Origin of the sequence: Thiomonas sp. FB-6 (assembly GCF_000377645.1) — a bacterium.
Lineage (GTDB): Bacteria > Pseudomonadota > Gammaproteobacteria > Burkholderiales > Burkholderiaceae_C > Thiomonas_A.
Map to the genome: position 1 here is coordinate 166,071 of NZ_KB898471.1, position 54,932 is coordinate 221,002.

The following is a 54,932-nucleotide window of genomic DNA, read 5'->3' on the forward strand; positions in this document are numbered from 1 at the left end:
CGCTCGCCGGGCTTCAGGCCCGTCACCACCTGGGTCAGGCCGTTCCACACGACGCCAGCCTGGATCTGCCGCACGGCCACCGCGCCGCCGCTGCCGATCACGTACACATAGGTGCCGTTCGCACCCACCGCCACCGCCGTGCTGGGCACCACCGGCGCGTCGACGATGCTGTGCTCGAGCACGCGCACGTTGACGAACTGGTTGGGCAGCAGGCTCAGGGAGGAGTTGGCGAAGCGCGCGCGCAGCGCCAGGGTGCCGGTGGAAGTGGAGATCTGGTTGTCGGCGGCCAGCAGCTCGCCCTGCGCCAGCATGCGGGTGTCCGAGGCGTCCCAGGCCTGCACCTGCGCGCGGCGCCCGGCGGCCAGTTGGCGCAACAGCTCGCCCACCTCGGCCTGCGGCAGCGCGAAGCTGACCTCGATGGGCTGCACCTGCGCGATGGTCACGATCGGCGCCGCACCGCCGCCGCTTGTACCGCCGCCGCTACCGGACGAGGATGAGGACGAGGAGGTGTTCGACGAGGACACGCCGATGGCCCCCGAGGTGTTGACCATGTTGCCCGGATCCACCTGGCGCAGCCCGGCGATGCCGGACACCGGCGCCGTGATGCGGGTCCACGACAACTGCAGGCGCGCGCTGTCCAGCGCCGCGGTGTTGGCGTCGAGCTGCGCCTTGAGCTGGGCCACGGTGGCGCGCTGGTCGGCCACCTGCTGGGCCGAGATGGCGTCCTGCGCGAGCAGCGTCTCGTAGCGCTGAAGGTCGCTGCGCGCGCCGGCCAGCTGGGCGGCCGTCTGCTCGCGCGTGGCCTGCGCCTGCTCAACGGCGATGCGGAAGGGGCGCGGATCGATGGTGGCCAGCAGTTGGCCCGCGCGTACCTGCTGGCCCTGGTGGAAGTCCACGCTTTGCAGCAGTCCGGACACGCGGGGCATCACGCTGGCCAGCGTATGCGGCGTGACGGTTCCCAGCGCCGTCAGCCATACCGGCACGGTCTGCACGCGCACGCTGGCGGCCGTCACCGCCGTCGGCCCCTGCTCGCCGAAGGCCCCGCGGCGCATGCCGCCGGCGCCGGCGGGCCCTGCCTGGCGCCCGGTGTGCCACCAGATCCCGGCACCCAGCGCGAGCAGCAGCACCAGTGCGAGCAGCCAGGGCCAGCGCCGGGGCGGCCTGCGGGAAGGGGGAGCGGATTCAGGCAAGGGAGCGGACATCGCGGACCGGCGAATCGGAGGAAGGCGGGAGGGAGGGACTCAGTGCGCGGGGCACACCCGCGCCGCGCCGAGCGGCATGATGCGCGCGGCGTGTGTCGCCAGCATGCAGCGAACGTGACGAAATGCTACCGGTCCGACGGGGGCCGATCGGGATCCTGCCGGGCTTTGCGCTGGGGATCCCGCTGGTGGTCCCAGTACACCTCGGCGCCGGGCTCGTTGAGCACCCGCGCGAGCACGAACAGCAGGTCCGACAGGCGATTGAGCAGGCGCAGCGCCAGGCTCGGCGCCTCGGCGCCGCCGGGCTCCTGTTCGCGCAGGCGCACCAGCGTGCGCTCGGCCCGCCGTGCCACGGTACGGCATACGTGGGCCTGCGCCGCCGCCCGCGTGCCGCCGGGAAGGATGAACTCGCGCAGCGCCGGCAACTCGGCGTTGTGGGCGGCGATGGCCTGGTCCAGGCGCTCGAGAGCGGCCTCTTCCAGCAGGTTCATGCCGGGCACGGCCAGTTCGCCGCCCAGGTTGAACAAGTCCTGCTGGACCTGCAGCAGCAGCGTGCGCACGGCCGGGGGCACCGGCTCGCACAGCAGCAGCCCGAGGTGGGCGTTGAGTTCGTCGACCTCGCCCAGCGCGTCGATGCGCGGCGCGGCCTTGGAACAGCGCGAGCCGTCGCCCAGGCCGGTGGTGCCGGAGTCGCCGGTGCGGGTGGTGATGGCGCTGAGTCGATTTCCCATGATCGCGGCCCAAATGCCCATTGTGGCGCAAGTGGGCCTGGCGCGTCAGGAAACCCCTTGTTCGCGCTTGGCTACCAGCGTCAGGATGTCGTAGCTGGCCACCAGTTCGTCCTCCTGGTTGCGCACCTCCACGTCCCAGGCCACCACGCCCTGGCCGCGTCCCTGGGCGTCGGTCTTGCGGCGGTCGGTCTTGCGCTTGCAGGTCAGGCGGGCCTGGATGGTGTCGCCGATGCGAACCGGCTTGATGAAACGCAGGGTGTCCAGGCCGTAGTTGGCCAGCACCGGCCCCGGCGCCGGCGACACGAACAGCCCGGCCGCCGCCGACAGCACGAAATATCCATGCGCGATGCGTTGGCCGAAGGGGGACTGGCGTGCCGCGATGTCGTCGAAATGCATGTAGAAATGGTCGCCGGACAGGCAGCCGAAATTCACGATGTCGGCCTCGGTGACCGTGCGCCGGTGGGTGAGCAGCGACTCGCCCACGCGCAGCTCCTCGAAGTGGCGCCGGAAGGGGTGCACCTCGGTCTCGATGCGACGGGCGCCGCGCACGTACTCGCCGAGCACCGCGGCCAGCATGGTGGGCGAGCCCTGCACCGCGCTGCGCTGCAGGTAATGGGCGACCGCGCGCATGCCGCCGAGCTCCTCGCCGCCGCCGGCGCGTCCCGGCCCGCCGTGCTTGAGGGAGGGCAGCGGCGAACCGTGGCCGGTGGATTCCTTCGCCGCCTCCTCGTCCAGCACCAGGATGCGCCCGTGGTGCACCGCGGCTCGGCGCACCGCGGTCGCCGCGGTCTGCGGGTCGCGCGTGGCCAGCGTGGCCACCAGGCTGCCCTGGCCGCGCGCGGCCAGCGCCAGCGCCTCGTCCAGCTCGTCATAGGGCATCAGCGTGCTGACCGGGCCGAAGACCTCGACCTCGTGCACCGCGGCCATCTCGGCCGGGCGCTCGCAGGCCAGCAGCGTGGGCGCGAAAAAGGCCCCCTGCTCGGCCCCCACCCCGGCCCACGAAGCCTGGGCGCTGCCGTCGAACACGGTGTCGCAGCAGGCGCGCAGCCGGGCCAGGGCCTCGCCCACGTCGCGCTGCTGCTCCTTGCTGGCCAGCGGCCCCATCTGCACCTCCGGCAGGCGGGGATCGCCGATGCGCAGCGCGCCGAGCTTGGCGCCCAGGCTGGCAGCCAGCGCCTGCAGATGGCGCCGCGGCACCAGGATGCGCCGGATGGCCGTGCACTTCTGCCCCGCCTTGACCCGCATCTCGCGCACCACCTCGCGCGCGAAGAGCTCGAATTCGGCGTCACCCTGCTCCACGTCGGGCCCCAGGATGGCGCTGTTGAGCGAATCGGCCTCGGCGTTGAAGGGAACGCCGCGCTCGAGCAGCCGCGGGTTGCCGCGCAGCCTGGCCGCGGTGGCCGCCGAGCCGGTGAAGGTCACCGCGTCCTGGCCCTGCAGCCGGTCCAGCAGGTCGCCGGTGGAGCCGACGACCAGTTGCAGGCAGCCCTCGGGCAGCAGCCCGGAGTCGAGCATCAGGCGCACCAGGGCCCAGGTCAGGTAGCTGGTCGCGGTGGCCGGCTTGGCGATGCAGGGCATGCCGGCGAGGAAGCTGGGGGCGAATTTCTCCAGCAGGCCCCAGACGGGAAAGTTGAAGGCGTCGATGTGCACCGCCACGCCTTCGCGCGGCACCAGGATGTGGCTGCCCGCGAAATGCCCCTGCTTGCCCAGCTGCACCACCGGGCCCTCGTGCACCACGTTGCCGGCGGGCAGCTCCTGCGAGCCCATGCCGGCATAGGCGAACAGCGTGCCGATGCCGCCTTCGATGTCGATCCAGCCGTCGTTGCGGGTGGCCCCGGTGTACAGCGACCACTCGTAAAGCCGTTCCTTGTGCTCCGACAGGTAGCGCGCCAGGGACTTGAGCAGCGCCGCGCGCTGCTGGAAGTCGAGTTCCAGCAGGCCGCGCACGCCGCTGGAGCGCGCATGGTGCAGCGCGGCCTCGAAGTCGCCCTGGCCGGCGTGGGTGTGGGCGATCACCGCGCCGCTGGCCGCGTCGAGCAGAGGCTGCGCGGGCTCGGTGCCGAACCAGTGGCCGGCGAGATAGCTTTGCAGAATGGGAGCGTTCATGGTTGATTCACCTGCCTGGATCGAATTCGCACATCCGCGGCGCGCTGGCGCCGCGGCCTTCAGACTCGCTCGAGCGCCAGTGCGGCGCCCTGGCCCACGCCCACGCACATGGTGGCCAGCGCACGCCGCCCGCCGATGCGCTCGAGCTGGCGCAGCGCGGTCAGCACCAGGCGCGCGCCGGAGGCGCCCAGCGGATGGCCGAGTGCGATGGCGCCGCCGTTGGGGTTGACCCGCGCGTCGTCGTCGGCCAGGCCCAGCTCGCGCAGCACCGCCAGGGATTGCGCGGCGAAGGCCTCGTTGAGTTCGATGGTGTCGACGCCGCCGAGTTCCCAGCCGCTGCGCTCGAGCAGCTTGCGCACCGCCGGCACCGGGCCGATGCCCATGACCCGCGGCTCCACGCCGGCCGCGGCGGCGCCGACCACGCGCGCGCGCGGCACCAGGCCCCAGCGGCGCACCGCGGCATCGGAGGCCAGCAGCAGCGCGCAGGCGCCGTCGTTGACCCCCGAGGCGTTGCCTGCGGTGACCGTGCCGCCCTCGCGCACCACCGGCTTGAGCCGCGCCAGCTGCTCGGCGCTGGAGTCTGCGCGCGGGTGCTCGTCCTGCGCCACCTCCACGCTCTCGCCGCGCCCGCGCGGCACGCTCACCGGAATGATCTCGCCGGCGAAGAAGCCCGCCTCCTGCGCGGCCTTGCAGCGTTGCTGCGAGCGCAGCGCGAAAGCGTCCTGGTCGGCGCGCGAGATGCGGTAGTCGGCGGCGACGTTCTCGGCCGTCTCCGGCATGGAATCGATGCCGTAGCGGGCCTTCATCTGCGGGTTCACGAAGCGCCATCCGATGGTCGTGTCCTCGATGCGCGCGCTGCGCGAGAAGGCGCTTTCGGCCTTGGCCATCACGAAGGGCGCGCGCGACATGCTCTCCACGCCGCCGGCCAGCACCAGGTCGGCCTCGCCGCAGCGGATGGAGCGCGCCGCCTGCGACACCGCCTCCATGCCGGAGGAGCACAGCCGGTTCACCGTGTGGGCGGCCACCTGCACCGGCAGGCCGGCCAGCAGCGCCACCATGCGCGCCACGTTGCGGTTGTCCTCCCCCGCCTGGTTGGCGCAACCGTAGATCACCTCGTCGAGCGCGCCCCAGTCGAGCTGGGCGTGGCGCTGCATCAGCGCGCGGATGGGCGCGGCGCCGAGGTCGTCGGCACGCACCGCCGACAGCGCGCCGGCGTAGCGTCCGATGGGCGTGCGGCAGGCGTCGATGATCCAGGCCTGGGGAGTGGTGCTCATGTCGGGGTCCTCGTCGTATCGGTGGATCGGGGTGCGCGGCGGCGCGCCGGGGCGAGCGCCGCGGGCTGCGGCAGGCCCATGTCGAGCATGCCGTGCAGGAACAGGTCGGAAACCATGGGCGCGAGCTGCTCGTAATCGAGCCCGCGCCCGGGCTTGAACCAGGTGAACAGCCAGTTGATCATGCCGAACAGCAGCATGGCCAGCGGCTTGTCGAGCTCGCGCCCGCCGAGCTCGGGGCGCAGCGCGCGCATGGCCTGCGCGAAGCGGCTCACCACCTCGCGCTCCACGCCGAGAATGCGCAGCCGGTCCTCCTCGGCCAGGAAGCGCACGTCCTCGGTGAGCACGCGGTGCGCGTCCTGCGCGCTGGCGTACTCGCGCACGAAACGCTGGATCAGCAGCCCCAGCAGCGCGGGCGGCTCGGTGCATTCGGCCTGCGCCTGCATCACCACCTCGAGCAACTGGCGCACGTGGGTCTCGGCGATGTGCGCGACCAGCGCGTATTTGTCTCGGAAATAGTGGTACAGCGCGGCCTTGGACAGGCCGCAGGCCTCGGCCACCTGGTTCATGGAGGTCGCCATGAAACCCTGCTGCGCGAACAGGCGCGCGGCCTGGCTGAGGATCAGCGCGCGCTGCTCGTCGTATTGGGGAGCTCGTCCTCGTGCCATCGGTGGTTCCTGCCCGGGCCTTCAGGCGCTGCGCGGGCGGTGGTCGAACACCCGCCTCGCCTTGCCGGTGAGGGTGCGCTCGATCGAGTCCGGAGGCAGCACGACCACGCGCGTGCTGATGCCCACCAGGGTCTTGATGCGGTGGGCCACCCAATGCGCGATCTGCTCGCGCTGCGCCTCGCCGATCTGCGCGTGCTCGGGCTGCACCTCGCAGTGCACCTCCACCTTGTCCAGGTGGCCGTCGCGGCTGAGGTGGATCTGGTACTGGCCCGACAGCATCTCGTGCTGCAGCACGATCTCCTCCACCTGGGTGGGGAACATGTTCACGCCGCGCACGATCAGCATGTCGTCGCTACGCCCGACGATCTTGCCCATGCGCCGGAAGGAACGCGCGCTGGGAGGCAGCAGGCGCGTGAGGTCGCGGGTGCGGTAGCGCACGATGGGCATGGCCTGCTTGCTCAGCGAGGTGAACACCAGCTCGCCCTCGCTGCCCTCGGGCAGCACCTCGCCGGTGACCGGGTCGATGATCTCCGGATAGAAGTGGTCTTCCCAGATCACCGGGCCGTCCTGCGTTTCCACGCATTCGCTGGCCACGCCCGGGCCCATGACCTCGCTGAGGCCGTAGATGTCCACGGCGCGGATGCCGGCCTTGTGCTCGATCTCCGAGCGCATCGCCTCGGTCCACGGCTCGGCGCCGAAGATGCCCACGCGCAGCGAGCACTCCCGCGCGTCCAGGCCCTGGCGCGCGAACTCCTCGACGATCACCTGCATGTAGCTGGGCGTGACCATGATGATGTCCGGGCGGAAATCGCGGATCAGCTGCACCTGCTTCTCGGTCTGCCCGCCCGACATGGGGATCACCGTGCAGCCCAGGCGCTCGGCGCCGTAGTGCGCGCCCAGGCCGCCGGTGAACAGCCCGTAGCCGTAGGCCACGTGCACCATGTCCCCGGGCTTGCCGCCGGCGGCGCGGATGGAACGCGCCACCAGATCGGCCCAGGTGTCGATGTCGGCGCGTGTATAGCCGACCACGGTGGGCTTGCCCGTGGTCCCGGAGGAGGCATGCACGCGCACCACCTGCTCGCGCGGCACGGCGAACATGCCGAAGGGATAGTTGTCGCGCAGGTCCGACTTGCCGGTGAAGGGAAAACGGGCCAGGTCCTCCAGGCTTTTCAGCTCCTGCGGATGCACGCCCTGGGCATCGAAGGAGCGCCGGTAGTGGGGCACGTTGTCGTAGGCGTGCTGCAGGGTCCAGCGCAGGCGCTGCAGCTGCAGCGCGGAGATCTCGTCGCGGCTGGCGGTCTCGATGGCTTCGAGCGCGGCGCCACCGGCGCCTCGGGCCTGGGTCATGGGGGTCTCCTCGTGGTCGGTGTTCAGGACTGCGGGCCCGGCTCGCCGGTGGCGAAGACCTGGCGACCCTTCAGGCGGTGCGAGCGGCCGCGCATCAGCGCCACCGTGTGGCCGTGCTGGTTGCGCACCACCACGTCGTAGACCCCGGTGCGGGCCTGTTGGGTGCGCTGCTCGCAGGAAGCGCTGAGCTCGTCGCCCTCGTGCGCCGGGGCCACGAAATCCACGCTGATCCCGGCGGCCACGGTGACGTGGTTGCCCGAGTTGCAGGCGTAGGCGAAGGCCGTGTCGGCCAGCGTGGTGATCAGCCCGCCATGGCAGATGCCGAATCCGTTGAGCATGTCGCGGCGCACGCGCATGCGCGCCAGCGCCCTGCCCGGCGCCACCTCGGCGATGTCGATGCCCAGCGCGCGCGAGGCGTGGTCGTCGGCCAGCATGGTCTCGCGCACGCGAAGGGCCACGCGCAGCGCGGCGGCCTCATCGGAAGTCTCGGGGGAATGCAATTCTCGGCTCCTGGTGGCTACGGAAGAAAAGGGCCCGCGCGTGGCGCCGGGGGCCGGGATCCGCTCCCCGGCGCCGCCGGCGCTGCGGCGGGCGGGCTCAGCGGTCGGTGAAGCGTGGTGCGCGCTTTTGCGCGAACGCCGCCACCCCCTCGGCGTAGTCGCCGGCGAAACCCAGGTCGCGCTGCGCCTGCGCCTCGGCGTCCAGCGCCTGCTCCAGGGCGCAGGCCGCACCGGCATCGATCAGCGCGCGCGTGCGGGCCAGCGCGCGCGCCGGCTGCGCGGCCAGGCGCGCCGCCAGGGCCGCGGCCTCGGCCTCGAAGCCCTCGTCGTCCACGCATTTCCAGATCAGGCCGAAGGCCTCGGCCTGCGCCGCCGGCAACTTGTCGCCGAGCATGGCCAGGCCGAGCGCGCGGGCACGGCCGGCCAGGCGCGGCAGCAGCCAGGTGCTGCCGCTGTCGGGAATCAGCGCGATGGCCGCGAAGGCCTGCACGAAGGAGGCGCTGCGGCGCGCCACCACGATGTCGCACATCAGCGCCAGCGCGGCACCGGCGCCGGCGGCCACGCCGCCCACGGCGGCCAGCGTGGGCACCGGCATCGAGCGCAGGCGCAGGACCAGCGGGCGGTAGCGCGAGGCCACCACCTCTCCGAGGTCCTTGGGCGCGCCGCCGGGGGCCACCGCGGGGTCGCGCAGGTCCTGTCCGGCGCAGAAGGCCCGTCCGGCGCCGGCCAGCACCACGCAGCGCACCTGCGCATCGGCCGCGGCCGCGTCCAGCTCGCGCAGCAGGGCCTGGCACAGCGCGCCGTCCAGCGCGTTCATCGCCTGCGGGCGGTTCAGGCGCAAGGTCAGCACGCCGCCTGCGCGTTCGCAAAGCAGCACGGGAAGCTCGGAAGCGGTCATCGGGCACAATCGTTGAACTCGGGCGCGCGGCGCGGGCCGGGCCCCCTTCGGAAGCCGGGCGCGGACCCGACGCGGGGAGCGGAAGGCCGAGCCTGGCGGCAGGCGCCGCCCGGCAAACAATATTGACCAACCGGTCGGTCAATATTAGGCTCGAAGCTTTGCCCGCGGCAAGTGCCGGCCCACCCCGCCGGCACCCCGGAAAACCCTGATTCGAGGCCCCGCCCATGCCCTGCTATTCGATCGACGGTGTCGTCCCGGTGGTGGACCCCTCCGCCTACGTGCATCCCAGCGCGGTGCTGATCGGCGACGTGATCGTCGGCCCGCGCTGCTACGTCGGCCCCTGCGCGAGCCTGCGCGGCGACTTCGGACGCATCGTGCTGCACGAAGGCGCCAACGTGCAGGATTCCTGCGTCATGCACGGATTCCCGGGGCACGACACCGTGGTGCACGCGGACGGCCACATCGGCCACGGCGCGGTGCTGCACAGCTGCATCGTGCACCGCGGCGCGCTGGTGGGCATGAACGCCGTGGTGATGGACGACGCCGAGGTGGGCGAATTCTCGATCATCGCCGCCTGCGCCTTCGTGCCGGCGGCCATGGTGATTCCCCCGCGCACGCTGGTGGCGGGCATGCCGGCGCGGGTCAAGCGCCCCTTGAGCGACGAGGAGATCGCGTGGAAGGCCGAGGGCACGCGCACCTACCAGGAACTCGCGGTGCGCTGCCTGCAAAGCCTGCGCGAGGTCGAGCCTCTGCGCGCCGAGCCCGCGCAGCGGGCCCGGCTGAACGCCCCCAGCGTCGAGCCGCTGGTGGCGCTGCGCGCACGCGAGGCGGGTACGCGCTCCTGAAGCCCGGCGTCCGCGGGCTCGCGGCCCGCGGCGGCGCGCAGGCTCAGGAGACCGCGGGGGCGGGCGCGGCCAGCGCCATCTCGATGTCCGCGCGCAGCGCGTCGGGCTGGGTCTGCGGCGCGTAGCGCCGGATCACCTGGCCGTCGCGCCCGACCAGGAACTTGGTGAAATTCCACTTGATCGCCTCGGTGCCCAGTACCCCGCTGGCCTGGTCCTTCAGCCAGCGCCACAGCGGGTGGGTGTGGGCGCCGTTGACGTCGACCTTGTCGAACAGCGGGAACTCCACGCCGTAGTTGGTCTGGCAGAACTCGACGATCTGCGCCGCGCTGCCCGGCTCCTGCGCGCCGAACTGGTTGCAGGGAAAGGCCAGCACCGTGAAGCCGCGCGGGCGATACGCGTGGTGCAGGGCCTGCAGGCCCGCGTACTGGGGCGTGAAGCCGCAGGCGCTGGCGGTGTTGACGATCAGCAGCACCTGCCCGCGCCACGCGGCAAGCGACTGCTCGCGCCCCTCGATGTCGCGGGCGCTGAACTCGTAGGCGCTCGCGGCATGCCCAGGGGCGGCAGCGGCGCTTTCGCCGGAACTCGGAATCGGGGTGGTCATCGGGGGCTCCCACGGGCCGCTGGCACACGCGCCGGCACGGCCTCATTGTGCTCCGTGCCCGCAGCTTCGTCATGCGCGGCGGCGCGGCGTTGGCCGGCGGCCTCGGCCCAGGCACCCAGCAGCACGCCGGCGGCGATCAGGCCGCCGCCGGCCCAGGCACGCAAGTCCATGCGGCCGGCGCCGAGCCAGGCCGAACTAAGGCTGGCGAACACGATCTCCAGCATCATGATCACCGCGGTCAGCGCCGCGGGCAGGCGCGCCGCGCCGTATTGAAGGCCGTAGCTGCCGGCCACCATGGCCAGGCCCAGCACCAGCACCGGCAGCCCCCAGTCGGCGCGCGGCGGCGGCAGCGCCGGCGCCGCGCCCAGGGACTGCAGCAGCAGCGCCAGCAGCGCGCCGCACAGCAGGCCTCCGGCGAACATGGCCAGCATGCGCGCCGAAGCCGTGGCCTGCGCGCAGCGCCGCAGCATCACGTTGTCCAGCGCGAAGAACAGGCCGCCGGCCAGGCCCAGCCAATCGGCGCCGCTGCGCGGCAGCGGCAGGCCGCTGCCGCCGGGCCACAGCACGATCAGCGCGCCGGCCAGGGCCAGGGCCAGGCGCATCCAGCCGGCCGCGCCGATGCGCTCGCCGAGCAACCAGCGCGCCAGCAGCGTGGCCCACACCGGCATCATGTAGAACAGCAGCACCACGCGCACCACGTCGCCGCGAGCCACGCCCAGGTTGAAGCACACGTTGGCGCCGCCGGCCGCCAGCGCCACCAGCAGCAGTCCGGGACTGCGCAGCCACTGGCCGAGCGCCCCCGGGCGCAGCAGCAGCACCAGCAGCGCCCCCGGCGCATAGACCAGCGCGGTGGTCCACAGCGGCTGCACGCCCAGCGCCTGCGCGTGCCGCACCGGCCACCACGACAGACCCCACACCAGTGCGCTCAAGCCCAGTCCGCCGACCGACAGCCAGGCCGTTCGCGCCCCCGCGGTCTGTGTCACGGAGCCGCCCCGCCCAGTGCGCGGATGCCCTGGCGCAGCGTGGCCGCGGACATCTCGCCCACGTACATGCGCTGCAGGCTGCCGTCGGCGCGGATGAACAGCGTGGTCGGGTAGCCCGGCGCCTCGTAGTAGGCGGCCAGCGAACGCCCGGCGTCGAGCAGCACCTCGGGGGCCCCGGCATGGCCCAGCGAGCGCAGCAGTGCGTCCACCGCCGCCGGCGCGTCGCCCTGGTCGGCCAGCACGATGCGCGCGCCCGGATGCCCCGCCGCCTGCGCCAGCAGCATCGGCAGCTCGCGCCGGCATGGCGGGCACCAGGTGGCCCACAGGTTGATCACCAGCGGCTGCCCACGCAGGCCGCGCAGGCCCACCGGGCGTCCCTGCAGGTCTCGCAGCGTCAGCGCCGGCAAGGGGCGCGGCGCCGGCTGCAGCGCCGTCAGCAGCGCCTGCCCGCCGAACACCACCAGCGCGGCCGCCGCGAAGGCGCCGGCCAGCGCACGGCGCAGCGGCGCCCGCCACAGGCCCCAGGCCAGTAGCACCAGCGCCGCCACCGGCCAGCCCGCCCAGGGCTCGAAGCCGAGGTCGCGCGGGTCCAGCATGGCCGCAAGCGTCGGATATTGGGAATACCAGCGCAGCACGAAGGCCACGCGCGCCGCCAGCAGCCCGGCCAGCAGCGCCGCCAGCAGCGCCGGCCCGGGGCGCGGCGCGACGCCGCGCGCCAGGCGTCGCGCCAGCATGTCGGCGAGCCAGCCGCCGAGCAGCAGCAACAGCGGCGCGCTCGGCAGCAGCAGCGGCCCCAGGCGCAGCGGCATCATGGCGCGGGGTGGCGCGGCTCGCCGATCAGAAGGGTCCAGTCGCGCTGGCGCATGTTGCGCGCGTTCCAGCGCATGACCAGCCACATGCTGAGCACGATGAACACCCCGAACAGCAGCATGGTGGCGCGCACCGGCAGGTTCACGCTGATCAGCAGCGAGTACATGCCCAGCATCGCCAGCACGCTGAGGTTCTCGTTGAAGTTCTGCACCGCGATGGAATGCCCGGCCGACAGCAGCACGTAGCCGCGGTGCTGCAGCAGCGCGTTCATGGGCACCACGAAGTAGCCGGCCATGGCGCCGATCATCACCATGAACACGCCGGCCAGCAGCAGGTACAACGGCACCTGCAGGCGCCCCACGGAGAACTGCAGCTCCGGCACCATCGAGCGCGTGTACAGGGCCACGACCATGCACACCACGCCCATGCCCAGCCCGACCGGAAGCACGCGCAGGCTGTTCCTCAGCGGCACGCGCGTGGCCGCCAGCACCGCGCCCAGCGCCACGCCGAAGGCCACCGTGGCCTGCAGCGCGGCGGCGTTGCTCAGGTTCAGCCCCAGCGCGGCCTCGGACCACTTGATGACAATGAATTGCAGCGTGGCGCCGGCGCCCCAGAACAGCGTGGTCACGGCCAGCGAGATCTGGCCCAGCTTGTCGCTCCACAGCACGCGCATGCAGTGCACGAACTCGACCAGCTGGCGCGCCGGGTTGGCGGTCTGGTGGGGATAGCGCGCGCCGGTATCGGGAATGCGCAGGTTGCACGCCGCGGCCACCACGTAGACCAGCGAGATCAGCGCCAGCGCCGCACCCGCGGCCCCCTGCACGTGCAGCCATTGCAGCGGCGCCTGCCCGAGCAGCCAGTCCGAGGCCTCGCGGCTGACCAGAAAGCCGCCGAGCACGGTGCCGAGAATGATCGAGCTCACCGTGGTGCCCTCGATCCAGCCGTTGGCCGCGACCAGTTGCTGCGGCGGCAGCAGCTCGGTGAGGATGCCGTACTTGGCCGGCGAATAGGCGGCGGCGCCCAGGCCCACCACCGCGTAGGCCAGCAGCGGATGCGCGCCGAACAGCATGGTCAGCAGGCCGGCCAGCTTGACCAGGTTGGTGATCAGCATGACCTGCCCCTTCTGCAGGGAGTCGGCGAAGCCGCCGACGAAGGGCGCCAGCATCACGTAGGACACCGTGAAGAAGAATTTCAGCAGCGGGGTCATCCACCCCGGAGCCTTCAACTGGACCAGCAGCGCGATGGCGGCGATGAGCAGGGCGTTGTCGGCCAGCGACGAGAAGAACTGCGCGGCCATGATCCAGTAGAAACCTTTTTTCATTCCGTCCTGCGAATCCTGCCGTGCGCGGCGCGCCTGCGCGAAATCGCCCATTTATAGCATAGGGACCATGGCGTGGACGGGTGCGAGGGTGCCGCGGCGCAAGGCCTCGCAGGCACTACACTCGAGCCCGTCATGCCCCGCCCGATCCAGGCCACCGTCTCCCTCGAAGCCCTGCGCCACAACCTGGCGCGCTCGCGTACGGCCGGCGGCGGCGCCCGCGTGTGGGCGGTGGTCAAGGCCAATGCCTACGGCCACGGCGTGGAGCGCGCCTTCCCCGCGCTGCGCGCGGCCGACGGCTTCGCGCTGCTCGACCTGGCCGAGGCGGAAACCCTGCGCGCGCTGGGCTGGGGCGGCCCCATCCTGCTGCTCGAGGGCTGCTTCGGGCTGGAGGACCTCGCCACCTGCGAGCGCCTGAACCTGTGGCACGTGGTGCACGACGCGGCGCAGATCCACTGGCTGGCCTCGCGCCGCAAGCCGCGCGCGCACCGCGTGTTTCTCAAGCTCAACAGCGGCATGAACCGCCTGGGCTTCACGCCCGAGCAATACCGCGTGGCCTGGCAGCGCCTGCAGGAACTGCCGGCGGTGGGCGCGGTCTCGCACATGACCCATTTCGCCACCGCCGACGGCGAGCCGGGCGTCGCCGATGCGCTGGAACGCTTCGAATCCGCGGTCGACGGCCTGCCCGGCGAACGCAGCCTGTGCAATTCGGCCGCGCTGCTGCGCTACGGCGTGCAGGCGCAAGGCCGACCGGGCCGGCATGACGACGCCGCCGCGGTGCTGGGCGACTGGGTGCGCCCGGGAATCGCGCTGTACGGCGGCTCGCCCACCGGCGCGCATGCCGACGCGACGCGCTGGGAACTGCGCCCGGCGATGAGCCTGCTCACCCGCATCATCGGCGTGCAGACCGTCGAGGCCGGCGGCGTGGTGGGCTACGGCGCCACCTTCCGAGCCGAGCGTCCGATGCGCATCGGCGTGGCCGCGGTGGGCTACGCCGACGGCTATCCCCGGCACGCCCCCAGCGGCACACCCATCGTGGTCGACGGCGTGCGCACGCGCATCGTCGGGCGCGTGTCCATGGACATGGTGATGGTGGACCTGGATCCCGTGCGCGCGGCCGGCCGCGCCGCCGACGTCGGCAGCCCGGTCCTGTGCTGGGGGCGCCACCTGGACGCGGAACTGGGCATCGACGAAGTGGCCGAGCCCAGCGGCACGCTGGGCTATGAACTCATGTGCGCGCTGGCGCGCCGGGTGCCGGTGCAGGTCGTCTGATGGCCCGTTCGGGCACCACTTTCGTCTGCAGCGATTGCGGCGGCCAGTCCGCGCAATGGCTCGGTCGCTGCCCGCACTGCGGCGCCTGGAACAGCCTGGTGGAGACGCGCACCGGCACCGCCGCACGGGGCGGCTCGCTGGGCGCCGGGCGTGCCGCGCCCGCGCCGCTGGCCCCGGCTTCGGCGGTGCAGGACCTGGCCCAGGTGCCGGCCGCCGAGCAGCAGCACATGCCCAGCGGCATCGGCGAACTCGACCGCGTGCTGGGCGGCGGGCTGGTGGCCGGCAGCGTGGTGCTGCTCGGCGGCGACCCCGGCATCGGCAAGTCCACGCTGCTGCTGCAGGTGCTGGCCGCGCTGGCCGCGAACACCTCCGTGCTCTACGTCAGCGGCGAGGAATCGGCGGCGCAGGTCGGGCTGCGCGCACAGCGCCTGGGGCTGCAGGGCGCACGGGTGCGCCTGATGGCGGAGATCCAGCTCGAGCGCATCGGCGAGGCGCTGGCCGCCGAACGCCCCTCGGTGTGCGTGATCGACTCCATCCAGACCGTCTATACCGAGCAGTTGTCGTCGGCGCCCGGCTCGGTGGCCCAGGTGCGCGAATGCGCGGCCCAGCTCACGCGCCACGCGAAGACGGCGGGCACCTGCATCGTGCTGGTGGGCCACGTCACCAAGGAAGGCGCGCTGGCCGGCCCGCGGGTGCTGGAGCACATGGTCGACAGCGTGCTGTACTTCGAAGGCGACGCGCACAGCAACTACCGCCTGATCCGCGCCATCAAGAACCGCTACGGCGGCGTCGGCGAGCTGGGCGTGTTCGCGATGACCGAGCGCGGGCTCAAGGGCGTGGCCAATCCCTCGGCGATCTTCCTGTCCCACCACGGCGCTCCGGTGCCGGGCTCCTGCGTGCTGGCCACGCTGGAAGGCAGCCGCCCCCTGCTGGTGGAAATCCAGGCGCTGGCCGACAACGCCGCCTCGCCCAGCCCGCGCCGGCTCAGCGTGGGCCTGGACCCGGCGCGCCTGGCCATGCTGCTGGCGGTGCTGCACCGTCACGCCGGCGTGTCCTGCGCCGACCAGGACGTGTTCGTCAACGCGGTGGGCGGCGTTCGCATCGCCGAGCCGGCGGCCGACCTTGCGGTGATGCTGGCCATCCAGTCCTCGCTGCGCAACCGCGCGCTGCCGCGCGGGCTGGTGGCCTTCGGCGAGGTCGGGCTGGCCGGCGAGATCCGCCCCGCCCCGCGCGGCCAGGAACGCCTGCGCGAGGCCGCCAAGCTGGGCTTTTCGGCGGCCATCATCCCGGCCGCCAACGCGCCGCGCCACAATCCCGAACAGCTCGACGGCATGAGCCTGCACCCGGTGCAGCGCATCGACCAGGCGCTGGAACTGCTGCGGGAGCAGTGAGCCCCCTCCGTCGCCGGGCGCGAGCCCGGCGACGGAGGGGGCTCTCAGACCACCGCCTGCTCGAGTTCCTCCGGCCGGCGCACCACCAGGCGCGAGGCCTGGCCCTCCTCGCCCGCGCGCAGCTCCAGCACCTGGCGGTGGAAGGCGGCCACGCCCACGCGGTGCGCCACGCTGACCAGCGTGGTGCGCGGCAGCTCGCGCAGCAGCAGGCGGTACATCTCGGCCTCCAGCGGCGCGTCCAGCGCGCCGGTGGCCTCGTCCAGGAACAGCCAGTCGGGCGCGGCCAGCAGCGCGCGGGCCACGGCCAGGCGCTGCTGCTCGCCCGGCGACAGGCGCAGCATCCAGCCGTCCTCCAGGTCGAGTGCGCCCACCAGTTGGGGCAGGCGCACCAGCAGCAGCACCTCGCGCAGCCGCGCATCGTCGAAGGCGTCCGCGGACATCGGGTAGCTCAGCGCCTCGCGCAGGGTGCCGATGGGCAGGTAGGGCTTTTGCGGCAGGAACAGCGAGCGCCCGGCGGGCAGCTTCCAGTGGCGCCCCTCGGCGTAGGGCCAGATGCCGGCCAGCCAGCGCATCAGCGTGCTCTTGCCCAGGCCCGAGGCGCCGATGAGCAGCGTGTGCTGCCCCGGCTCGATGCGTTCCCCGGCCGCCTGCACCAGCGGGCGGCCGTCCGGCGCGTCGATGCGCAGCTCGCCCAGATCCACGCCGCCCGGCGCCTGCACGCCCTGCCGCGCCGGCTCCTGCACGGCAGCCGGCGCCGGCTGCGGCAGCCGGGTCTGAGCCTTGGCCAGCTCGATGGATTCGACGAAGGTCGCCAGACGCTGCAGCGTGGCCAGCCAGGTGACGATGCTGGTGTACGAGGAGATGAAAAAGGACAGCGAACCCTGCACCTGGCCGAAGGCGGTGGCCGTCTGGGTCAGGCCGCCGAGCTTGATCTGCCCGGCGAAATAGCGCGGCGCGGCCACCAGGATGGGGAAGATGATGGCCAGCTGGCCATAGAAGGAGCTGTACCAGGTGAACAGCTTCTGGCGTTTCATGATGCCCCACCAGTTGGCCCAGACGTTGGCGAAGCGCGCCCGGTGCCCGTCGAGTTCGCGCGCCTCGCCGCGGTACAGCGCGATGCCCTCGTTGTGCTCGCGCGTGCGCGCCAGGCCGAAGCGGAAATCGGCCTCGTAGCGCTGCTGGTCGAAGTTCAGGCGGATCAGCGGCTTGCCCACCTTGTGCGCCAGCCAGCTGCCCACTCCGGCGTACAGCAGCGCGGCCCACACCATGTAGCCGGGAATGCTCACCCCCCACAGCGTGAAGGCGCCCGACAGGGTCCACAGCACGAACAGGAAGGAGAACAGGGTCACCACCGAGGAGATCACCCCGAAGAACAGGTTCAGGGTCCCGCTGACGAAGTTGTTGATGTCGTCGGCGATCCGCTGGTCGGGGTTGTCCTCCTGGCCGCGGCGCAGCGCGATGCGGTAGTGGGTGCCCCCTTCGAGCCAGTCGCGCAGGAACACCTCGGTGACCCAGCGCCGCCAGCGGATCTGCAACATCTGCTGCAGGTACTGCGAGTACACGGCCAGCACGATGAACAGGAAGGCCAGGACGGTGAACACCAGCAGCAGGTGCTTGAACGCGGGATAGGCGTGTTCCTGCAGGGCGTTGTAGAAGTCGCGGTTCCAGAAGTTCAGGCGCACGTTGATCCACACGATCGCCAGGTTCATGCCCAGCACGCTGAGCAGCAGCAGCCAGCCCATGCGCCAATCCTCGGAAACCCAGTAGGGCCTGGCGATGGCCATGAACTGGCGCATCGAGAAGCGGTAGGGTCGGCTGACGGGACTCGGGCTGGACATGGTGCGGCGTGGAGGTCCTGGATGCGAAACCGCTTCATTGTGCCCGGATCCGGCGGCGCGAACCATTGCGCGAGTCTTAAAATGAGCGTTTCAATCCCGATCCTGGAGACTTTCATGGCCTTGCCGACGCCCACGTCCATGTCCGACCGCGACGGAAAAATCTGGATGGACGGCCAGCTCGTCGAATGGCGCGACGCCAAGATCCATGTCCTGACCCACACGCTGCACTACGGCTGCGGCGCCTTCGAGGGCGTGCGCGCCTACGAAACCGACCAGGGCACGGCCATCTTCCGCCTGCGCGAGCACACCCAGCGCCTGTTCGACAGCGCCAAGATCCTGCGCATGGAGATTCCCTACACCCCCGAACAGGTGATGCAGGCGCAGCTCGACGTGGTGCGCGCCAACGGCTTCTCCTCCTGCTACATCCGCCCGCTGGTGTGGATCGGCGACAAGAAGCTGGGCGTGTCCCCGCGCGGCAACACCATCCACCTGATGGTGGCGGCCTGGCCCTGGGGCGCCTACCTGGGCGAGGAAGGCCTGGCCAAGGGCATCCGCGTGAAGACCAGCAGCTACACCCGGCACCACGTGAACATCACCATGTGCAACGCCAAGGCGGTGAGCAACTACACCAACAGCATCCTGGCCAACCTGGAGGTCACCGCCGACGGCTACGACGAGGCGCTGCTGCTCGATCCCCAGGGCTTCGTGAGCGAAGGCGCCGGCGAGAACGTGTTCGTGGTGCGCGACGGCGTGGTCTACACCCCCGACGCCTCCTCCGGCGCGCTCAACGGCATCACCCGCCGCACCGTGTTCTCGATCTGCGAGGACCTGGGCGTGCAGGTGGTGAGCAAGCGCATCCTGCGCGACGAGGTGTACATCGCCGACGAGGCCTTCTTCAGCGGCACCGCGGCGGAGATCACGCCCATTCGCGAACTCGACGGCGTGCGCATCGGCGCCGGCAGCCGCGGCCCGGTGACCGAACGCATCCAGAAGGCCTTCTTCGACATCGTCGGCGGCCGCAATCCCAAGTACTCGGACTGGCTGGCCCGCGTCTGAGCCCCGACCCCCAACCGCGTGGAGAACCTTCGCCCATGAGCGCCATTCCCAAACCCGACATGCCGGTGGTCGAACTCAAGGCCGCCGACCTTCCCGCCTTCTGCCCCAACCCGGCCATGCCGGTGTGGAGCGCGCACCCTCGCGTGTTCCTGGAAATCAGCCACGGCGAAACCGCCTGTCCGTACTGCGGCACGCGCTACCGCCTGGCCGAAGGCGAAGTCGCACACGGGCATTGATGCGCGCCGGCTCTCGAGGAATCGCAGGGCCGCCCCAGGATTCCCTGCCCCCCATGGGGGGCGGGCGCCCCGCGGCCGCGCCCAGCCTGCTGGTCGCGCCGCAGTGGATCGGCGACGCGGTGATGGCGCAACCCCTGGTGGCGCTGCTCGCCGCGCGCGGCGAGCGCGTCACCGCGCTGGGGCTGCCCGGCGTGGCACCGGTGCTGCGGGCCATGCCCGGCATCGAGCGCGTGATCGAGACCCCCTTCGCGCATGGCCGCCTCGACCTGCGCTCGCGCCGTGCCCTGGCGCGGGAACTGCGCCGCGAGGCGTACGCCCGGGCCTACGTGCTGGGCAACAACCTGAAGTCGCGCCTGGTGCCGTGGCTGGCGCGCATTCCGCTGCGCGTGGGCTGGCGCGGCGAAGCCGCGGGGGCGCTGCTCACCCACGCGCTGCAGGCGCCGGCCGAGGCTGCGCGCGCCGGGATGCAGGCACGGCAGCGCGGCGACATGCGCGAGCATTACGCCGCGCTGGCCCAGGAACTTTGCTCTCCGGGATTCGGCACCGGCGTGCCGGCGGCCCCGGTGCGCGAGGTCGGGCAGCCGCTGCTGCGGGTGGATCCGGCAAGCGCCTCGGCCGAGGCGCGGGGCTTCGGCCTGGAACCGGGTTTCATCGCGCTGTGCCCGGGCGCCGAATACGGCCCGGCCAAGCAATGGCCCGCCGCGCATTACGCCGAACTCGCGGAGCTGGCGCATGCGGCGGGACGGCGCGTGGTGATCCTCGGCGGCCCGCGCGAACGCGAGGCAGCGCAAGCCATCCGGGAGGCAGCGCCGCGGGCCGACGCGACGGACCTGTGCGGGCGCACCAGCATGCAGCAGGCGATCGCGCTGCTGGCCGCGGCCGGGGGCGTGGTCAGCAACGATTCGGGGCTGATGCACGTGGCCGCCGCGCTGGGCCGACCGACGGTGGGACTGTACGGCTCCACCGACCCGCGGCACACGCCGCCGGCGGCGCATCGCAGCGCCACGCTATGGCTGCATCTGCCCTGCAGCCCCTGCTTCCAGCGCAACTGCCCGCTGGGGCATCTGAACTGCCTGCGCGCGCTGGACCCTCAGTGGGCCTGGAGCGCGCTGAGCGAGTTGATGGCCGCGGCGGGCTGAAGCCCGCCGGGGCGCATCAGCCGGTGGTGCCGTTGCGCCGCGCGGGAGCCGCGCCGCGCGAGGGGCCGCGCCCGCCGTCGCGGCGGGGCTGGCCGCCGTCGCGACGGGGCTGGCCCTCGTTGCGCCGGGGCTGGCCGGCATGGCCGTGATGGCCGCCGCCCGCGTCGCCGCGGCCGTGCCCGCCCTGCCCGCGAGGAGCGTCGGCGCGGCGCGGGCCCGAGGCCGCGCGGCCGCCGCCGATCACCGTGCGTCCCACGCGGATGGGCTGTGCGCGCTCCTGGGGATCGGGCTCGAATCCGGCCACCAGGTTGCGGTCGATGCCGCGCCCGATCAGGTTCTCGATGTCGCGCAGGAAACGCAGTTCGTCCACGCACACCAGCGAGATCGCCTCGCCCTCGGCGCCGGCACGGCCGGTGCGGCCGATGCGGTGCACGTAGTCCTCGGGCACGTTGGGCAGCTCGTAGTTCACGACCATCGGCAGCTGATCGATGTCGATGCCGCGCGCGGCGATGTCCGTGGCCACCAGCACCTGCAGCTTGCCGCTCTTGAACTCGGCCAGAGCGCGCGTGCGCGCCCCCTGGCTCTTGTTGCCGTGAATGGCGTCGGCGCCGATGCCGTCGCCGCGCAGCTGCTCGGCCAGGCGGTTGGCGCCGTGCTTGGTGCGCATGAACACCAGCACCTGCCACCAGTTGCGTTCGCGGATCAGGTGCGCGAGCAGCTCGCGCTTGCGCTCGCGGCCCACCGGGTGCACGGTCTGGCGCACGCTGGCCGCGGCGATGTTGCGGCGCGCCACCTCGATCACCTTGGGCTGGTTCAGCAGGGTGTTGGCCAGCACCTTGATCTCGTCCGAGAAGGTGGCCGAGAACAGCAGGTTCTGGCGCTTGCGCGGCAGCAGCGCGAGCACCTTGCGGATGTCGTGGATGAAGCCCATGTCGAGCATACGGTCGGCTTCGTCCAGCACCAGGGTGTCGATGCCCGACAGGTCGAGGGTGCGCTGGCCATGGTGGTCCAGCATGCGCCCGGGCGTGGCCACGACGATGTCCACGCCGCGGCGCAGCGCGTCGATCTGCGGCTGCATGCCGACACCGCCGTACATGACCATGCTGCGCAGCTTCAGATGCTTGCCGTAGTCGCGCACGTTCTCGGCCACCTGGGCCGCGAGTTCGCGCGTGGGGACCAGCACCAGCACGCGGGGAATGACCTGGCCGCGCGCGTTGCGCGCCGGCTCGGCCTGGCTGAGGCGATGCAGCAGCGGCAGCGTGAAGGCCGCGGTCTTGCCGGTGCCGGTCTGCGCCGCCGCCAGCAGGTCGCCGCCCGCGAGCACCGCGGGAATGCCCTGGGCCTGGATCGGAGTGGGCGTGGAGTAGCCTTGCTCGCTGATGGCAAGCAGGATGGGCTCGCTGAGCCCGAGGGATGCAAAAGTCATGGATGCTTTCGGAGCCCGCGCAACCGGAGGTTGTGGATGCGGAACGCGGGAAACCACGATGACCGTTTCGTTCGCCGGCGCGGCGGGACGGGAGCCCTTGCCGCGCCCGCACCCGCGGTGTGCGGGCCGAGACGCCAGTTCGCCATCGTGGCGGACAGCCGGCGCAGGGGCCGGCAGGAGTCGAATTCGACAGCCGGTGCGGCAAACTGTGGCCACTCCGGCAAGACTCGAAGTGTAGCATGCAGGCCCTCGGGGCACGCCGCCGTGCGCGGCCCGCGCCCCGCCTCCCCCACGATCTAGGAAGCCTCGCCATGTCCGTCTACGACAAACTGCAAAGCCTGGGCATCACCCTGCCCGCGGTCGCCACGCCTGCGGCGGCCTACCTGTCCTACGTGCAAAGCGGCAACCTGGTGTTCCTGTCCGGCCACATCAGCAAGCGCGACGGCAAGCCGCTGGTCGGGCAGCTCGGGCGCGAACTGAACACCGCGCAGGGCCGCGAGGCCGCGCGCTCGGTGGCCATCGACCTGCTGGGCACCCTGCACGCCGCCTGCGGCGACCTGGGGCGTGTGCGCCGCGTGGTCAAGCTGCTGGGCCTGGTGAACTCCGCGCCCGACTACACCGAGCACCATCTGGTGATCAATGGCGCCTCCGAGCTGCTGGGCGAGGTGCTCGGCGCGGCCGGCCAGCATGCGCGCAGCGCCTTCGGCGTGGCGCAGCTGCCGATGGGCGCGGCGGTGGAGATCGAGCTGATCGCGCAGATCGACGCCTGAGCCCGGTGCCGGGCGCTGCCGCGCCCGGCCGCGGCCTCAGGCGCGGCGCATCGCCTGGGACTGCATCCCGCCTGCCGCCTTGCCGCGGCGCGCGCGGCGCCCGATGAAGTCCTGCAGCGCGCGCGCCGACAGCAGCTGCACGCGCTCCTTGCCGCCGCGGCCCTTGCCGCTGAGTTCCAGGCCGTCGCCCTCGGCCAGCGCCAGCACCGCCGCCACCGACTGCCCGGGCTGCAGCGCCATCAACTGCACGCCGCGGCCGCCGCGCGGCAGCTCGCGCAGTTCCCCGATGTCGAACAGCAGCAGCCGGCCCTCGGCGTCCAGCACCGCGGCATGGCGCGCCTGGCGCACCGCGCCGGCCTCGTCGGTCCAGCGCAGCGCCTGCGGCGCCAGCAGGGTCTCGCCGGGCTCCAGGCTCACGAAGGTCTTGCCCGCGCGCTGGCGGCTGCCCAGGCTGTCGGCCGGGGCGATGAAGCCGTAGCCGCCGCTGGAGGCCAGCAGCAGCGCAGTGTCCGGCGCGCCGCACCAGTAGTGCGCGGGCGTGGTGCCCGCGGGCGGATCGATGAACCGGGTCACCGGCAGGCCGTCGCCGCGCCCGCCGGGCAGTTGCGCCACGGCCAGGCTATAGGCGCGCCCGTCGCTGCCCAGCACCCACAGGGTGTCGGTGCTGCGGCAGGCGAAGACCTCGCGCAGCGCGTCGCCGGGCTTGAAGCCCAGGCCGGCGGCATCGATGCCGTGGCCCTTGAGCGCGCGCAGCCAGCCCATGCGCGAGACCACCACGGTCACCGGCTCGTCGGGCACGCGCAGTTCCAGCGAGGCGCGGCTTTGCTCCTGCAGCAGGGTGCGGCGCTCGTCGCCGTGCTGGCGCGCGTCGGCCTCGATCTCCTTGATCACCCGCCGGCGCAGCGCCTTGTCGTCGTCCAGCAGCTTGCGAAGTTCCTCGCGCTCCTCCTGCAGGCGCGCGATTTCCTGTTCGATGCGGATGGCCTCCAGGCGCGCCAGCTGGCGCAGGCGGATTTCCAGGATGTCCTCGGCCTGGCGCTCGCTCAAGGCGAAGTGCTGCATCAGCGCGGGCCTGGGCTCGTCGCTCTCGCGGATGATGCGGATCACCTCGTCGATGTTGAGCAGCACCGCGCGGCGGCCCTCGAGGATGTGCAGGCGGTCGAGCACCTGCTGCAGGCGGTGCGCGCTGCGCCGGCGCACGGTGACCAGGCGGAAGCCGGTCCATTCCTGCAGCACGTCGAGCAGGGACTTCTGGCGCGGCTTGCCGTCGGCGCCGATCATCACCAGATTCAGCGCGACGCTGGTCTCCAGGCTGGTGGTCGACAGCAGCACCGACACCAGTTCCTCCACCGGCGTACGCGAACTGCGAGGCTCGAACACCAGGCGCACCGCGGCGTCGCGTCCGGACTCGTCGCGCACGCCGTCCAGCACCCCCAGCACGGTCTGGCGCAATTGCTGCTGTTCGGCGCTGAGCGCCTTCTTGCCCGCCTTGGGCTTGGGATCGGTGAGTTCCTCGATCTCCTGCAGCACCCGCTGCGCGGACGCGCCCGGCGGCAGTTCGTGCACCACCAGCTGCCACTGGCCGCGCGCCAGTTCCTCGACGCTCCAGCGCGCGCGCACCTTCAGGCTGCCGCGGCCGCTGGCGTAGGCGGCGCGGATGTCGGCGGCGCTGCTGATCACCTGGCCGGCCGTGGCGAAGTCCGGGCCCGGCACGAGCTCGAGCACTTCGTCCAGCCCGATCGCGGGCGTTTTCAGCACGGCCACGCAGGCGGCGGCCACCTCGCGCAGGTTGTGCGAGGGAATCTCGGTGGCCATGCCCACGGCGATGCCGCTGGCGCCGTTGAGCAGCAGCATGGGCAGGCGCGCGGGCAGCAGGCGCGGCTCCTGCGTGGACCCGTCGTAATTGGGCTGGAAGTCCACCGTGCCCTGGTCCACCTCCTCCAGCAGCAGGCGTGCGATGGGGGTCAGGCGTGCCTCGGTGTAGCGCATCGCCGCCGCGCCGTCGCCGTCGCGCGAGCCGAAATTGCCCTGGCCGTCGATCAGCGGATAGCGTTGCGCGAAGTCCTGCGCCAGGCGCACCAGCGCGTCGTAGGCCGCCTGGTCCCCGTGCGGGTGGTACTTGCCCAGCACGTCGCCGACCACGCGGGCGGATTTCACCGGGCGCGCGCCGGCGGCCAGGCCCATGCGGTCCATCGCGTACAGGATGCGCCGCTGCACCGGCTTGAGGCCGTCGCACACATCGGGCAGCGCGCGCCCCTTGACCACGGAGATGGCGTAGTCGAGATAGGCCTGGCGCGCGAAATCGGCCAGCGCCAGCGCATCGCCGTCCTCGACGGCGGCGGCGGCGAACAGGTCGGGGGTGGCCCCGGGAGTGCCTGCGGCGTCCGGTTCCGGATGGGAAGTGCTCATTGAAGGTTCGGGATCAGATATCGACTTCGACGCGGTCGCCGAAGGTTTCCATGAGTTCGCGCCGGGCCTGCGCCTCGCCCTTGCCCATCAGGCGCGTGAACAGCTCGGCGGTGGCCTCGCTGCCCTGGCCGCCGAAGCCCACCTGCGGCAGGCGCCGGGTGTCGGGGTTGAGCGTGGTCTCCCACAACTGCTCGGCGCTCATCTCGCCCAGGCCCTTGAAGCGCGACACGCTCCACGCGCCCTCGCGCAATCCGTCCTTGCGCAGCCGGTCGCAGATGGCCTGCAGCTCGCCGTCGTCCAGCGCGTAGAGCTTGGCGGCCGGCTTGCGGCCGCGCGCCGGCGCATCCACGCGGTACAGCGGCGGGCGCGCGACGTACACGTGCCCGCTACGCACCAGTTGCGGGAAGTGGCGCAGGAACAGGGTCAGCAGCAGCACCTGGATGTGCGAGCCGTCGACGTCGGCGTCGCTGAGGATGCAGATCTTGCCGTAGCGCAGCCCGGACAGGTCGACTTCGTCGTGCAGGCCGTGAGGGTCCAGGCCGATGGCCACCGCGATGTCGTGGATCTCCTGGTTGGCGAACAGGCGGTCGCGCTCGACCTCCCAGGAGTTGAGCACCTTGCCGCGCAGCGGAAGCACCGCCTGGAATTCCTTGTCGCGCCCCATTTTCGCGGAGCCGCCTGCCGAATCCCCCTCCACCAGGAACAACTCGTTGCGGGACAGGTCGCGGCTTTCGCAATCGGTGAGCTTGCCCGGCAGCACCGCGATGCCCGAGCCCTTGCGGCGTTCGACCCGCTGCGCCGCGCGCTGGCGGCTCTGCGCCTGCGCGATCACCAGCTCGGCCAGCGCCTTGCCCTGCTCCACGTGCTGGCTGAGCCAAAGCTCCAGCGCGGGACGCACGAAGCCCGAGACCAGGCGCACCGCGTCACGGCTGTTCAGGCGTTCCTTCATCTGGCCCTGGAACTGCGGGTCCAGCACTTTCGCCGACAACACGTAGGAGGCGCGGGAGAACACGTCCTCGGGCAGCACGCGCAGGCCCTTGGGGGACAGCGCATGCAGTTCGATGAAACCCTTGACCGCCTGGAACAGGCCCTCGCGCAGGCCCGCGTCGTGGGTGCCCCCGGCCGGCGTGGGGATCAGGTTCACGTAGGACTCGCGCAGCACGCTGCCCTCGGCACTGAAGGCCACGCACCACGAGGCGCCCTCCCCCGGCGCGAAACCTTCGGTCTGCGCCTCGGCCGCACCCTCGCCGTCGAACTCCAGCAGCACCGGCGTGTCGCCCAGCGACTCGCGCAGGTAGCCGCGCAATCCGTGTTCGTAGCGCCACTCGTGGGTCTCGGCGCTTTTCTCCAGGTGCAGGCGCACGGTCAGCCCGGGCAGCAGCACCGCCTTGCTGCGCAACAGGTGCAGCAATTCGCCCTGCGGAAGCTGCGGGGAATCGAAGTAGCGCGCATCGGGCCAGACGCGCACGCGCGTGCCGTTGCGGGCCTCGCCGCGCACAAGCGGCCGGCTGTGCAGCGGCTCCACCGTCGCGCCGTCGGCGAAGGCCAGGAAACTGGCCTGGCCTTCGCGATGCACTTCCACTTCCAGGCGCCGCGCCAGGGCGTTGGTGACACTGACCCCGACCCCGTGCAGGCCGCCGGAGAAGCGGTAGGCGGCGCCAGCGTCGAGCTTGTCGAACTTGCCCCCGGCGTGCAACTGGGTGAACACCAGCTCCACCACCGGCACGCCCTCGTCGGGGTGCAGCCCCACGGGAATGCCGCGCCCGTCGTCCTGCACCGTCACGCTGCCGTCGGCGTGCACGATCACCTCGATGCGGCCGGCCTGCCCGGCCAGCGCCTCGTCCGCGCAGTTGTCGATGACTTCCTGCACGATATGCAGGGGGTTGACCGTGGAGGTGTACATCCCCGGACGCTGCCTCACCGGCTCCAGTCCCTTGAGCACGCGAATCGAGGCTTCGCTGTAACTATCCCGTTTGCTGGTTCCCATCGACGCTTGTGGATAAGACCGAAGAATTGTGGACAACGCGGACGCCTGCCCGGCACGCCGCGCAGGCCGCGCACTTATCCCCACCAAATGGGGATAGACCACCCCGCGCGCCGCGCCAGAGCCTGCATTTATGCGGGCCGGCTCAGCGATGCCCAAAAAACGGGCAAGGCCGCGCACGCCGCGCGGAGCTTGACAGACCGCCCGCGGCATTCTAGAGGCCGGCTCGCGCAAGACCCCGGCGGGGGTCCGGCGAGACCTCGGCACGAAGGCCTCGAGCCGGCGCAGCGCGGGACAAGGCCCGCGGGCTGTGCTTGAATGCGCGCATGCCATCCGAGCCCCCTCCGACGCACGGGGAGGCGGCGGTGAAGCCCGCCGCGGCCGACCCGCACGCCCAGGCGTCCCCGCCTTCGCCGTCCCCCTGGGTCCTGCGCTTCGCGCCGCTGATCCCTGCGCGCGCCGAGGTGCTCGACCTGGCCTGCGGCAGCGGGCGCCACGCACGGGTGCTGGCCGCCATGGGCCATGCGGTGCTGGGCGTGGACCGCGACGCCGTCGCCTTGCAAGCCCTGCGCGATGTGCCCGGCGTGCGCGTGCTGCAGGCCGATCTGGAGAACGCGCCGTGGCCGCTGCGCGAGCGCTTCGGCGCCGTGGTGGTCACGAACTATCTGTGGCGGGCGCTGCTGCCGCGCATCGTGGGCAGCGTGGACCCGGGCGGCGTGCTGCTCTACGAGACCTTCGCGCTCGGGCAGTCCAGCATCGGGCGCCCGTCCAATCCGCAGTTCCTGTTGCGCCCGGGAGAACTGCTCGACGCCGTGCGCGGCGAACTTCGCGTGGTGGCCTACGAGGACGGATTCGCGCCGGGGCCGCGCCCCGCTTTCGTGCAGCGCATCTGCGCCGTGCGTGAAAGCGCCCCCGGCGCCATGGCCGCCGACCCGCCCAAGTACAATCTGTGAATTTCCCCAAGCGGCTGGCATGAACACCATCACTGGCAGCATCGTGGCCCTGGTCACGCCCATGCACGAGGACGGCAGCGTCGACTTCGACGCGCTGCGCCGCCTCATCGACTGGCACATCGCCGAGGGCACCGATTGCATCGGGGTCGTCGGAACCACCGGCGAATCGCCGACGGTGGACGTCGAGGAGCACCAGCAGATCATCCGGGTGGCGGTCGAGCAGGCCGCCGGGCGCGTTCCCATCATGGCCGGCGCCGGCGCCAACTCCACCGCCGAGGCGATCGAGCTCTCGCATTTCTGCCGCGAGGTAGGCGCCGATTGCACGCTGCAGGTCGTGCCCTACTACAACAAGCCCACCCAGGAAGGCATCTACCGGCATTTCCGCGCCATCGCCGAAGCCGCGGACATCCCGATGGTGCTGTACAACGTGCCCGGACGCACCGTCGCCGACGTGCAGGCGGACACGGTGCTGCGCCTGGCCGGGATCCCCAACATCGTGGGCATCAAGGAAGCCACCGGCAACATCGACCGCGCGCTGCAGATCCTGCGCAAGGCGCCGGAGGAATTCGCCGTGTACTCGGGGGACGACTTCACCGCGCTGGCGCTGATGCTGGTGGGCGGCAAGGGCAACGTCAGCGTCACCGCCAACGTGGCGCCGCGGCTGATGCACGACATGTGCGTGGCCGCGGTGGCCGGGCGTGCGCGCGAGGCCACCGAGCTGCACATGCGCATGATGGACCTCAACACCCTGCTGATGTGCGAGCCCAACCCCACCGCGGTGAAGTGGGCGCTGGCGGCCATGGGACGCATCGAGGGCGGCATCCGGCTGCCGCTGGTGCCGCTGAGCAGCCGGCACGACGAACTTCGCGCGGCGCTGGCCGCGCTGGACATTCCCGTTCTTCACTGACCATTCAAGCCATGCGCCGAAATTCCGTACGCAGCCTGCCCCACGTGCGCCGAACCTGCCTTGCCGCCTCGCTCGCGGCCGTGTTCGCGCTGGGAGGCTGCTCCTCGCTCGGTGACACCTTCACGGGTCACGACGTGGACTACCAGAGCGCCAAGGCCGGCCCGACGCTGGACATCCCGCCGGACCTGACCCAACTGGCGCGCAACCAGCGCTACGCCGTGCCCGAGGGGCCGGCGAAGCAGGATTCGGTCAGCGCCCTGGCCTACCAGAGCACGGTGCAGCAGACCCAGGCGCAGGCGCAGAGCAACGCGGTGCTGCCGGACTACCCCGGCATGCGCATCCAGCAGCAGGGCACGCAACGCTGGCTGGTGATCGACGCGGCACCGCAGGCGCTGTGGGACAAGGTGCAGACCTTCTGGCAGCAGAACGGCTTCTACCTGACCGAGGCGAACCGTGAGCTGGGCGTGATGCAGACCGACTGGGCCGAGAACCATGCCAAGCTGCCGCAGGACCTGATCCGCAAGTACCTGGGCAAGGTGTTCGACAGTCTGTACGACACCGGCGAGCGCGACCGCTACCGCACGGTGTTCGAGCGCACGCCGGACGGCAAGGCCACGCAGATCTACATCAGCCACCAGACCATGGTGGAGGTCTACACCGACACCCAGCACACGCAGACCACCTGGCAGCCCGGCACCCCGGACCCGACCATGGACGAAGTCTTCCTGCGCAAGCTGATGGTCAGCCTGGGCGCCAGCGACGCGCAGGCCAAGGCCGAACTGGCCACCGCGCAGCAGCAGGCGCAGCAGGCGCCGCGCGCGGTGCTGGTGGACGGCGGCCGCGCGCTGCAACTCCCCGACGACATGGAACAGGCCTGGCGCCGCGTCAGCCTGGCGCTGAACACCGCGGGCTTCACCGTCACCGAGCGCAATCGCAGTGCCGGCACCTTCGACGTGCGTTACGTGGACCCGCAGGCGGCGCTGAAGGCCGAGCAGCACAAGGAAGGTTTCTTCGGCAAGCTGTTCGGCGGCAAGGACCAGACCGTCAAGCCCGAGAACCTGCGCATCACGGTACAGGCCGCGGGAACGGGTTCGCAGGTCGGCGTCCACTCGCTGGACGGCGGCTCCGATGCCGCGGCCTCGGAATCCAGCATCCTGAAGATCCTGCAGCAGCAATTGCAGTAGAAACGCAGTAGGCGCCTCGGCGCCACCGCCCTGCTAGCCCGGCCTCGTGCCGGGCTTTTCGTCGACCCCCACCAGCGCCCGAAGGGCCCGAGCGGCCCGGCCTCAGGCGTAACTGCGCACCTGCAGCGACAGCGAACGCAGCGCGGCGATGCCGCTCTGCTCGGCGCGCTGGCACCAGTCCTGCAGGCGCTGGCGCAGTTGTTCGGCCGAGGCCGACGAGTGCAGCCAGACCTCGCTGAGTTCCTCGCGCATGCGCAGCAGCGTGCGCAGGCCGGAGTTGTCGGAGGCGGCCGCGTCGATCACGGCGCGCGCCGGCGCGTCCAGCATGTCGGGTTCGCTGTCGATCAGGCGCTGCGCCGAACGCAGCGCGCGCAACTGGGATTTCGCGCCGCCGGCCGCGCGCACGCGGCGCAGTTCCTCGCGCAGGGCGCGGCGCAGCTCGCGGGCGTAGCGCGCCATCAGGTCGTAGCGGTTGGCGATCACGCTTTGCAGCAGCGCGCCGTCCACCAGCGCACGCACTTCGCCCAGGCGCGCCTTGGGCGGCAGCTTGCGTACCCGCGCCAGGCCCAACGCCGAGAACAGCTGAATGTAGCCCCAGCCGAGGTCGAATTCCCACCACTTGATCGACAGCTTGGCCGACGTGGGGAAGGTGTGGTGGTTGTTGTGCAGTTCCTCGCCGCCGATGATCAGGCCCCAGGGCGACACGTTGCGGCTGGCGTCGCGGCTGCTGAAGTTGCGGTAGCCCCACCAGTGGCCCACGCCGTTGACCACGCCGGCGGCCCAGAAGGGAATCCACAGCATCTGCACCGCCCACACCGTGGCGCCGAGCGCGCCGAACAGCAGCAGGTCGAGAATCAGCATCACGCCCACGCCCTGCCAGGGCAGTCCGGCGTACACCCGGCGCTCCAGCCAGTCGTTCGGGGTGCCGTGGCCGAAGCGCTCCAGCGTGCTCGTGTTGGCGGCCTCGGAGCGGTACAACTCGGCGCCGCGCAGCATCACCTCGCCGATGCCCTTGACCACCGGGCTATGGGGGTCTTCCTCGGTTTCGCACTTGGCGTGGTGCTTGCGGTGCACGGCCACCCACTGGCGCGTGGACATGCCGGTTGCCAGCCACAGCCACATCCGGAAAAAGTGCATCAACGCGGGGTGCAGGTCCAGCGCGCGGTGCGCCTGGGAACGGTGCAGGTATACCGTCACCGCCACGATGGTGACGTGGCAAGTGAGCAGCGTGTACGCCACCATGGTGCCGATTCCGGCGTGCCACAGGCCGTGGGCGGCCCAATCTTGCAGAACTTCCAACATCGGTGATTCCATTAGGGCGCCGAAGGCGGAACTTACGGCGCAATCCGGGCGCCTGGCGCCCACTCCGGATGCCGGGCTCAACCCGGCCTCATCGCCTCAGCATAGCGCAGCAGCATGCCGGGGAACATCGGCAATCCCCCCAGGCACGGCTCAGGGATTGCGCTCGATCAGCGCGGCGAAGAATCCGTCGGTGCCGTGGCGCTGCGGCCACAGGCGCAGCCAGGGCCCTTCGAGGGGCCCGGGCAGCTGCTGCTGGCGCCACCATTCGCCGGCATCCAGCAGGCGCCAGCCGGGATGTGCGTCCAGGAAGGCCTGCACGACCTGCTGGTTCTCCTGCTCCAGCAGGCTGCAGGTGGCGTAGACCAGGCGCCCTCCGGGCTTGAGCAGGCGTGCCGCCTGCGCGAGGATGGCGGCCTGCTGTCCGGCCAGGCGCGGCACCTCGGCCTCGCTGCTGCGCCACTTCAGGTCGGGATTGCGGCGCAGCGTGCCCACGCCGCTGCAGGGCGCGTCCACCAGCACGCGGTCGATCTTGCCCGCCAGGCGTTGCACGCGCTCGTCGCGCTCACCGCGGATGGCCACCGGGTAGACGTTCGACAGGCCGCTGCGCGCCAGGCGCGGACGCAGGCGTTCCAGGCGCGCCTGCGACACGTCGAAGGCGTACAGGCGCCCGCTGCCGCGCATCATGGCACCCAACGCCAGGGTCTTGCCCCCGGCCCCGGCACAGAAGTCCACCACCATCTCGCCGCGCCGGGGCGCCAGCAGCAGCGCCAGCAGCTGGCTGCCCTCGTCCTGCACTTCGACCAGCCCCTGTTCGAAGGCGGCGCTGCGCTGCAGCGCCGGCTTGCCCCGCACCCGCAGGCCCCACGGAGACAGCGGCGTGGGCTCGCTGTCGATGCCCTGCTCGCGCAGTGCCTCGCGCGCCTGCTCGCGCGTGCCCTTGAGCAGGTTGGCGCGCAGATCCAGCGGCGCCGGGCGCAGCAGCGACGCGGCCAGCGCCTCGAACTCCGCGCCGCACTGGCGCTGCCATTGCGAGGCCAGCCAGTCGGGCAGGCTGTAGCGCACGGCCGGCGGCAGGCCGGACAGGTCCTGTGCCAGGCATTGTTCGCGCCAGGCCAGCAGGCCGGGCGCGAAACCGGCACTGGCGACGTCGCCCTGCCAGCCCAGCGCCAGCAGGCGCAGCTCCGCGCTGCCCTCGGGCGCGCCCTGCGCCAGCTGGCGCCACAGGCGCAGGTTGCGCACCACGCCGTACACCGTCTCGGCCAGCACGTGGCGCTCACGCTGCCCCAGGCGGGCATGGGCACGGAAATAGCGTGACACGACCGCGTCGGCGGGAAACTGGAAGGCCAGCACCTCGCGCAGCAGTTCGGCGGCGCCATCCAGCAGCGCGGCGCGCGGCCGGCCGGCGCCGCGCTTCGAAGCCCCCCGGCGCTCGCCGCTCATCGCCCTTCTCCCGGCGCGGCATCGAGCACCCGCACGCGCTGGCCCCGCACCTTCAGGCGACCCTCGAGCAGCGCGCGCACGGCCGGCGGGTAGATGCGGTGTTCCTGCTCCAGCACGCGCTCGGCCAGGCTGGCCTCGGTATCGTCGTCCAGCACCGGCACCGCGGCCTGCGCCACGATCGGCCCGGCGTCCATCTCGGGAGTGACCAGGTGCACGGTGGCGCCGTGCAGCTTCACGCCGGCCTCCAGCGCGCGGCGATGGGTGTGCAGCCCGGCGAAGGCGGGCAGCAGCGAGGGGTGCACGTTGATCAGCCGGCCTTCGTAGCGTTGCACGAACCAGGGCGTGAGCAGGCGCATGAAGCCGGCGAGCACGACCGCCGCGGGGGCATGCGCGTCGATGCGCCGCGCGAGTTCACGGTCGTAGTCCTCGCGGCTGGCGGCCTCGCGGTGGTCCAGCACCTCGCAGGCGATGCCGCGGCCGGCGGCGAAGTGCAGGCCGGCGGCGTCCGCGCGGTTGCTGATCACCGCGGCCACGCGTGCCTTCCAGGCCTGCTCGGCGCAGGCGTTGACAATGGCCTGGAGGTTGGATCCGGTGCCGGAAATCAGAATGACGATCGATGGGGCGTGCTCGGGCATGGCCGGCAGTGTAGTGGGCGCAGCGGGCTGGCACGGTGAGGCGCCCGGGCCGGGCCGGCCGATAATGCAGGCTTTGCGCCCTGGTTCCGCCGCCATGAAATGCCCCTTTTGCCAGCACCCCGACACCCAGGTGGTGGAGACCCGCGAGGTCGAGGACGCCACGGCCTTGCGCCGGCGCCGGCGCTGCGCCGGCTGCGACAAGCGCTTCACCACCTACGAGCGCGCCGAGGTGAGCTTTCCCGCGGTCGTGAAGAAGGACGGTCGCCGGGTGGACTACTCGCGCGACAAGCTGGCCGCCTCGCTGGCGCTGGCGCTGCGCAAGCGCCCGGTTCCCGCCGAGGAGGTCGACGCGGCGATCGGACGCATCGAGCAGCGCCTGTTGCAGACGGGGGTGCGGGAGCTGGAATCGGCACGCATCGGCGAATGGGTGATGGACGAACTCAAGGGCCTGGACGAGGTGTCCTACGTGCGTTTTGCCTCCGTGTACCGCAGTTTCAAGGATCCGGCACAGTTCGTGCACATCCTGGAAGAGATGGCCCGCGGCGCCCAGGTGCGCGCCACGCCGCGCCGCAGCCCGCGGAGCACGCGCAAATGAGCACCGCGAACCGGACGGACACGCAGGCCGTGCAGCAGGACCTGCGCTGGATGCGCCGCGCGCTGCAGCTGGCCGCGCGCGTGCTGTACCGCACCAGCCCGAACCCCCGCGTGGGCTGCGTGCTGGTGCGCGACGGCCGCGTGCTGGCCGAGGGTGCCACCGAGGAGGCCGGCAGCCGCCACGCCGAGGCGGTGGCCCTCGCCGAGGCCGGGCGCCGCGGCATCGACCCGCGCGGCGCCACCGCCTACGTGAGCCTCGAACCCTGTTCCCACCACGGGCGCACGCCGCCCTGCGCCGACGCCCTGGTGGCCGCCGGCGTGGCGCGGGTGGTCGCGGCCGCGCGCGACCCGAACCCGCTGGTCGACGGCGGCGGCCTGCAGCGCCTGCGCGACGCCGGGGTGCATGTGGAATGCGGCCTGCTGGAGAACGAATCCCGCGAACTGAACCTGGGCTTTTTCTCGCGCATCGAGCGCGGGCGCCCGTGGCTGCGCCTGAAGGCAGCCAGTTCGCTGGACGGCATCACCGCGCTGCCCAACGGCGCCAGCCAGTGGATCACCGGCCCGGCGGCACGCGCCGACGCCCACCACTGGCGCGCCCGCGCCTGCGCGGTGCTCACCGGAATCGGCACGGTACGCGACGACGACCCGCGGCTGGACGTGCGCCACGTGGCCACCACCCGCCAACCCTGGCGCGTGGTGGTCGACAGCCGGCTGGAACTGAGCCCGCAGGCGCGGCTGCTGCGCCACGGCGACCCCACCCGGGTGATCGTGGCGCATGCGCTGGGCCCCGCGGAGGCGGCCGGCCGGGGCGCGGCGCTGCTCGAGCTGGGCGCGCAACTGCTGCCGGTTCCGGGCGATGCCGGCAAGCCCGGCAAGGTCGACCTGCGCGAACTCATGCACCTGCTGGCGCAGCGCCAGATCGGCGAGCTGCACGTCGAGGCGGGGGCCCGGCTGAACGCCTCGCTGCTGAGCGCCGGCGTGGTCGACGAACTGCTGGTCTACCAGGCCCCGCTGCTGCTCGGCCAGGGCGCCGGCATCGGTCCCTTCGGGCCGCTGCAGGCGCCTTCCGAAGGGCTGCGCCTGCACCGCGTCGAGCTGCTGCCCATCGGCACCGACTACCGCTGGCGCGGGCGCCTGGGCGGCTGAGCCGCCCCCGTGCCGCGCGGTCCGCCGGCCGACGCCGCCGGACGCGAACTGCGCGGCTTGATGCTCACGGGAATGGCCGCCCTGGGCGATTCGGCGGGAGCCGGCTCGCGCGCCACGGGCACGCGCGCCGGTCGCTGCGCGGCCTCGGCCGGGCGCAGATCCAGGGCCAGCCGGTCGAGCACGCCGTTGACGTACTTGAATCCGTCGGTTCCGCCGTACTGCTTGGCCAGGTCCACCGCCTCGTTGATGATCACCTTGTAGGGGACCTCGGGCAGGAATCGCATCTCGTAGGCCCCCAGCAGCAGCAGCGCGTGCTCCACCGGGGAGAGCTCGCGGCTGGGGCGGTCGAGCAGCGGCTGCAGCGCCTCGTCCAGCCTGGCGGCCTCGCGGATGCAGCCGTGCAGCAGCGAATCGAACAATTCCTGGTCGAGCTTGATGGTCGGGAATCGCTCGCGCAGGAAGGCCTCGATGGCCCCCGAGTCGCTGCCGGATATGAGCCACTCGAACAGGCCCTGCAGGGCCAGCTCGCGTGCCTTGCGGCGCGCGCTTTTCGCGGGTGTCGAAGTCGTCATGCCGTCCGCTCCCCGCGCAGCGTGCGCGCCAGGCGGGCCATTTCCACGGCCGCGCGCGCGCACTCGGCGCCCTTGTCGATGCGCTCCAGGGCCTGCGCCTCGTCTTCCACGGTGAGAATGCCGTTGGCCACGGCGATGCCGTGGCGCAGGGCCACCTGCTGCACGCCGGCGGCCGAGGTGTCGCAGACCAGCTCGAAGTGGTAGGTGGCGCCGCGGATCACGCAGCCCAGCGCGACCAGCGCGTCCAGTTCGCCGCCGCGCGCCAGCAGCTCCAGCGCCTGTGGCAGCTCCAGCGCGCCGGGCACGCTGAGCACCCGCGCCGGCTCGGCGCCGAGCCGGCGCAGTTCCTGCGTGCACGACTGCAGCAGGCGATCGGTGATGTGCACGTTGAAACGGGCCTGCACCAGCGCGATGCGCAGGCCGCTGGCGTCGAGCATCGCGGGGTCGTCCCGCAGTCGGGCGTTTTGCATGGAGATTCAACCATCCTGGGAAGGCGCAGCCGCGTCCGCGTCTGCCTGGGGGGGCGGCTCGAAGCCTTCGACCTCGAGTCCGAAACCGGTCATGCTGGGCATCTTGCGCGGAGCCGCCAGCAGGCGCATGCGGCGCACGCCGAGCTCGCGAAGGATCTGCGCCCCGATGCCGTAGTTGCGCAGGGCCGCGGCCGCTCCGCGCGCACGAGGCTTGCCGGCCGGCGCGGCGAAGCGCTGCGCCACTTCCTCGGCGCTCTCGCCGGCGTTGAGCAGCACCAGCACGCCGCAGCCGGCCTCGCCGATGCGCTCCAGCGCCTGCGCCACGCTCCAGCTGTGACGGGTGGACTGGCCGTCCAGCACGTCCATCAGGGAAATCGGCTCGTGCACCCGCACCAGCACGGCCGAGGCCGCGGCGCGCGGATCGCCCTTGACCAGCGCCAGGTGCACGCCGCCGCCCGCGCGGTCGCGGTACAGCAGTGCCTCGACCTCGCCGGCGGCGCTGAGCATGCTGCGCTGCTGCACGCGCTCGATCAGGCTCTCGGTGCGGCTGCGGTACTCGATGAGGTCGGCGATGGTGCCGATCTTCAGGCCGTGGCGCTGCGCGAACCGCTCCAGGTCCGGCAGGCGCGCCATGGTGCCGTCGTCGTTCATGATCTCGCAGATCACCGCGGCCGGCTCGAAGCCGGCCAGGCGCGCGAGGTCGCAGCCGGCTTCGGTATGGCCGGCGCGCATCAGCACGCCGCCGTCCTGCGCGGTGAGCGGGAACACGTGGCCGGGCTGCACGATGTCTTCGGGGCGCGCGCCGCGCGCCACCGCCACGCGCGTGGTGTGCGCGCGGTCGGCCGCCGAAATGCCGGTGCTGACGCCCTCGGCCGCCTCGATGGACACGGTGAAGGCGGTGCCGTGCACCGACCCGTTGTGAGGCACCATCGGGCGCAGCCCGATCTGCTCGCAGCGCTCGCGGGTGAGGGTCAGGCACACCAGGCCGCGCCCGTGCGTGGCCATGAAATTGATGGCCTCGGCACTGACGCTGTCGGCCGCCAGCACCAGGTCGCCCTCGTTCTCGCGATCCTCCTCGTCGATCAGGATGACCATGCGTCCTGCGCGGATCTCGTCGACGATTTCGGGAACGGGGCTGATGGGCATGGTCGGGATCGAAGCGCGCGGGTCGCGGCGGGCGCGCCGGGGCGCCGGGGACAGGGAACTGCGGGACGCAGGAACTGCAGGCCAGGGCGGCATTGTAGGAGCGCGCGGCCCGCCGGCGCACGCGAGCTCGCCGTGCAGCCCGGCACGGGGTGTCCGACAATCCCCCACGGGGGGACGAAGCCGCCGGCGCAGCCATGGCGCCGGGGGGCTCGGCCCGTTCGTTCGCTATCGCAAGACCTTGGAAACCATGATCCTCGAACTCGCCGACATCCAGATCCAGCCCGGCCGCGAAGCCGAATTCGACGCCGCCATCCAGCGCGGGGTCACGCAGATCATCGCCCAGGCCAGGGGCTTCCTGGGCTGGCAGGTGCACAAGGGCCTCGAGAACCCGCAGCGCTATGTGCTGCAGATCCGCTGGGAAAGCCTGGACGACCACATGCAGGGCTTTCGCACTTCGCCCGATTTCGCCCGCTGGCGTGAACTCGTGGGCCCCTTTTTCGCGCGGCCGCCCCAGGTCGAGCATTTCGAACTGCTGGGCGCGTCGGCGCACTGAGCGCGGCCCCTCGGCAAGCGCCGCGCCCGGGCCGGGCACGGGCATAATTGCCGGCTGGCTCGCTCTTGCCCGCGTCCCGCGGTGCCCGCTTGTGGCTTCAGAACAGGAACTTTCGGTCTTCTTGCGCAGCGTGGAGAAGCGGGCGTTCAAGCGCGCCCACTTCGCCACCCATAGCCCCGACTCCGCGCTGGACATCGTGCAGGATGCGATGATCCGCCTGGCCGGGAGCTATGGCGCGCGCGAAGCCTCGGAATGGCCGATGCTGTTCCAGCGCATTCTGACCAATGCGATCCTGGACTGGCACCGGCGCCAGAAGGTGCGCGCCAGTTGGATGAGCAATATGTCGGATTTCCGCGGATCCGACGAAGATTCGGAAGTGGACTTCGACCTGCTCGAGTCCCTGGCGGTGGACGATGCCTCGGGTCAGAGCGAAGCGGCGGATCGCCGGCTCGAACGCATGCAGACCCTGGAAATGCTGGACCAGGAAATCGCTCGCCTGCCCGAGCGTCAACGCGAGGCCTTCCTGCTGCGTTACTGGGAGGGGCTGGATGTGGCCGAGACCGCGCAAGCCATGGGTTGTACCGAGGGAAGCGTGAAAACGCATTGTTCCCGCGCGACACAGTCCCTGGCCAAGGCGCTGCGGGCACGAGGTTTGGATCATGACAACAGATAACGACCATGCGGTGCGGCAAGAGGCCGTGCAAGCGCGCTTCGGCTATGCCGTGGCGGCTCGGCTGAGCGAAGCCGAGGACCGGCTCGCGCCGGATATCGAACGGCGCCTGGCGCAGGCGCGCTCGCTGGCGCTGGCGCGTTACCGCCGCTCGCAGGAAAAACCCGCGGTGGCGTGGCTGGCCCGCTCCAGCGCGGCGGTGCTGGGCGCCGGGCCCGGCGACGGCTCCACGTGGCGCGCCCGCCTGGGGCTGGCGCTGGCGCTGCCCACGCTGTTGTTCGGGCTCTATGCGCTGCAACATTTCCAGCAGGAACGGTTCGTGCACCGCATCGCGGACATCGACACCGCGTTGCTGCTCGACGACCTGCCCCCGCAGGCCTACACCGACCCCGGCTTCCGCAACTACCTGCGGGAAGGCTCCGCATGACGGATCTGGAACGCGCGCGAGTCCGGCACCCGCTGCGCGAGTTCGCCGCGGCCTGCGTGGGCGCGCTGCTGCTGGCCCTGGCGGGCCTGGCCTGGGCGGGCCCCGCGCCCAGCCAGGCGAGCGAATGGAGCCATCTCAGCGCCATGCAGCGCCAGGCGCTGGCTCCGCTGCAGGGGGAATGGGCCGGGTTCTCGGCCGACCGCCGCAGAAAATGGCTGAATATCGCCGCGCGTTACCCGGCGATGAGCCAACAACAGCGTGAAATGCTGCAGCGACGCATGGTGGAGTGGGTGCACATGAGCCCCAGCCAACGGCGCCTGGCGCGCGAAAACTACCTGGCCACCGGGCGCGCCCCGGTGCAAAGCCGGCGCAAGGCCTGGGAACGCTACCAGCAACTTAGCCCCCAACAGCGCAGCGCGCTGGCGCACGAGGGGCACAAGGCGCTGGCGCCGCCCCATGTGGTGCAGTACGTGGCCCATGCGCCGCGGCATCCGATCAAGCCGGTGGGGCCGGCCGTGCCCGCGCGCGCCCTCGCCGTGCCGGCAGGCCCGGTGGCCTCGGGCGCATCGGTCAAGGCCGGTGCGGCGGCGCGCCCGGCGGCCTCGCAGCCCACGGCGGCGCGCCCGGCCGCGGCGGTGTCGGCGGCGTCGGCCCCGACGCGCGCCCCGGCCGCCACGGCTTCCGCGCCGATGCCCGTGGCGGGCCTGCGGCCCGCCGGCGCCGCGGCCTCGGCCCCCGCGGCGGCCTTGCCCGCGGGCCACGCATCCGCCGCCGCGCCGTCCCCGGTGATGCGCCTGGCGCCGCCCTCCGCGCCCTCCTCGCCCTCCGCGGCGCCGCCAGCCCAGGCACCCGGCCCGGCCCCCTCCCCCGCCCGCTGAGCCGCGCCGCGCTGGCGCGGTCATGTGGCTGTCACGCGCCCGTCATGCGGGCGCGCTGCAATGGGGGTCCATGTGGCCCTCTCTCGTCTCCGAAGCCCTGCGCAACCTGCCCGGCGCGGCCGGCCAGGCGCCACGTCAGGCCGCAAGCCCGGCGCTACCCCTGTCCGCCGCGCCGGAATCGACGGGCGACGACCCCGAATCCCACCGCTACCGCACGCTGTGGCTGTCCGACGTGCATCTGGGCACGCGCGACTGCAAGGCCGCTGCGCTGCTGGAACTGCTGCGCCATTGCCACGCACCGACCATCTACCTGGTCGGGGACATCATCGACGGCTGGCAGTTGCGCAAGGGCTGGTACTGGCCCCAGGCGCACAACGACGTGGTGCAGAAACTGCTGCGCAAGGCGCGCAAGGGCAGCCGCGTGGTGTTCGTGCCGGGCAATCATGACGAATTCGCGCGTCACTACGCCGGGCTGCATTTCGGCGGCATCGAAGTGCTGGGCGATGCCGTGCATGTCACCGCGACCGGCGCGCGCCTGTGGGTGGTGCACGGAGACTGGTTCGACGGCGTGGTCATGCACGCCAAATGGCTGGCACACCTCGGCGACGCGCTGTACATCTTCAGCCTCAAGCTCAACCGCTGGCTCAACCATGCGCGCCACCGCATGGGCTTTTCCTACTGGTCGTTGTCCCAATACCTGAAGGGCAAGGTCAAGAACGCGGTCAGCTACATCTCCAATTTCGAGCAGTTGCTGGCCGAGGAGGCGGCGCGCCGGGGTTGCGAGGGCGTGGTCTGCGGCCACATCCACCGCGCCGAGCTGCGGCACATCGAAACCATCGTCTACGCCAATTGCGGCGACTGGGTGGAAAGCCTGACCGCCGTGGCCGAACTCGACGACGGCTCGCTGCAATTGCTGATGTGGAAACCCTCGTCGGCCGCGCCCCAGGTGCTGGCCGAACTGCGCCCGCAGGCTCGCGCCTGAGCCCCCCACCACGGCGAGCCTTCCCATGCGAATCCTGATCGTCACCGACGCCTGGAGCCCCCAGGTCAACGGCGTGGTGCGCACGCTGAAAACCACCATCGAGTGCCTGCGCCGGCTGGGCGAGGAGGTGGAGGTGATCGAACCGGGCAGCTTCCGCACCGTGCCCTGCCCGACCTACCCCGAGATCCGGCTCAGCTGGCGCCCCTATCGCTCGGTGCTGGCCGGCATCCGGCGCTTCGACCCGGACGTGGTGCACGTGGCCACCGAGGGTCCGCTGGGTCTGGCGGCGCGGCGCGCGGCGCTGCGCCTGGCCATCCCGCTGACCAGCGCGTATCACACCCGCTTCCCCGAATACGTGAAGGCCCGCTTCGGCATTCCGCTGGCCTGGACCTACGCCTACATGCGCTGGTTCCACGGCGCGGCGCGTGTCACCCTGGTACCCACGCGGGTGGTGCGCGAGGACCTCGCCCACCAGGGCATGGGCAATCTGGCGATCTGGTCCCGGGGCGTGGACGGCGCCATCTTCCACCCGCGCCCGGGACAGCGCCTGGCGGGCAAGCCGCCGGTGTTCCTGTACGTGGGCCGCGTGGCGGTCGAGAAAAACGTCGACGCCTTCCTGCGCCTGGACCTGCCCGGGACCAAGTGGGTGGTGGGCGAAGGCCCCGAGCTCGAGCGCATCCGGCGCGAATATCCGCAGGTCCGCTTCCTGGGCGTGCTCAGCCAGGACCGGCTGGCCGAGGTGTACTCGGGAGCCGACGTGTTCGTGTTCCCCAGCCGCACCGACACCTTCGGGCTGGTGCTGGTGGAGGCGCTGGCCTGCGGCTGCCCCGTGGCGGCCTATCCGGTGACCGGCCCGCTGGACGTGATCGGCGACGCCCCCGCCGGGGTGTTGCACGAGGACCTGCGCGCGGCCTGCCTGGAGGCCCTGCGCATCCCCCGGCACAACGCACTGTCCCACGCGCGCAAGTTCACCTGGGAACTCGCCACCGAGCAGTTCCTGCACCACCTGCGCGAGGCCGCCGACCCCGAACTCTGCGACGCAGGCGCCCCCTCGCGCCGCGAGACCCACGCGCCTTGAGCCCGCCGTCCCCCTACAAGACCGCCGGCGCGACGCGGGCTCTCGGTGCGCTGCGCAATTCGCTGCGCGGGCTGCGCGCGGCCTGGCGCACCGAATCGGCCCTGCGCCAGGAAGGGCTGCTGGCCGCCGTGCTGCTGCCGCTGGGACTCTGGCTGGGCGACGACGGCGTGCAGCGCGCCTTGCTGGGCGGATCGGTGCTGCTGGTGCCCATCGTGGAGTTGCTCAATACCTCGCTGGAATGCGCGGTGGACCGCATTTCCCTGGAACGCAACGAGCTGAGCGGCCAGGCCAAGGACCTCGGCAGCGCCGCGGTGCTGCTAACCTTGTTGCTTTGCGCGCTGACCTGGGCGCTGGTGCTGCTGCCGCGATGGCTGTGAGCCCGGCCGCCGGCCCGCGGCGCGGCTTCAGCGGATGTCCGAGCATGCATTCCCTATGCGTCTACTGCGGTTCGCGCACCGGCGCGGATCCAGCCTACCTGCAGGCGGCCGTCGATCTGGGCCGCGCCATCGCCGCGCGCGGCATGACCCTGGTCTACGGCGGAGGCAGTGTGGGCCTGATGAACGCCACGGCCGGCGCCGCGCTGCAGGCCGGCGCGCGCGTGGTGGGCGTGACCACCGAGCTGCTGGTGCGCCGCGAGGTGGCGCACGAAGGCCTGAGCGAACTGCACGTGGTGCAGACCATGCACCAGCGCAAGAAGATGATGGCCGACTACGCCGACGCCTTCGTCGCGCTGCCCGGGGGCATCGGCACGCTGGAGGAACTGTTCGAGATCTGGACCTGGCGCCAGCTGGGCTACCACAACAAGCCGGTGGGCCTGCTCAACGTGCAGGGCTACTACGACGGGCTGCTCGACTTCCTGGCCCAGAGCCACGAGCAGGCCTTCGTGTCGCCGCAGGTGCTGGGCCTGCTGGTGGTGGACTCCGACCCCGAGCGCCTGCTGCTGCGCCTGGCCGGCGCGCAGCCCGCCTCCGAAGACCCCTGGTGGCGCATGCGCGAGGCGGTCTGAGCCGCGCGGCCGGCGGCGCGTGCTTCAGACGGCGGCTTCGCCGGTCTCGCTGGTGCGGATGCGGATCACCTGCTCCACGCTGGTGACGAAAATCTTGCCGTCGCCGATCTTGCCGGTGCGCGCGGCCTTGACGATGGAATCGATCGCCGGCTCGACCTGCTCGTCGCGCACGACCACCTCGATCTTCACCTTGGGCAGGAAATCGACCACGTACTCGGCGCCGCGGTACAGCTCGGTGTGCCCCTTCTGGCGCCCGAAACCCTTCACCTCGGTGACGGTCAGCCCGGTGACGCCGACCTCGGCCAGCGCCTCGCGCACCTCGTCGAGCTTGAAGGGTTTGATGATGGCCGTGATCTGTTTCATGTTCTTCCTCGCTGGATGTCCCGGCGGGCGCGCCTCGCGCCGGTCGCGCGCGCCCCGATTTGCTTCCTGGTTTCTTTCACTGTAACCGATTCACGCGCCGGGCCGCGCCGGGCGCGCCTCGGCTTCCTCGCGCCAGCGCGAGGTGATGGGATAGCGCCAGTCGCGCCCGAAGGCGCGGTGGGTGATGCGCACCCCCGGCGGCGCCTGTCGGCGCTTGTACTCGGCGATGCGCAGCAGGCGCAGCACGCGCTCGATGTCGGCCGCCGCCAGCCCCTGGGCCAGCATGTCCTCGACGCCGCGGTCGTTCTCCATGTAGGCCTCCAGGATCGCGTCGAGCACCTCGTAGGGCGGCAGGTTGTCCTGGTCGAGCTGGTCGGGGCGCAATTCGGCCGAGGGCGGGCGGTCGATGATGCGCTGCGGGATGGGCTCCACGAGCCCGGCCTGCGCGGCCTGGCGGTTGCGCCAGCGCGCGAGTTCCCACACCAGGGTCTTGCGCACGTCCTTGATCACCGCGAAGCCTCCCGCCATGTCACCGTACAGCGTGGCGTAGCCGGTGGCCATCTCGCTCTTGTTGCCGGTGGTCAGCACCATCGAGCCGGTGTTGTTCGACAGGCCCATCAGCAGGACGCCGCGGATGCGCGACTGCAGGTTCTCCTCGGTGGTGTCGCCCTCGTGCTCGCGCAGCAGCGGGCGCAGCGTGGCGCGGAAGGCCTCGAACATGGGCGCGATGTCCAGCTCGCTGTGGCGCACCCCCAGACGGCGCGCCATGTCCCTGGCGTCCTCGAGGGAGATGTCCGCGGTGTACGGAGAGGGCATCATCACCGTGTGCACCTGCCCGGGGCCCAGCGCGTCCACGGCGATGGCCAGCACCAGCGCCGAGTCCACGCCCCCCGACAGTCCGATGAGCACGCCGGGAAAGCCGTTCTTGCGCACGTAGTCCCGCGTGCCGGTGACCAGCGCCGACCAGGCCTGGCGGTGAAGGGACATCGGCGTCGCCAGTTCGCCGGGCAGCGGGCGGGCGCCGTCGAAGCGCACGATGGGCAGGCAGGGTTCGAACTGCGGCGCGCGCAGGCAGGGCTCGCCGGCCGCGTCGAGCACGAAGGAGCCGCCGTCGAACACCAGTTCGTCCTGGCCGCCCACGCCGTGGGCGAACACCAGCGCCATGCCGGTCTCGCGGCAGCGCTGGCGCATCACCGCCTCGCGCTCGCCGCTCTTGCCCAGGTGGAAGGGCGAGGCGTTGAGCACCAGCAGCACCTGCGCGCCGGCCTCCCGCGCCCGCCCCGGCGCCTGCGGGAACCAGGCGTCCTCGCAGACGTTGATGCCGCAGCGCACACCCTGGCACTCGAACACCACCGGCTCGCCGCCGCGGGCGAAATAGCGCCGCTCGTCGAATACCTGGTAGTTGGGCAGCTCGAGCTTGCCGTAGGTGGCCTCGATGCGCCCGTCGCGCAGCACCGAGGCCGCGTTCCAGCGCAGCGGGCGCTGCGTCGATGGGGTACGCTCGTCGGCGGACGCGCCGGGCACGTGCGGGTGGCCGAGCACCAGGGCCAGGCCCGGCAGCCGGCGCAGGCTGCCGGCCAGCTCGCGCAGGGTCCGCGCCACCGCCCGCATGAAGGCCGGGCGCAGCAGCAGATCCTCGGGCGGATAGCCGGTCAGGGCCATCTCCGGGGTCAGCAGCACTCCGGCGCCGGCCGCATGGGCCTGCTCGGCCAGCGCCAGGATGGCGCGGGCGTTGCCGGCGAGGTCGCCGACCGTGGGATCGAATTGGGCAATCGCGATGGAAAGGGGCATGGACAGGGATTTTCGCATCGAGATCGGACAAGGGCTGGAATCGGTGGACGCCGCGAGCTGGGACGCTCTGGCCGCGGCAACCCCGGGCAGCACCATGTTCCAGCGCCACGCCTGGCTGGCGGCGCTGGAACGCAGCGCCTGCGCGGTGCCGCGCACCGGCTGGCAGGCGCTTGTACCTTGCCTGTACGACGACGCGGGGGCGCTCGCCGCCGCCTGCGTGGTCTACGCCAAGGGGCATTCCATGGGCGAATACGTGTTCGACTGGAGCTGGGCCGACGCCCACGAACGCTGCGGCCTGCCCTACTACCCGAAGCTGCTGCTGGCCACGCCCTTCACCCCGGTGCGCGGGCCGCGCCTTCTCGGGCGCGACCCCGGGGCGCGCGCCGCGCTGCTGGGCGCGCTGCTCGATCTGGCGCGCAAGGCGCAGGTGTCCTCGCTGCACCTGTTGTTTCTCACCGACGAGGAGCAGGCCTGGTGCGAGGCCGCCGGGCTGATGAGCCGCAGCACCGTGCAGTACCACTGGCGCCAGGCCGTGCCGCCCTGGCCCGACTTCGAGGCCTTCATCGGCGCGCTGAACCACGACAAGCGCAAGAAACTGCGCCAGGAGCGGCGCAAGGTGCGCGAAAGTGGGGTGGAGATCAGGCGCCTGCGCGGCCGGGAGATCGACGCGCCCGCCTGGGAACTGTTCGTGCGTTGCTACGAGCAGACCTACGCCGAGCACGGCTCGATGCCCTACCTGAACCTGGATTTCTTCCGGCGCCTGGGCGAGGCCATGCCCGAGCACCTGCTGCTGATCGTCGCCAGCCTGCAGGGCGAGGACGTCGCCTGCTCGCTGATCCTGCTGGACCCGGCGCTGCGCCGCGCCTACGGGCGCTATTGGGGTGCGCTGCGCCACGTACCGCTGCTGCACTTCGAGCTGTGCTACTACGAGCCCCTGCAGTTCTGCCTGGAACAGGGCTTCGAGGTGTTCGAGGGCGGCGCCCAGGGCAGCCACAAGATGGCCCGCGGCCTGCTGCCTGTGGAATGCCGCTCCGCGCACTGGGTGGCCGAGCCGCGGCTGCGCGCAGCCATCGCCGCGCACCTGGACCGCGAGGGGGAGATGATGGGCGAACAGCTCGAGGAACTGCGCCGGCACCTGCCGCTGCGCCGCGAATCCGCGCCTCAGGCGCCGGGGCAGGCCCGGCGCGAGGAAATCATGTGAGGGCGCGCCGGCGCATCTGCAGTTCGGCCTGCACGTGGCCCAGCAGCCCGGCGCAGGCCTGGTCCAGCAGGTCCAGCACGCGCTCGAAGCCTTCGGCGCCGCCGTAGTAGGGATCGGGCACCTCGTCGGTGCCTGCGCGCGGCGCGAAGCTCATCATCAGACGCAGCTTGTGCTGCTGCGGCGCCGGGCAGGCCTCGCGCAGCCATTGCAGGTTGTCCTGGTCCATCGCCACGATCAGGTCGAAGCGTTCGAAGTCGGCCGCCTCGACCTGGCGCGCGCGCAAGGCGCCAAGCTCCACGCCGCGCCGCAGCGCGTGGCGCTGAGCGCGCGCGTCCGGCGGCTCGCCCGCGTGGTATCCGTGGGTGCCCGCCGAATCCACCAGCAGATGCGCATCCAGCCCCTGCCGCCGCGCCTCGGCACGGAACACGCCCTCGGCGCTGGGCGAGCGGCAGATGTTGCCCATGCAGCAGAACAGCACGGCGTAGCGGGGGGATTCCACGGGCATCGGCGGCGGGGGCTCGGAGGGTTCGGAGTTGCGAGGGCCCTACTGTAGTGCCTGGACGGCTCAGGCGTTGCGGGCATCCAGGTCGTGGTCGTAGCCGGCGCCGAACACGCGGCGGCGCAGTTCGGCGAGTTGGTCGCGCACCCGCGCAGCCTGCTCGAATTCGAGGTTGCGAGCGTGCTCGACCATGCGCTTTTCCAGGCGCCGGATCTCGCGCGCCACGTCCTTCTCGTCCAGCGTGTCCAGGCGCGCGTGTTCCTCGGCGGCGCGCGCCTGGGCGCGCGTGGCGCCGCCGGAGTTGTCGAACACGCCGTCGATCAGATCGCGCACTTCCTTGACGATGCCGCGCGGAGTGATGCCGTGCTCGAGGTTGTGCTCGATCTGGCGCGCACGACGGCGCTCGGTCTCGCCGATGGCGGCGCGCATCGAGTCGGTGACGGTGTCGGCGTACAGGATCGCCTTGCCGTGCACGTTGCGAGCCGCGCGCCCGATGGTCTGGATGAGCGAACGCTCGGAGCGCAGGAAGCCCTCCTTGTCGGCGTCCAGCACCGCGACCAGCGAGACCTCGGGGATGTCCAGGCCCTCGCGCAGCAGGTTGATGCCCACCAGCACGTCGAACTGCCCCAGGCGCAGGTCGCGCAGGATCTCCACGCGCTCGACGGTGTCGATGTCGGAGTGCAGGTAGCGCACCTTCACGCCGTTTTCGCCCAGGTACTCGGTGAGCTGCTCGGCCATGCGCTTGGTCAGCGTGGTCACCAGCACGCGTTCGCCGACGTCCACGCGCAACCGGATCTGGCCCAGCAGATCGTCGACCTGGCTGGCCGCCGGGCGCACCTCGATCTCCGGGTCCACCAGGCCGGTCGGACGCACCAGCTGCTCCACCACCTCGTCGGCATGCTGCCGCTCGTACTGGGCGGGCGTGGCCGAGACGAACACGACCTGGCGCATCTTGCCTTCGAATTCCTCGAACTTCAGCGGGCGGTTGTCCAGCGCCGAAGGCAGCCTGAAGCCGTATTCGACCAGGGTCTGCTTGCGCGCGCGGTCGCCGTTGTACATGCCGTTGAGCTGGCCGATGAGCACGTGGCTCTCGTCGAGGAACATGACGGCGTCGCGAGGCAGGTAGTCCACCAGGGTCGGCGGCGGCGCGCCCGGCGCGGCCCCCGACAGGTGGCGGGTGTAGTTCTCGATGCCCTTGCAATGCCCGATCTCGCTGAGCATCTCCAGGTCGAAGCGGGTGCGCTGCTCCAGGCGCTGCGCCTCCACCAGCTTGCCCATGGAGCGCAACTCCTTCAGGCGCTGGTGCAACTCCACCTCGATGGTCTTGACCGCCTCCAGCACGCGCTCGCGCGGCGTGACGTAGTGGCTGCCCGGATAGACCGTGAACCGCGGGATCTTCTGGCGCACCGCGCCGGTCAGCGGGTCGAACAGGCTGAGGGATTCGATCTCCTCGTCGAACAGCTCCACGCGCAGGGCCAGCTCGGCGTGTTCGGCGGGGAAGATGTCGATCTGGTCGCCGCGCACCCGGAAGCAGCCGCGCGAGAACTCGACGTCGTTGCGCTGGTACTGCATGCGCACCAGCTGCGCGATCAGGTCGCGCTGGCCGATGCGGTCGCCCGCGCGCATGGTCAGCACCATGGCGTGGTAGTCGGCCGGGTTGCCGATGCCGTAGATGGCGCTGACGCTGGCCACGATCAGCACGTCGCGGCGCTCGAGCAGGCTCTTGGTGGCCGACAGGCGCATCTGCTCGATGTGCTCGTTGATCGCGCTGTCCTTCTCGATGAACAGGTCGCGCTGCGGCACGTAGGCCTCGGGCTGGTAGTAGTCGTAGTAGCTGACGAAGTATTCCACCGCGTTGCGCGGGAAGAACTCGCGGAACTCGCTGTACAGTTGCGCGGCCAGGGTCTTGTTGGGCGCGAACACGATGGCCGGGCGCCCCAGGCGCGCGATCACGTTGGCCATGGTGAAGGTCTTGCCCGAACCCGTCACCCCCAGCAGGGTCTGGAAGCTCAGGCCGTCGCGCAGGCCCTGCACCAGCGCGTCGATGGCCGCGGGCTGGTCCCCCGCCGGCGGATAGGGCTGGTGCAGCTGGAACGGCGAATCGTCGTAGCGCAACAGCTGAGGGGCGTCGGATTCGGCAACGGCGAGACGGGGCATGGCGGCGGGCTTCGAGGCGGCGCGCCGGCACGGGGTTCGCCGGCGGGCCTAAAATGCGCATTTTGCGGCAAGCGCGCGGCGCGCGCCGGGGTCCGCACCAACTGTTAACCTGTCGTGTCTACAGCGTCTGTCGCAGCACTGCGAACGGGATGACCTTTGCGTCCGAGCGCGGGGCGGGATTGTTATGCCCGCGCACCCTGGGCCTGCGGGCCCGATGGCGCCGAAACGCATTTTCATCACAACCGACCGAACACCCATGAGCGCTTCCCTGTTTACCGGCGTGGAGATGGCTCCGCGCGACCCCATCCTGGGGCTCAACGAGCAGTTCCAGGCCGACCCCAATCCCTCGAAGGTCAACCTGGGCGTCGGCGTGTACACCGACGAGAACGGCAAGCTCCCGCTGCTGGCCTGCGTCAAGGAGGCGGAAAACCTCATCGCCGAGAGCCCGAAGCCGCGCGGCTACCTGCCCATCGACGGCATCGCCGCCTACGACCAGGCGGTGCAGTCGCTGGTGTTCGGCGCGGACTCCGAGGTGGTCAAGTCCGGCCGCGTGGTCACCGCGCAGGCCCTGGGCGGCACCGGAGCGCTGAAAATCGGCGCCGACTTCCTCAAGCGCCTGCAACCCGGCGCCAAGGTGCTGATTTCCGACCCGAGCTGGGAGAACCACCGCGCGCTGTTCGAGGGCGCCGGCTTCGAGGTGGGCACCTACCCCTATTACGACGCGGCCAATCGCCGCGTGGCCGTGCAGGGCATGATCGATGGCCTGCAGGCCGCCGCGCCCGGCACCATCGTGGTGCTGCACGCCTGCTGCCACAACCCGACCGGCTACGACCTGGAGCCCGCGCAGTGGCTGCGGGTCATCGAGACGGTACGCGCCCGCGGCCTGGTGCCCTTCCTCGACATGGCCTACCAGGGCTTCGCCGAGGGCATCGCCGAGGACGGCGCGGTGATCGGCCAGTTCGTCGCCGCCGGGCTGGACTTCTTCGTCTCCACCTCCTTCTCCAAGAGCTTCTCGCTGTATGGCGAGCGCGTGGGGGCGCTGAGCATCGTCTGCTCCAGCCGCGACGAGGCCCAGCGCGTGCAGTCGCAGCTCAAGCGGGTGATCCGCACCAACTACTCCAACCCGCCGACCCATGGCGCGCAGGTGGTCACGATGGTGCTGTCGACCCCGGCGCTGCGCGCCCAGTGGGAACAGGAACTGGGCAAGATGCGCGTGCGTATCCGCTCCATGCGTCTGGCGCTGGTGGACCGCCTGAAGGCGGCCGGCGTGCAGGGCGACCTGGACTTCATCACCACCCAGCGCGGCATGTTCAGCTATTCCGGGCTGAACGCCGCACAGATGGAGCGCCTGCGTGCCGAATTCGGCATCTACGGGGTGTCCACCGGGCGCATCTGCGTGGCCGCGCTGAACCTGGGCAACATCGATTACGTGGCCAAGGCGATGGCCGCGGTAATGCATTGAACTAAACAATTTCCCCGGGCCTCGGGGGGCGGCATGCCCCCGGGTGCCCCCGGATGCCCGCGCGCTGCCGAAGAACTACAATTGGTGCAGTGCATCAGCGGGGCTGTCGATGATTTACGACTGGTATGAATCGCAACGGGCCATCCTGAGCCCGCTGGCCGACTTCGCGCAGGCTGCGTCGAAGTTCTACACCAACCCGCTGTGGCCGCTGTCGCAGGCGCCCAGCATGCAGCGCGTGTCCGCCAGCTACGAGCTGATGCACCGCCTGCTCAAGAGCTACGAAAAACCCGATTTCGGCATTTCCTCGGTGCGCATCGGGGATCGCGACGTTGCGGTGCAGCAACAAGTGGCGCTGGACAAGCCCTTCTGCCGCCTGGTGCGCTTCAAGCGCTTCAGCGACGACGCCGAGGTGCTTCGCAGCCTGAAGGCCCAGCCCACGGTGCTGATCGTGGCGCCGCTGTCGGGGCACCACGCCACGCTGTTGCGCGACACGGTGCGCACGCTGCTGCGCGACCACAAGGTCTACATCACCGACTGGGTCGACGCGCGCATGGTGCCCACCGAACACGGCACCTTCTCCCTCGACGACTACGTGGGCTACGTGCAGGACTTCATCCGCCACATCGGCCCCGACTCGCACGTGATTTCGGTGTGCCAGCCCACGGTGCCGGTGCTGGGCGCGATCTCGCTGCTGGCCTCCGCCGGCGAGCCCACGCCGCGCACCATGGTCATGATGGGCGGCCCGATCGATGCACGGCATTCCCCGACCTCGGTCAACAACCTGGCCACGAACAAAAGCATCGAGTGGTTCGAGTCCAATGTGATCTATCGCGTGCCGGTGAACTATCCGGGCGCGGGGCGCCGCGTCTACCCGGGCTTCCTGCAGCACACCGGGTTCATCGCGATGAACCCGGACCGCCACATGCAGTCGCACTACGACTACTTCCTGCAACTGGTGCGCGGCGACGACGACGACGCCGATGCCCACCGGCGCTTCTACGACGAGTACAACGCGGTGCTCGACATGGACGCCGAGTACTACCTGGACACCATCCGCACCGTGTTCCAGGAGTTCGCGCTGGTGCACGGCACCTGGAAGGTGCACGGCAAGCCGGTGCGCCCGCAGGACATCCGGCACACCGCGTTGCTGACCATCGAGGGCGAGCTCGACGACATCTCCGGCGCCGGCCAGACCCAGGCCGCGCACGACCTGTGCACCGCGATCCCGGCCGCCGAGCGCGCGCACTACACGGTGCCCGGCGCAGGACACTACGGCATCTTCTCGGGGCGGCGCTGGCGCGATCTGGTGTACCCCCGCGTGACCGAGTTCATCGCCAGGCACCGTCTGGCGGCCGCGCCGGTGGCGGTGCGCCAGGAGCCCCCCGCCAAGGCCCGCCGCCGCGCCTGAAGCCGTGAACGCGCCCATGCCCGCAGTCCCGCCGCCCGCGGGGCGCGCGCGCGCCCGATGAGCGCCCTGGCGCTGCTGCAGGCGATCGACGAGGCCTTGCCGCAGACCCAGTGCCGGCGCTGCGGCTACGCCGACTGCAGGGCCTACGCGCAGGCTCTGGCCGACGGCGAGGCGGCGATCAACCGCTGCCCGCCGGGCGGCGCCGAGGGCGTGCGGCGCCTGGCCGCGATCACCGGGCAGCCGGTGCTCGAACTCGACGCCGAATGCGGCGACGAGGCGCCCAGGCGCCTGGCCTGGATCGACGAGTCCGCCTGCATCGGCTGCACGCTGTGCATCCAGGCCTGCCCGGTGGACGCCATCGCCGGCGCGCCGCGGCGCATGCACACGGTGCTGGCCGACTGGTGCACCGGATGCGAGCTGTGCCTGCCGCCCTGCCCGACCGACTGCATCCACCTGGTCGCACCGGCGCGGCAGCCCCAGACCACCGGATGGGATGCCTGGAGCGAGGCGCAGGCGAGTCAGGCGCGGCAACGCTACGAGCGCCGCGGCCTTCGCATCGAAGGCGAAGCCGGGCGCGCCGCGGCGGCCCGTGCCGCCCGCCCGGCCCCGGCCCCGGCGCCCGGCGCCGCGCCGGCACCCGAGCAGGACGCGCAGCAACGCAAGCAGGCCCTGGTGCGCGCGGCGCTGGAGCGCGCGCGCCAGCGCCAGGCCTCGCGCGGCTGAAGCTGCGCTACGCTGGCGTCCACCCGAAATCCGGCCACGCCACGCGATGAAAGCCGCCCACGTCGAAACCCTGTTCGCGCGCCTGCAGGCCGCCAATCCGCAGCCGGTCAGCGAACTGCATTACCGCAACTCCTTTGAACTGCTGGTGGCCGTGGTGCTGTCGGCGCAGGCCACCGACGCCGGCGTGAACAAGGCCACGCCGGCGCTGTTCGCCGCCGCGCCCACGCCGCAGGCCATGGCGCGGCTCGACGAGGACGCGGTGGCCGGCTACATCCGCACCATCGGGCTGTACCGCACCAAGGCACGCAACGTGCTGGCGCTGAGCCGCGCGCTGGTGGAATCGCACGCAGGGCAGGTGCCGTCGACCCGCGAGGCGCTGGAGGCCCTGCCCGGGGTGGGACGCAAGACCGCCAACGTGGTGCTCAACGTCGCCTTCGGGGAACCCACGCTGGCCGTCGACACCCACGTGCTGCGCGTGGCCAACCGGCTGGGCCTGGCCAGGTCGAGCAAGCCCCTGGAAGTGGAACAGGCCCTGCTCAAGCTGGTGCCCGCGGCCTACGCCCACGATGCCCACCACTGGCTGATCCTGCATGGGCGCTACGTGTGCAAGGCCCGGCAGCCCGAATGCTGGCGCTGCGCGCTGGCCGACCTGTGCCCCTACAAGCCCAAGACCGCGCTGCCGGCGCGCAAGACCGCGGAGCGCGGGAGGCCGTCCTGAACTCCGCCGGGCGGCCGGCGCGACCAGGCGCGGGCGCGGCCAGCCCGGCGCGCCGGCGCCTGCTGCTGCTCGGCGGCGCCCTGCTCGCCAGCCCCGCCGCGCGGGCCGCGCTCGGCGTGCGCGACGACACCGGGCAGGATCTGCGCCTGGCCCATCCCGCGCGGCGCATCGTCGCGCTGTCGCCGCAACTGGTGGAGCTATGCCTGGCGGCGGGAGCGGGTTCGCGCCTGGTCGGCACCATCGGCGGGGCCCGGCTGCCCGCGGCGGTGGCCTCGCTGCCGCGCGTGGGTGACGCCTTCGGGCTGAACCTGGAAGCCCTGGCCATGCTGCGCCCCGATCTCGTGCTGGCCTGGCGTTCGGGCACGCCCCCGCGCCAGGCCGCGGCGCTGCGCCGCCTCGGGTTTCCCGTGTACTGGAGCGAAATCCGCGACCTGCGCGACGTCGGCGAGACGGTGCTGCGCATCGGCGAACTGGCCGGCACGGCCGCCCAGGCCCGCGCCTGGGCCGAGGACTACGCGCGCCGGCTGCGCGCGCTGCGCGAACGCGCCCACGCGGGCGGCGCGGCCCCGGTCCGCGTGTTCTTCCAGGCCTGGCCCGCCCCGCTGATGACCATCGGCGGCGGACAGGCGATCGACCGCGCGATCCGGCTGTGCGGCGGCATCAACGTGTTCGGGGATCTGCGCGCGCCGGCCGCCCAGGTCAGCCGCGAGGCGGTGCTGGCGCGCGACCCGCAACTCATCGTGGCGGCCAGCCCCGACCCGCGCGCGCTGCAGGCCTGGCAGGCCTTCGCGCAACTGTCCGCGGTGCGCCACCGGCGCCTGGTGCTGCTGGACCCGGACGGACTGCCCCGCATGGGCACCGGCACCATCGCCGCCGTGGAGCAGCTGTGCCGGGTGATCGACGCGAGCCGCGGAGCCGCGGCGCGCTGAAGCCGCGCGAAGTTTCCCGATTCGCCGCTTCAGTCCCCCGCGATCCACAGGTCGGCGCGGCCGGGCCTGGCGATGCGTTGCCAGGCGCAGCCGTAGGCCCGGCCCAGCGTGTCCTCGCACAGCACCCGCGAGGCCTCGCCGGCCGTCCACGCGCCGTCGGGCAGCAGCGCCAGCACATGCGTGGCCAGCGCCGCCACCCAGTTCAGGTCGTGGGCGCTGAACACCAGCGCGCGCGGGCCGTCCGGCGCCAGGTGCAGGCCCAGCAGCTTCGCCAGGCTCGCCTGGTGGCGAGGGTCCTGGAAACTGACGGGTTCGTCGAGCAGCAGCAGCGCGGTGTCCTGCGCCAGCACCTGCGCCAGCGCCACCCGCTGGCGTTCGCCGGAGGACAGGCGCAGCAACGAGCGGCGTGCCAGCGCCAGCGCGTCCACGGCCTGCAGCCAGTGCAGCGCGCGCTGCTCGTCGGGCTCGCGCTGCCCCAGCATCAGCGCGTCCAGCACCGAGATGCCGAAACGGTCGTGGGGCTGCGCCGGCATGTACGCGCGCAGCCGGGCCAGGCGCGCCGGGGAGACGCGCGCCAAGGCCTCGCCCGCCAGCTCCACCGTCGCGCCATGCGGCTCGAGCAGCCCGGCCAGCAGGCGCAGCAGCGTGGACTTGCCGGCGCCGTTGCGCCCGATGAGGGCCCAGCGCTGCCCGGGCTGCACGTCCAGGCGCGGTTCGCGCACCAGGCATTGCGAACCTGCGCGCAACTCCGCGGCGCGCAGGCGCAGCAGCGCGGCGCCGTCCCTCACGCCTGCCCCCGCAGCAACAGGGCCACGAACACCGGCGCGCCGACCAGCGCCGTGATCGCGCCCACCGGCAGTTCATAGGGCATGGCCACGCCCCGCGCAAGAGCATCCGCGCCCAGCAGCAAGGCGGCGCCCAGCATCGGCGCCGCCCAGGC

At 71.8% G+C, this 54,932-nt stretch carries 53 protein-coding genes and 1 pseudogene (2 of these 54 cut by a window edge); 26 read left to right on the top strand and 28 right to left on the bottom strand.

Annotated elements, in window-relative coordinates:
• The 8 genes from D466_RS0100795 to D466_RS0100830 all read right to left on the bottom strand — a co-directional run.
• A protein-coding gene (locus D466_RS0100795) for an efflux RND transporter periplasmic adaptor subunit (RefSeq protein ID WP_026284738.1) crosses the window boundary here: on the bottom strand, positions 1 to 1,202 show its 5' portion. It extends 199 nt beyond the left edge of the window; 1,202 of the gene's 1,401 nt are visible here — the first part of the coding sequence; its start codon is at positions 1,200 to 1,202; the stop codon falls past the left edge of the window.
• Between the two features lie 125 nt (positions 1,203 to 1,327).
• Positions 1,328 to 1,930 carry a cob(I)yrinic acid a,c-diamide adenosyltransferase gene (locus D466_RS0100800; protein ID WP_026284739.1) on the bottom strand — a complete coding sequence of 201 codons (603 nt, stop codon included), beginning with the start codon at positions 1,928 to 1,930 and terminating at the stop codon, positions 1,328 to 1,330.
• A gap of 45 nt (positions 1,931 to 1,975) precedes the next feature.
• Entirely contained in the window at positions 1,976 to 4,036 is a 2,061-nt protein-coding gene (gene paaZ, locus D466_RS0100805; RefSeq protein WP_018911784.1) for a phenylacetic acid degradation bifunctional protein PaaZ, read from the bottom strand.
• A gap of 59 nt (positions 4,037 to 4,095) precedes the next feature.
• Complete coding sequence (pcaF, locus tag D466_RS0100810; RefSeq protein ID WP_018911785.1) at positions 4,096 to 5,310, bottom strand: 3-oxoadipyl-CoA thiolase; 1,215 nt, start codon at positions 5,308 to 5,310, stop codon at positions 4,096 to 4,098.
• The gene (locus D466_RS0100815) at positions 5,307 to 5,975 is read right to left on the bottom strand and encodes a TetR/AcrR family transcriptional regulator (RefSeq protein ID WP_018911786.1); all 669 of its coding nucleotides are present in this window, start codon (positions 5,973 to 5,975) and stop codon (positions 5,307 to 5,309) included. Before D466_RS0100815 ends, pcaF begins: the two co-directional genes overlap by 4 nt.
• Before the next feature lie 21 nt (positions 5,976 to 5,996).
• A complete protein-coding gene (paaK, locus tag D466_RS0100820; protein WP_018911787.1) occupies positions 5,997 to 7,322 on the bottom strand; it encodes a phenylacetate--CoA ligase PaaK in 1,326 nt (441 codons plus the stop codon).
• 23 nt (positions 7,323 to 7,345) lie between these two features.
• Entirely contained in the window at positions 7,346 to 7,822 is a 477-nt protein-coding gene (gene paaI, locus D466_RS0100825) for a hydroxyphenylacetyl-CoA thioesterase PaaI (RefSeq protein WP_018911788.1), read from the bottom strand.
• Between the two features lie 97 nt (positions 7,823 to 7,919).
• A complete protein-coding gene (locus D466_RS0100830) occupies positions 7,920 to 8,720 on the bottom strand; it encodes an enoyl-CoA hydratase-related protein (protein ID WP_018911789.1) in 801 nt (266 codons plus the stop codon).
• 224 nt (positions 8,721 to 8,944) lie between these two features.
• Here D466_RS0100830 and D466_RS0100835 point away from each other — a divergent pair, with 224 nt between their 5' ends.
• A complete protein-coding gene (locus D466_RS0100835; RefSeq protein WP_018911790.1) occupies positions 8,945 to 9,565 on the top strand; it encodes a phenylacetic acid degradation protein PaaY in 621 nt (206 codons plus the stop codon).
• A gap of 43 nt (positions 9,566 to 9,608) precedes the next feature.
• Here D466_RS0100835 and D466_RS0100840 read toward each other — a convergent pair whose 3' ends face one another.
• The 4 genes from D466_RS0100840 to lplT are packed head-to-tail and all read right to left on the bottom strand — an operon-like array spanning position 9,609 to position 13,280.
• Entirely contained in the window at positions 9,609 to 10,166 is a 558-nt protein-coding gene (locus D466_RS0100840; RefSeq protein ID WP_018911791.1) for a glutathione peroxidase, read from the bottom strand.
• Positions 10,163 to 11,149: a DMT family transporter gene (locus tag D466_RS20100; protein ID WP_231385641.1), complete on the bottom strand. Its 987-nt coding sequence runs from the start codon at positions 11,147 to 11,149 to the stop codon at positions 10,163 to 10,165. Before D466_RS20100 ends, D466_RS0100840 begins: the two co-directional genes overlap by 4 nt.
• Positions 11,146 to 11,961 carry a TlpA disulfide reductase family protein gene (locus tag D466_RS0100850; protein WP_018911793.1) on the bottom strand — a complete coding sequence of 272 codons (816 nt, stop codon included), beginning with the start codon at positions 11,959 to 11,961 and terminating at the stop codon, positions 11,146 to 11,148. The genes D466_RS20100 and D466_RS0100850 overlap by 4 nt, the downstream gene beginning before the upstream one ends.
• Positions 11,958 to 13,280 (bottom strand): lysophospholipid transporter LplT, encoded by a 1,323-nt coding sequence (gene lplT / locus D466_RS0100855; RefSeq protein ID WP_026284741.1) that lies wholly within the window; start codon positions 13,278 to 13,280, stop codon positions 11,958 to 11,960. Before lplT ends, D466_RS0100850 begins: the two co-directional genes overlap by 4 nt.
• 132 nt (positions 13,281 to 13,412) lie before the next feature.
• Here lplT and alr point away from each other — a divergent pair, with 132 nt between their 5' ends.
• The gene (gene alr / locus D466_RS0100860) at positions 13,413 to 14,549 is read left to right on the top strand and encodes an alanine racemase (RefSeq protein WP_018911795.1); all 1,137 of its coding nucleotides are present in this window, start codon (positions 13,413 to 13,415) and stop codon (positions 14,547 to 14,549) included.
• Positions 14,549 to 15,940: a DNA repair protein RadA gene (gene radA / locus D466_RS0100865; RefSeq protein ID WP_018911796.1), complete on the top strand. Its 1,392-nt coding sequence runs from the start codon at positions 14,549 to 14,551 to the stop codon at positions 15,938 to 15,940. Before alr ends, radA begins: the two co-directional genes overlap by 1 nt.
• Positions 15,941 to 15,984: 44 nt before the next feature.
• Here the strand turns inward: radA and D466_RS0100870 are convergent, their stop codons facing one another.
• Positions 15,985 to 17,778, bottom strand: coding sequence for an ABC transporter ATP-binding protein/permease (locus D466_RS0100870; protein WP_156003885.1), 1,794 nt, complete (start codon positions 17,776 to 17,778; stop codon positions 15,985 to 15,987).
• A 114-nt stretch (positions 17,779 to 17,892) separates the two neighbouring features.
• Here D466_RS0100870 and D466_RS0100875 point away from each other — a divergent pair, with 114 nt between their 5' ends.
• From D466_RS0100875 to waaF, 3 genes are read left to right on the top strand one after another with little or no spacing between them, the layout of a single operon-like run.
• Entirely contained in the window at positions 17,893 to 18,834 is a 942-nt protein-coding gene (locus D466_RS0100875; RefSeq protein WP_038164707.1) for a branched-chain amino acid transaminase, read from the top strand.
• Between the two features lie 35 nt (positions 18,835 to 18,869).
• Positions 18,870 to 19,070: a zinc-finger domain-containing protein gene (locus D466_RS0100880; protein ID WP_018911799.1), complete on the top strand. Its 201-nt coding sequence runs from the start codon at positions 18,870 to 18,872 to the stop codon at positions 19,068 to 19,070.
• 53 nt (positions 19,071 to 19,123) lie between these two features.
• Positions 19,124 to 20,209 carry a lipopolysaccharide heptosyltransferase II gene (gene waaF / locus D466_RS0100885; protein WP_018911800.1) on the top strand — a complete coding sequence of 362 codons (1,086 nt, stop codon included), beginning with the start codon at positions 19,124 to 19,126 and terminating at the stop codon, positions 20,207 to 20,209.
• Positions 20,210 to 20,225: 16 nt separating this feature from the next.
• Here waaF and D466_RS0100890 read toward each other — a convergent pair whose 3' ends face one another.
• Positions 20,226 to 21,635, bottom strand: coding sequence for a DEAD/DEAH box helicase (locus tag D466_RS0100890; RefSeq protein ID WP_018911801.1), 1,410 nt, complete (start codon positions 21,633 to 21,635; stop codon positions 20,226 to 20,228).
• A gap of 311 nt (positions 21,636 to 21,946) precedes the next feature.
• Between D466_RS0100890 and D466_RS0100895 the strand changes: the two genes are divergently transcribed.
• On the top strand, positions 21,947 to 22,405 hold the full coding sequence (locus tag D466_RS0100895; RefSeq protein WP_018911802.1) for a RidA family protein: 459 nt from the start codon (positions 21,947 to 21,949) through the stop codon (positions 22,403 to 22,405).
• 36 nt (positions 22,406 to 22,441) lie between these two features.
• On the opposite strand, the gene parC is transcribed toward D466_RS0100895, so the two are convergent.
• Both parC and D466_RS0100905 read right to left on the bottom strand, forming a co-directional pair.
• A complete protein-coding gene (parC, locus tag D466_RS0100900; protein ID WP_018911803.1) occupies positions 22,442 to 24,814 on the bottom strand; it encodes a DNA topoisomerase IV subunit A in 2,373 nt (790 codons plus the stop codon).
• Positions 24,815 to 24,827: 13 nt separating this feature from the next.
• Positions 24,828 to 26,801 carry a DNA topoisomerase IV subunit B gene (locus D466_RS0100905; RefSeq protein ID WP_026284742.1) on the bottom strand — a complete coding sequence of 658 codons (1,974 nt, stop codon included), beginning with the start codon at positions 26,799 to 26,801 and terminating at the stop codon, positions 24,828 to 24,830.
• Positions 26,802 to 27,124: 323 nt separating this feature from the next.
• Here D466_RS0100905 and D466_RS0100910 point away from each other — a divergent pair, with 323 nt between their 5' ends.
• From D466_RS0100910 to bamC, 3 genes are read left to right on the top strand one after another with little or no spacing between them, the layout of a single operon-like run.
• On the top strand, positions 27,125 to 27,751 hold the full coding sequence (locus tag D466_RS0100910) for a methyltransferase domain-containing protein (protein ID WP_018911805.1): 627 nt from the start codon (positions 27,125 to 27,127) through the stop codon (positions 27,749 to 27,751).
• Positions 27,752 to 27,770: 19 nt separating this feature from the next.
• On the top strand, positions 27,771 to 28,658 hold the full coding sequence (gene dapA, locus D466_RS0100915; protein WP_018911806.1) for a 4-hydroxy-tetrahydrodipicolinate synthase: 888 nt from the start codon (positions 27,771 to 27,773) through the stop codon (positions 28,656 to 28,658).
• Between the two features lie 11 nt (positions 28,659 to 28,669).
• Positions 28,670 to 29,842, top strand: a complete 1,173-nt coding sequence (gene bamC, locus D466_RS0100920; RefSeq protein ID WP_051083646.1) for an outer membrane protein assembly factor BamC — start codon at positions 28,670 to 28,672, stop codon at positions 29,840 to 29,842.
• Between the two features lie 102 nt (positions 29,843 to 29,944).
• On the opposite strand, the gene D466_RS0100925 is transcribed toward bamC, so the two are convergent.
• From D466_RS0100925 to purN, 3 genes are all read right to left on the bottom strand, one after another.
• Positions 29,945 to 31,144: an acyl-CoA desaturase gene (locus D466_RS0100925; protein ID WP_018911808.1), complete on the bottom strand. Its 1,200-nt coding sequence runs from the start codon at positions 31,142 to 31,144 to the stop codon at positions 29,945 to 29,947.
• A gap of 150 nt (positions 31,145 to 31,294) precedes the next feature.
• Positions 31,295 to 32,584 (bottom strand): RsmB/NOP family class I SAM-dependent RNA methyltransferase, encoded by a 1,290-nt coding sequence (locus D466_RS0100930; protein WP_018911809.1) that lies wholly within the window; start codon positions 32,582 to 32,584, stop codon positions 31,295 to 31,297.
• Positions 32,581 to 33,219, bottom strand: a complete 639-nt coding sequence (gene purN / locus D466_RS0100935; RefSeq protein WP_018911810.1) for a phosphoribosylglycinamide formyltransferase — start codon at positions 33,217 to 33,219, stop codon at positions 32,581 to 32,583. The genes D466_RS0100930 and purN overlap by 4 nt, the downstream gene beginning before the upstream one ends.
• A 94-nt stretch (positions 33,220 to 33,313) precedes the next feature.
• On the opposite strand from purN, the gene nrdR reads away from it, so the two are divergent.
• Both nrdR and ribD read left to right on the top strand, forming a co-directional pair.
• A complete protein-coding gene (gene nrdR, locus D466_RS0100940; protein WP_018911811.1) occupies positions 33,314 to 33,814 on the top strand; it encodes a transcriptional regulator NrdR in 501 nt (166 codons plus the stop codon).
• The gene (ribD, locus tag D466_RS0100945) at positions 33,811 to 34,959 is read left to right on the top strand and encodes a bifunctional diaminohydroxyphosphoribosylaminopyrimidine deaminase/5-amino-6-(5-phosphoribosylamino)uracil reductase RibD (protein ID WP_018911812.1); all 1,149 of its coding nucleotides are present in this window, start codon (positions 33,811 to 33,813) and stop codon (positions 34,957 to 34,959) included. The genes nrdR and ribD overlap by 4 nt, the downstream gene beginning before the upstream one ends.
• Positions 34,960 to 35,090: 131 nt before the next feature.
• Here the strand turns inward: ribD and nusB are convergent.
• The 3 genes and pseudogenes from nusB to ribBA all read right to left on the bottom strand — a co-directional run.
• Positions 35,091 to 35,531: pseudogene (gene nusB, locus D466_RS0100950) on the bottom strand (transcription antitermination factor NusB); the annotation flags it as partial.
• Positions 35,528 to 36,001 (bottom strand): 6,7-dimethyl-8-ribityllumazine synthase, encoded by a 474-nt coding sequence (gene ribH, locus D466_RS0100955; protein WP_018911814.1) that lies wholly within the window; start codon positions 35,999 to 36,001, stop codon positions 35,528 to 35,530. The pseudogene nusB and the gene ribH, both read right to left, overlap by 4 nt.
• 6 nt (positions 36,002 to 36,007) lie before the next feature.
• On the bottom strand, positions 36,008 to 37,147 hold the full coding sequence (ribBA, locus tag D466_RS0100960) for a bifunctional 3,4-dihydroxy-2-butanone-4-phosphate synthase/GTP cyclohydrolase II (RefSeq protein WP_018911815.1): 1,140 nt from the start codon (positions 37,145 to 37,147) through the stop codon (positions 36,008 to 36,010).
• Positions 37,148 to 37,394: 247 nt separating this feature from the next.
• Here ribBA and D466_RS0100965 point away from each other — a divergent pair, with 247 nt between their 5' ends.
• The 8 genes from D466_RS0100965 to D466_RS0101000 all read left to right on the top strand — a co-directional run bounded on the left by D466_RS0100965 (position 37,395) and on the right by D466_RS0101000 (position 42,741).
• Entirely contained in the window at positions 37,395 to 37,700 is a 306-nt protein-coding gene (locus tag D466_RS0100965) for an antibiotic biosynthesis monooxygenase (protein WP_018911816.1), read from the top strand.
• 91 nt (positions 37,701 to 37,791) lie between these two features.
• The gene (locus D466_RS0100970; RefSeq protein ID WP_026284747.1) at positions 37,792 to 38,373 is read left to right on the top strand and encodes an RNA polymerase sigma factor; all 582 of its coding nucleotides are present in this window, start codon (positions 37,792 to 37,794) and stop codon (positions 38,371 to 38,373) included.
• The gene (locus D466_RS0100975; protein WP_026284748.1) at positions 38,360 to 38,797 is read left to right on the top strand and encodes a DUF3619 family protein; all 438 of its coding nucleotides are present in this window, start codon (positions 38,360 to 38,362) and stop codon (positions 38,795 to 38,797) included. Before D466_RS0100970 ends, D466_RS0100975 begins: the two co-directional genes overlap by 14 nt.
• Positions 38,794 to 39,675, top strand: a complete 882-nt coding sequence (locus D466_RS24380; RefSeq protein ID WP_018911819.1) for a DUF3106 domain-containing protein — start codon at positions 38,794 to 38,796, stop codon at positions 39,673 to 39,675. The genes D466_RS0100975 and D466_RS24380 overlap by 4 nt, the downstream gene beginning before the upstream one ends.
• Before the next feature lie 70 nt (positions 39,676 to 39,745).
• Positions 39,746 to 40,657, top strand: coding sequence for a UDP-2,3-diacylglucosamine diphosphatase (locus D466_RS0100985; protein ID WP_018911820.1), 912 nt, complete (start codon positions 39,746 to 39,748; stop codon positions 40,655 to 40,657).
• A gap of 25 nt (positions 40,658 to 40,682) precedes the next feature.
• Positions 40,683 to 41,735, top strand: a complete 1,053-nt coding sequence (locus D466_RS20110; RefSeq protein WP_018911821.1) for a glycosyltransferase family 1 protein — start codon at positions 40,683 to 40,685, stop codon at positions 41,733 to 41,735.
• The gene (locus D466_RS0100995; protein ID WP_018911822.1) at positions 41,732 to 42,112 is read left to right on the top strand and encodes a diacylglycerol kinase; all 381 of its coding nucleotides are present in this window, start codon (positions 41,732 to 41,734) and stop codon (positions 42,110 to 42,112) included. Before D466_RS20110 ends, D466_RS0100995 begins: the two co-directional genes overlap by 4 nt.
• A gap of 44 nt (positions 42,113 to 42,156) precedes the next feature.
• Positions 42,157 to 42,741, top strand: a complete 585-nt coding sequence (locus tag D466_RS0101000) for a TIGR00730 family Rossman fold protein (protein ID WP_018911823.1) — start codon at positions 42,157 to 42,159, stop codon at positions 42,739 to 42,741.
• Positions 42,742 to 42,765: 24 nt separating this feature from the next.
• Here D466_RS0101000 and D466_RS0101005 read toward each other — a convergent pair whose 3' ends face one another.
• On the bottom strand, positions 42,766 to 43,104 hold the full coding sequence (locus D466_RS0101005; protein ID WP_018911824.1) for a P-II family nitrogen regulator: 339 nt from the start codon (positions 43,102 to 43,104) through the stop codon (positions 42,766 to 42,768).
• A 90-nt stretch (positions 43,105 to 43,194) separates the two neighbouring features.
• Positions 43,195 to 44,895 (bottom strand): NAD+ synthase, encoded by a 1,701-nt coding sequence (locus tag D466_RS0101010; RefSeq protein WP_018911825.1) that lies wholly within the window; start codon positions 44,893 to 44,895, stop codon positions 43,195 to 43,197.
• On the opposite strand from D466_RS0101010, the gene D466_RS20115 reads away from it, so the two are divergent.
• Positions 44,894 to 46,096: a GNAT family N-acetyltransferase gene (locus tag D466_RS20115; RefSeq protein WP_018911826.1), complete on the top strand. Its 1,203-nt coding sequence runs from the start codon at positions 44,894 to 44,896 to the stop codon at positions 46,094 to 46,096. The genes D466_RS0101010 and D466_RS20115 overlap by 2 nt on opposite strands.
• On the opposite strand, the gene D466_RS0101020 is transcribed toward D466_RS20115, so the two are convergent.
• Positions 46,089 to 46,601 (bottom strand): low molecular weight protein-tyrosine-phosphatase, encoded by a 513-nt coding sequence (locus D466_RS0101020; RefSeq protein ID WP_018911827.1) that lies wholly within the window; start codon positions 46,599 to 46,601, stop codon positions 46,089 to 46,091. The genes D466_RS20115 and D466_RS0101020 overlap by 8 nt on opposite strands.
• A 60-nt stretch (positions 46,602 to 46,661) precedes the next feature.
• Positions 46,662 to 48,752: an excinuclease ABC subunit UvrB gene (gene uvrB / locus D466_RS0101025; RefSeq protein WP_026284749.1), complete on the bottom strand. Its 2,091-nt coding sequence runs from the start codon at positions 48,750 to 48,752 to the stop codon at positions 46,662 to 46,664.
• A gap of 256 nt (positions 48,753 to 49,008) precedes the next feature.
• Between uvrB and D466_RS0101030 the strand changes: the two genes are divergently transcribed.
• The 5 genes from D466_RS0101030 (at position 49,009) to D466_RS0101050 (ending at position 53,992) form a co-directional block, all read left to right on the top strand.
• A complete protein-coding gene (locus D466_RS0101030) occupies positions 49,009 to 50,214 on the top strand; it encodes an amino acid aminotransferase (protein ID WP_018911829.1) in 1,206 nt (401 codons plus the stop codon).
• Positions 50,215 to 50,323: 109 nt separating this feature from the next.
• Positions 50,324 to 51,622, top strand: a complete 1,299-nt coding sequence (locus tag D466_RS0101035) for a polyhydroxyalkanoate depolymerase (protein WP_018911830.1) — start codon at positions 50,324 to 50,326, stop codon at positions 51,620 to 51,622.
• A gap of 57 nt (positions 51,623 to 51,679) precedes the next feature.
• Entirely contained in the window at positions 51,680 to 52,345 is a 666-nt protein-coding gene (gene rsxB, locus D466_RS0101040) for an electron transport complex subunit RsxB (RefSeq protein WP_018911831.1), read from the top strand.
• Between the two features lie 46 nt (positions 52,346 to 52,391).
• Positions 52,392 to 53,063 (top strand): endonuclease III, encoded by a 672-nt coding sequence (nth, locus tag D466_RS0101045; protein WP_018911832.1) that lies wholly within the window; start codon positions 52,392 to 52,394, stop codon positions 53,061 to 53,063.
• The gene (locus D466_RS0101050; RefSeq protein WP_018911833.1) at positions 52,997 to 53,992 is read left to right on the top strand and encodes a helical backbone metal receptor; all 996 of its coding nucleotides are present in this window, start codon (positions 52,997 to 52,999) and stop codon (positions 53,990 to 53,992) included. Before nth ends, D466_RS0101050 begins: the two co-directional genes overlap by 67 nt.
• 29 nt (positions 53,993 to 54,021) lie before the next feature.
• Here the strand turns inward: D466_RS0101050 and D466_RS20120 are convergent, their stop codons facing one another.
• Both D466_RS20120 and D466_RS0101060 read right to left on the bottom strand, forming a co-directional pair.
• On the bottom strand, positions 54,022 to 54,780 hold the full coding sequence (locus D466_RS20120; protein ID WP_018911834.1) for an ABC transporter ATP-binding protein: 759 nt from the start codon (positions 54,778 to 54,780) through the stop codon (positions 54,022 to 54,024).
• Positions 54,777 to 54,932, bottom strand: the 3' portion of a protein-coding gene (locus D466_RS0101060; RefSeq protein ID WP_018911835.1) for an iron chelate uptake ABC transporter family permease subunit. Its footprint extends 822 nt past the window's final position; 156 of the gene's 978 nt are visible here — the last part of the coding sequence; its start codon lies beyond the right edge, outside the window; its stop codon occupies positions 54,777 to 54,779. Before D466_RS0101060 ends, D466_RS20120 begins: the two co-directional genes overlap by 4 nt.

Bases quoted from the DNA above. Each gene is read 5' to 3' on its own strand.
- dapA (WP_018911806.1), top strand. From the start codon at position 27,771: ATGAACACCATCACTGGCAGCATCGTGGCCCTGGTCACGCCCATGCAC.
- ribD (WP_018911812.1), top strand. From the start codon at position 33,811: ATGAGCACCGCGAACCGGACGGACACGCAGGCCGTGCAGCAGGACCTG.
- D466_RS0100930 (WP_018911809.1), bottom strand. From the start codon at position 32,584: ATGAGCGGCGAGCGCCGGGGGGCTTCGAAGCGCGGCGCCGGCCGGCCG.
- D466_RS0100910 (WP_018911805.1), top strand. From the start codon at position 27,125: ATGCCATCCGAGCCCCCTCCGACGCACGGGGAGGCGGCGGTGAAGCCC.
- D466_RS0100925 (WP_018911808.1), bottom strand. From the start codon at position 31,144: ATGTTGGAAGTTCTGCAAGATTGGGCCGCCCACGGCCTGTGGCACGCC.
- D466_RS24380 (WP_018911819.1), top strand. From the start codon at position 38,794: ATGACGGATCTGGAACGCGCGCGAGTCCGGCACCCGCTGCGCGAGTTC.
- uvrB (WP_026284749.1), bottom strand. From the start codon at position 48,752: ATGCCCCGTCTCGCCGTTGCCGAATCCGACGCCCCTCAGCTGTTGCGC.
- lplT (WP_026284741.1), bottom strand. From the start codon at position 13,280: ATGAAAAAAGGTTTCTACTGGATCATGGCCGCGCAGTTCTTCTCGTCG.
- nrdR (WP_018911811.1), top strand. From the start codon at position 33,314: ATGAAATGCCCCTTTTGCCAGCACCCCGACACCCAGGTGGTGGAGACC.
- alr (WP_018911795.1), top strand. From the start codon at position 13,413: ATGCCCCGCCCGATCCAGGCCACCGTCTCCCTCGAAGCCCTGCGCCAC.
- parC (WP_018911803.1), bottom strand. From the start codon at position 24,814: ATGAGCACTTCCCATCCGGAACCGGACGCCGCAGGCACTCCCGGGGCC.
- ribH (WP_018911814.1), bottom strand. From the start codon at position 36,001: ATGCAAAACGCCCGACTGCGGGACGACCCCGCGATGCTCGACGCCAGC.
- paaK (WP_018911787.1), bottom strand. From the start codon at position 7,322: ATGACCCAGGCCCGAGGCGCCGGTGGCGCCGCGCTCGAAGCCATCGAG.
- D466_RS0101020 (WP_018911827.1), bottom strand. From the start codon at position 46,601: ATGCCCGTGGAATCCCCCCGCTACGCCGTGCTGTTCTGCTGCATGGGC.
- D466_RS0100875 (WP_038164707.1), top strand. From the start codon at position 17,893: ATGGCCTTGCCGACGCCCACGTCCATGTCCGACCGCGACGGAAAAATC.
- waaF (WP_018911800.1), top strand. From the start codon at position 19,124: ATGGGGGGCGGGCGCCCCGCGGCCGCGCCCAGCCTGCTGGTCGCGCCG.
- D466_RS0100965 (WP_018911816.1), top strand. From the start codon at position 37,395: ATGATCCTCGAACTCGCCGACATCCAGATCCAGCCCGGCCGCGAAGCC.
- D466_RS0101035 (WP_018911830.1), top strand. From the start codon at position 50,324: ATGATTTACGACTGGTATGAATCGCAACGGGCCATCCTGAGCCCGCTG.
- D466_RS20110 (WP_018911821.1), top strand. From the start codon at position 40,683: ATGCGAATCCTGATCGTCACCGACGCCTGGAGCCCCCAGGTCAACGGC.
- D466_RS0101010 (WP_018911825.1), bottom strand. From the start codon at position 44,895: ATGCCCCTTTCCATCGCGATTGCCCAATTCGATCCCACGGTCGGCGAC.
- D466_RS0100870 (WP_156003885.1), bottom strand. From the start codon at position 17,778: ATGTCCAGCCCGAGTCCCGTCAGCCGACCCTACCGCTTCTCGATGCGC.
- D466_RS0100880 (WP_018911799.1), top strand. From the start codon at position 18,870: ATGAGCGCCATTCCCAAACCCGACATGCCGGTGGTCGAACTCAAGGCC.
- bamC (WP_051083646.1), top strand. From the start codon at position 28,670: ATGCGCCGAAATTCCGTACGCAGCCTGCCCCACGTGCGCCGAACCTGC.
- D466_RS0100835 (WP_018911790.1), top strand. From the start codon at position 8,945: ATGCCCTGCTATTCGATCGACGGTGTCGTCCCGGTGGTGGACCCCTCC.
- D466_RS0101000 (WP_018911823.1), top strand. From the start codon at position 42,157: ATGCATTCCCTATGCGTCTACTGCGGTTCGCGCACCGGCGCGGATCCA.
- paaZ (WP_018911784.1), bottom strand. From the start codon at position 4,036: ATGAACGCTCCCATTCTGCAAAGCTATCTCGCCGGCCACTGGTTCGGC.
- D466_RS0100985 (WP_018911820.1), top strand. From the start codon at position 39,746: ATGTGGCCCTCTCTCGTCTCCGAAGCCCTGCGCAACCTGCCCGGCGCG.
- D466_RS20115 (WP_018911826.1), top strand. From the start codon at position 44,894: ATGGACAGGGATTTTCGCATCGAGATCGGACAAGGGCTGGAATCGGTG.
- D466_RS0100815 (WP_018911786.1), bottom strand. From the start codon at position 5,975: ATGGCACGAGGACGAGCTCCCCAATACGACGAGCAGCGCGCGCTGATC.
- D466_RS0100905 (WP_026284742.1), bottom strand. From the start codon at position 26,801: ATGGGAACCAGCAAACGGGATAGTTACAGCGAAGCCTCGATTCGCGTG.
- D466_RS0100890 (WP_018911801.1), bottom strand. From the start codon at position 21,635: ATGACTTTTGCATCCCTCGGGCTCAGCGAGCCCATCCTGCTTGCCATC.
- D466_RS0100895 (WP_018911802.1), top strand. From the start codon at position 21,947: ATGTCCGTCTACGACAAACTGCAAAGCCTGGGCATCACCCTGCCCGCG.
- radA (WP_018911796.1), top strand. From the start codon at position 14,549: ATGGCCCGTTCGGGCACCACTTTCGTCTGCAGCGATTGCGGCGGCCAG.
- pcaF (WP_018911785.1), bottom strand. From the start codon at position 5,310: ATGAGCACCACTCCCCAGGCCTGGATCATCGACGCCTGCCGCACGCCC.
- ribBA (WP_018911815.1), bottom strand. From the start codon at position 37,147: ATGCCCATCAGCCCCGTTCCCGAAATCGTCGACGAGATCCGCGCAGGA.
- D466_RS0101030 (WP_018911829.1), top strand. From the start codon at position 49,009: ATGAGCGCTTCCCTGTTTACCGGCGTGGAGATGGCTCCGCGCGACCCC.
- D466_RS0100800 (WP_026284739.1), bottom strand. From the start codon at position 1,930: ATGGGAAATCGACTCAGCGCCATCACCACCCGCACCGGCGACTCCGGC.
- D466_RS0100830 (WP_018911789.1), bottom strand. From the start codon at position 8,720: ATGACCGCTTCCGAGCTTCCCGTGCTGCTTTGCGAACGCGCAGGCGGC.
- D466_RS0100850 (WP_018911793.1), bottom strand. From the start codon at position 11,961: ATGATGCCGCTGCGCCTGGGGCCGCTGCTGCTGCCGAGCGCGCCGCTG.
- D466_RS0100840 (WP_018911791.1), bottom strand. From the start codon at position 10,166: ATGACCACCCCGATTCCGAGTTCCGGCGAAAGCGCCGCTGCCGCCCCT.
- nth (WP_018911832.1), top strand. From the start codon at position 52,392: ATGAAAGCCGCCCACGTCGAAACCCTGTTCGCGCGCCTGCAGGCCGCC.
- D466_RS0100975 (WP_026284748.1), top strand. From the start codon at position 38,360: ATGACAACAGATAACGACCATGCGGTGCGGCAAGAGGCCGTGCAAGCG.
- rsxB (WP_018911831.1), top strand. From the start codon at position 51,680: ATGAGCGCCCTGGCGCTGCTGCAGGCGATCGACGAGGCCTTGCCGCAG.
- D466_RS0101005 (WP_018911824.1), bottom strand. From the start codon at position 43,104: ATGAAACAGATCACGGCCATCATCAAACCCTTCAAGCTCGACGAGGTG.
- purN (WP_018911810.1), bottom strand. From the start codon at position 33,219: ATGCCCGAGCACGCCCCATCGATCGTCATTCTGATTTCCGGCACCGGA.